The following is a 57671-nucleotide window of genomic DNA, read 5'->3' on the forward strand; positions in this document are numbered from 1 at the left end:
GAAAGATCCGATATACCAAATATATTATCTCAAAGTGATATTTTTGTTTTGCCGTCCCGTTGGGAAGGTTTACCATTGACAATTATAGAAGCAATGATGGCGGGTTTGCCTGTTGTTGCTTCAAATGTTGGAGGAGTATCTGAATTAGTAGATAATGGAGTTACGGGTTTCCTCGTCCCACCAGGTAATGTTGAGGTATTTGTTGATGCTTTGAAAACTCTTGTTGATAATGAGAGTCTAAGACAAGAGATGGGGAAGGCTGGATTAAAGAAAGCTTTTGAGAAATTTAGTCTTGATAATATGCTTTCTAAAACAAATGAGGTTTATTGGGAAGTTTTGAGATCAAAAAAGCTCGTTGAAAATGTCAAAAGTGTCTGAAAGAATATTGGTATTTTTTGTAGATATTTTCTCTGTATTTCTTTCCTGGTCTATTTATTATATCGTTCGGGTTGAAAGTGGTTGGTTTTCTTATTATGTTAAGCCTGAATTTTGGGCTCCGATGATCGTCGTTTCTGTTTATTGGCTTGTAATTTTCTGGCTATTCGGATTATATCAACCTTGGTATGCAAAGTCAAGAATGGATGAAGTTTTCACTATTTTAAAAGCCGTGACATTCGGTGTCCTACTTCTTTTCTTCGCTATTTTTATTGATGATATATCAACAAATTCACCTGCGAACTCAAGATTACTAATTTTAATTTACTGGATCTTAGTGATGTTTTTCGTATCGGTTGGAAGAGTAAGTTTGCGAACTTTGCAACGGAAATTGCTTGAAAAAGGAATCGGAGCAAGAAATACTTTGATAGTTGGATTTAATGAAAAAGCGAAGGAAATCTACGAACTTTTAAAAAAATATCCAGCTCTTGGATATAAAGTCATTGGCTTTGTTAGAACCGACAAAAGAAAAGGCGGAGAATATAAAGATGTTAAGGTCCTTGGCTCAGTAGAAAGAATCAATGACATAATCAGAGAGTATGATGTTAAAGAAATCATCTTTGCCCTTGATTCATCAGAACATGAGAAACTTTTGGAGATAATTGGAAGATGCGAGGAAGAAGTTGGATTTAAAATTGTCCCCGACCTTTATGATGCCATAAGTGGTCAAGCTAGAACAAATCAAATTTACGGATTTCCACTTATTGAGATAATGCCTGAATTAATGAAGCCATGGGAAAAAGTCGCAAAAAGATTGATTGATATATTTATATCACTTACAGTTCTTGTTTTGGGATTACCGCTTTGGATTATAATTGCAATTTTGATAAAAATTGATTCAAAGGGACCAGTCATATATAAGCAAGAAAGAGTTGGTAAGGATGGCAAAATTTTTACGCTGTATAAATTCCGTTCAATGTTTGAAAATGCAGAAGCTATGACTGGACCAACCTGGGCTTCAAAAAATGATCCGAGGGTGACTCGGGTTGGAAGAATTTTAAGAAAACTGCATCTGGATGAAGTTCCGCAGTTTTTTAATGTTTTAAAAGGTGATATGAGCTTGATAGGACCTAGACCTGAAAGACCAGCTTTTGTTGAAAAACTTTCTAAAGAGATCCCGCTCTATAAACGAAGGTTGAAGGTTAAACCCGGTATAACTGGATGGGCACAGGTTAAATATAAGTATGATGAATCCATTGAGGATGTTAAAAAGAAATTGCAATATGATCTCTTTTACATTGAAAATATGTCGCTCAGGATGGATTTTAAAATAATTGTTCACACTATTTTACATATACTTTCTGGTAAAGGTCAAACTTAAAGGAGGAATTTATGGAAGTTCCTGTTTTTACACCTGTTAGACAATACTTAAACTTGAAAGAGGAAATTGATTTAGCTATTCAAAAGGTTTTAAACAGAGGTGATTTCATCCTCGGCGAAGAAGTTAGAGAATTTGAGCAAAAAGTTGCAGAATATCTTGGAGTTAAACATGCAATAGGTGTAGCTTCCGGAACAGATGCACTTCAAATTGCTTTGATGGCAATTGGTCTAAAGCCAGGAGATGAAGTTATAACAACTCCATTTACATTCATTGCAACCGCTGAAACAGTTGCCCTGCTTGGAGGTAAACCAGTTTATGTTGATATTGAAGAGAAGACATATAACATAAATCCAGATTTAATTGAGGAGAAAATCTCGGAGAAAACAAAGGCAATTATTCCTGTTCATCTTTATGGTCAACCTGCAGAGATGGAAAAGATCATTGACATAGCCAGAAGATATAATCTTTATGTAATTGAGGACTCTGCACAAGCTCTTGGCTCTGAATATAAAGGTAAAAAAGTTTGCACATTTGGAGACATCTCGTGTATAAGTTTTTTCCCAACTAAGAACCTTGGTGCATTTGGAGACGCGGGGATGATCGTCACAAACAATGATGAACTTGCAGAAAAGATGAAAATGATAAGAGTTCACGGAGCGAGGATTAGATATACCCATGAGATACTCGGTGTAAACAGTCGGCTTGATACTTTGCAGGCGAGCATCCTTCTTGTGAAATTTAAATATCTTGACAAATGGAATGAGAGAAGAATTCAAATTGCAAAAAAATATAACGATGGTTTAAAAGATATTGATTCTATACTTCTTCCGTATTCAGAACCATATAACAAGCACATATATCATCAGTACACAATTAGAACGAAATACAGGGATGAGCTTTCATCGTTTCTAAAGGAAAGAGGAGTTCAAACCGCAGTTCATTATCCGCTTCCCCTGCATCTTCAAAAAGTTTTCTCATATCTCGGCTATAAACAAGGTGATTTCCCCGTCGCAGAGAAGTGTGCAAAAGAAGTTTTATCGCTACCAGTATTTCCTGAATTAAAAGATGATGAAATTGACTATGTAATTGAATTAGTAAGAGAATTTTATCAAAAAATGAGGGATTAATCATTGATGAGGATTCTCGTTGTCATCCCGACCTACAATGAAGCAGAAAATATAAAGGAACTAATACCACAGATCTTGAAACAGAAGGAATCTATTCCATTCGGAGAAATTGATGTTCTTGTTGTTGATGATAATTCTCCAGATGGGACAGCAGATGTCGTTAGGGAACTTCAGAAAGAACACGGAGAAAGATTACATTTGATCGTAAGACCGGGAAAACTTGGGCTTGGGACCGCCTATGTTGAAGGCTTCAAGTTTGCTTTAAAGAACAATTACGATTTCGTTTTTGAGATGGATGCAGATTTTTCACATGATCCGAACGAGATACCTAAAATTTTGAAAGGAGCACTTGATAGTTATGATATGGTCATTGGATCAAGATACTCTCATGGCGTTTCTGTTATGAACTGGCCAATGAGTCGTGTTTTGTTAAGCTACTTCGCTAATGCTTACGCAAGAAAAATGACCGGCGTTCCCGTCAAAGATTTGACAAGTGGATTTAAATGTATGTCAAAAAAAGTTCTTGAGAAAATTGATCTTGATAAGATAAGGTCAAATGGTTACGCTTTTCAAATAGAGTTGACAGTTAAAGCTTACTATAAGGGTTTGAAAATTGTTGAGCATCCGATAATTTTCGTTGAGAGAAGATCTGGAGTATCAAAAATGAATAAGAAAATTGTTTTGGAGGCGTTCTTTATGGTTATTCGGCTTGCTTTTTTGAGGCTTTCAAAATTTTTTAGAAAAAAGAAAAATGGAAGTTGATCTTTCAATAATAATTGTCAATTACAATGTCAAAGATTTTCTTGAAAATGCCCTGATATCAATAAGAAACGCAACGGCTGGACTTAACACTGAGATTTTCGTTGTGGATAATGCAAGCGAAGATGGTAGCGTTGAAATGATAAGGCAGAAGTTTCCCGATGTTAAGCTAATTGCAAATTCTGAAAATCTTGGCTTTGCTAAGGCAAATAATCAAGCGTTGAAACTTGCAAAAGGTAAATATATCCTTTTGATAAATCCAGATACGATAGTTCAAGAGGATACTTTTAAAATCTTAATTTCTTTCTTTGAGACGCATCCTGAATGTGGTATGGCTGGATGTAAAGTTTTAAATCCTGATGGAACTCTCCAACTTGCCTGCAGAAGAAGTTTTCCAACTCCGTGGGTTGCTTTCACTAAAATGGTGGGGCTTTCCGCTTTATTTCCAAAAAGTAAAATTTTCGGTAGGTATAATCTCACATACCTTGATCCTAATGAGATCACGGAAGTTGACGCCGTGAGCGGTTCTTTTATGATGATAAGAAGAGAAGTTTATGAACAAGTTGGAGGACTTGATGAAGATTTTTTTATGTATGGCGAGGATATTGATTGGTGCTACAGAATAAAGAAAGCCGGATGGAAAATCTATTATGTCCCGTTAACGCAGATAATCCACTTTAAAGGTGAAAGCACAAGGCGAAGCAATTTAGATGAGATACGAATCTTTTACGATGCTATGAAAATTTTTGTTAAAAAACATTATAAAGAATTCGCTCTGCTTGGTTTAATTTTAAGAGTTGGAATTATCGTTCGTGGATTAATCGCAATGCTTGGAAAATTTATAAAAAATTATTGGGATATGCTTGTTGATGTCTTGATAGTTTGGATTTCCCTTTTAATTGCTGAATATGTCAGATTTAAAGCGATTTTCGCTTTTCCAAAATATGCTTATCCTGAAGTTTTGATAGTCCCACCGCTTGTTTTCTGGATTTCGCTTTATTCTTTTGGAGTTTACACAAACAGAAAATTTTCAATTGGTTATGCTTTGATAAGTGTATGGTTTTCATCTCTTATTCTTTCATCCTTGACATTCTTCTTGAAGGAATATGCGTTCAGCCGAATGATTCTTCTCGTGATGACGGCTTTGAATACAGTTCTTATTCCTGGTTGGAGGTTGATTTTGCGAATTCTCGGGAAGATCCCATTTATCAATGTTAGAATCATTGCGAAGAGAGTTTTGATAGTTGGAGCTGGCGAGAAAACGGTATCACTGATTGGGAAGTTAAGAAGGAAAACGGATGAAAATATTAAAATTATTGGGGTTTTGGACTATGATATGAGAAGAGTTGGGCAAAAGATTGATGGTGTTGAGATAATAGGAAGCATAAGCACAATTGATAAAGTTATCCGTGAGAGAAAAGTTAACGATATAATTTTCGTAAGTGGAGATTTGTCTTATTCTGAAATTTTTTCAATTATAAGTCGCGTGAAAGATAAAAGCGTTAATTTCAAACTTGCTCTCGTCGGATCTGATCTAATTTTGAGCAAAGCAAGCATTGACTCGCTTGATGACATTCCAGTGCTTGACATTGATTACAACATCAATAAATTCTTAAACAAATTTGCTAAGAGAATTTTTGACATAGTTTTCTCGCTTCCGCTTTTGATTTTTGTTTATCCTTTGATATATTTTAAAAAGATTTTTGGAAGAGAGGTAGGAAGTTTTGGAAGTAAAATATTGCTTTTGCCGAAAGTTTTGTCAGGAAAGTTAAGTTTGGTTGGTCGTCCGCTTGATTCTCCAGATCGGCAGGATTACCTTGGCAAGAAAGGTTTGACGGGAATTGTTCAAATTTCAGAAGTTGATGAACTTTCTCCAGAAGAAATTGAGAGATTAAACATTTTTTATGCGCGTAATCAATCCCTTGCGCTTGATATTGAAATTTTAATCAGAACTTTAATCAAGTTGATTTCAAACAAAAGAAAGATATAGTGATGTCAAAATTTGTTCTTGATTTTGAAAAGCCGATTTTTGAGCTTGAGCAAAAAATTGAAGAGATGAAACGATTTGCAAGCAGTGGTGGCGTAGATTTAAGTGAAGAAATAAAAAAGCTTGAGGAAAAAGTTGAGGATCTGAGGAAAAACATTTATTCAAATTTGACGCGATGGCAAAAGGTTCAATTGGCAAGGCATCCTGATAGACCCTATCCTCTTGACTATATTTATCTTATGATGAGCGATTTTGTTGAATTGCATGGTGATAGATGTTTCGGCGATGATAAAGCTATGATAGGAGGATTTGCACGACTTGAGAATAGAACCGTTATGGTAATTGGAACTCAGAAAGGGCGTGATACAAAGTCAAATCTTTACAGAAACTTTGGGATGCCACATCCAGAGGGATATAGAAAAGCGCTAAGATTGATGAAACTTGCGGAAAAATTTAATAAGCCAGTTATAACATTAATTGATACGCCAGGGGCATATCCAGGAGTAGGTGCGGAGGAGAGAGGGCAAGCAGAAGCTATTGCGAGAAATCTTTTTGAAATGGCGCGACTTCAAGTTCCTATTGTGGTCGTGATAATTGGTGAAGGTGCAAGTGGAGGAGCATTAGGAATTGGTGTTGGAGATAGAATTCTGATGCTTGAGCATGCGTGGTATTCAGTAATAGCGCCAGAGTCATGTTCAAGTATCCTGTGGAGAAGCTGGGATTATAAAGAACAAGCAGCGGAACAGTTAAAGCTTACAGCTCAAGATTTGATAAAACTTGGCGTAATTGATAGAATAGTCCCAGAACCTATTGGTGGAGCTCATCGGGATCACAAGGAAGCTGCCAGAATTTTGAAGGAGATTTTAATTGAAGAACTTGACCAACTTTCAAATATCAAGCCCAAAAAACTTGTTGAAATGAGAATTGAAAAATACAGGAAAATGGGGTTCTGGGAAGAATGATAAAGCATGTTTTTAAACTTAGAGTTAGGTATTCCGACACTGATCAAATGAGATTCGTCTATCATGCGAAGTTTTTTGAATACTTTGAATGGGCAAGAACAGAACTTTTAAGAGATTATGGCCTTCCATATAGCGAAATTGAAAGAATGGGATACCTAATCCCAGTGCTTGAGGCATATGCGAAATTTAAAAAGCCAGCTTATTACGACGATCTCTTAAGAATTGAAACCTACATGAAAGAAATTCCAAATTTGAAATTCCGACTTGAGTATGAAGTTTATCGTGATGTTGACGATGAATTAATTGCTGAGGGATACACAGAGCATGTGTTTCTTGACGCAAAAACTTACAAGCCCATCAAACCTCCTGATGTTTTTATGAATTTTGTCGTTGAACAGTTCAAATCATGCAAAAACAAAAAATGTTGAGCAAGGTATCGTGATTGATAAGGATCTCTTAAAAATTCTCGCCTGTCCAAAGTGTAAAGGTGATCTTGATTATATTGAAGAACCTGAGTCGCTTGTTTGCAAGAGTTGTGGCAAAGTTTACGAGGTAAAAGATGGAATTCCGATTTTATTGGTTGATGAGTCAAACGATGAATAGAGAAAATCAAAATGAAAAATTTTACTCTTGAGGAGCAAATAGTTGAAATTGTAAAAAGGGCATTGCTTGAAGATATTGGATATGGTGATATAACAACAATGTCTGTGATAGGTGATGAGTATATTGAGTCGGATGCTGAGCTTATTGTTAAAGAAGATGGCGTAATTGCTGGAATAGATGTTGCTTGGATTGTTTTTAAAACTGTTGATCCTAATTTAAAATTTGTCCCGAATGTATCTGATGGAGATTTCGTAAAGAAAGGTGAGATTATTGGAGCTGTAAGTGGTGATGTTAGAAGCATTTTAGCTGCCGAAAGAGTTATGCTTAATTTCGTTCAAAGGATGAGCGGAATAGCGACACTTACAAGAAAGTTCGTTAAAGCAGTTGAAGGAACGAAAGCTAAGATAACAGACACAAGGAAAACAGCACCAGGGCTTAGATTAATTGATAAACTCGCTGTTGAAATCGGTGGCGGAGTGAATCATAGATTTGGGCTGTATGATATGATCTTGATAAAAGATAATCATATTGCAATCTCTGGTGGAGTTGAGAAAGCGATTGAGAAATGTTTGAAATATGTCAAAGAGAAAAATCTTGATGTGAAAATTGAAGTTGAGGCACATAATTTGGACGATGTGAAAAAGATTGTAAAGTTTGACGGTATTGATAGAGTCATGCTTGATAATTTCAGCATTGATGATTTGAAAACAGCTGTTGATTTAATAGGCGGGAAATTTGAAGTTGAGGCTTCTGGCGGAATTACTCTTGAAAATGTTCGGCAGGTTGCTGAAACAGGCGTTGATTATATCTCAGTTGGAATGTTAACTCATTCCCCAAAAGCACTTGATATTTCGCTTGAAATAAAAATTTGATTTTTATGGCGATAATCAGTGATTTCCTTGTCATAGGGAGTGGGATTGCTGGTTTGTTTTATGCATTAAAAGTTGCAGATCATGGTCATGTTATAATAATCACGAAGAAAGAAAAAGCCGAATCAAACACAAACTACGCACAAGGGGGAATTGCTTCGGTTTTTTCTCCTGATGATTCTTACGAACTGCATATTCAGGATACTATAAATGCTGGAGCTGGATTATGTAAGCGTGAAGCTGTTGAAATCATGGTGCGCGAAGGACCTAAAAAAGTTGAGGAGTTAATTCAAATCGGTGTTGAATTTACAAGAACACAAAATGGCAAACTTGATCTTGGAATAGAAGGTGGACATTCAAGGAAGAGGATTGTCCATGCGAAAGATCTAACGGGAAGGGAAATAGAAAGAGCACTTTTAGAAAAGGTTTTAAGCCATCCAAATGTTGAACTATTTGAGCATCATGTGGCGATTGACTTGATAACGGAACATCATTTAGTTGGAATTGACAAGAGCAAGAAGATTGATAACATCCATTGCTGGGGTGTTTATGCTCTTGATGTGAAAACAGGGCAAGTTAAAAAATTTCTCTCAAAAGTTACGATGTTGGCAACGGGCGGGCTCGGTCAAGTTTACCTTCATACCACTAATCCAGTGATCGCAACTGGTGATGGTGTGGCGATGGCTTACAGAGCTGGGGCTAAAATTGGTAATATGGAATTTATTCAGTTTCATCCGACAACGCTTTATAACTCTGGAACTCCAGCTTTTTTAATCTCCGAAGCTGTGCGTGGCTTCGGAGGAATTCTGAGGACGAAGAAAGGTGAAGATTTTATGAAAAAATATGATCCTCGTGGATCCCTTGCACCAAGAGATATTGTTGCAAGAGCAATTGATACAGAGCTTAAAAAATCCGGCGATGAATTTGTTTACCTTGATTTAACTCATCTTGAACCAGACAAGGTTAAAGATAGATTTCCGCATATTTACGAAAGATGTCTTGAGTTTAAGATTGATATCACTAAAGAACCTATACCTGTTGTCCCAGCAGCTCATTATTCATGTGGCGGAGTTGTTACGGATTTGTGGGGTAGAACCTCAATATACGGCCTTTATGCTGCCGGAGAAACTGCAATGACCGGAGTTCACGGAGCAAATCGGCTCGCAAGCAATTCACTTCTTGAAGCTCTCGTTTTTTCAGAAAGAGCTGCGGTTGATTCAGTCAGGTTTGTAAAGGAAAATTTTTTCAAATTTCCAAATATACCTGATTGGATTGATACTGGAGTTTTCAATACGGAAGAATGGGTTTTGATTTCACATGATAGAAGAGAAATTCAGCAATTGATGTGGGATTATGTGGGGATAGTTCGTTCAACATTGCGACTTGAGCGAGCAAAGAGAAGAATTGAGTTGATAGCAAATGAAATTGAAGAGTTCTACAAGAAAACAAAAGTAACTGCAGATATACTTGAACTTCGTAATCTTGCTACAGTCGCGCTTCTTATAATTCGTTCTGCCCTGATGAGAAAAGAAAGCAGGGGGTTGCATTTTAACACGGATTATCCATACCGCGATGATGAAAACTGGCTTAAGGACACAATAATTCAAGACATACGCATTTAAGAGGGGGGATTTTTTATTTTGTTTTTATTTTTTGTTAAATTTGAGCAAGAAAAATAATACACAAACTTTTCCAAAGTTAATCACGATGACGACAAAATTGAAATTTGGTGTTGTTGTTTTCCCTGGCTCAAACTGCGATCACGATACTTATTATGTTTTGAAGAAAGTTTTTGGACAAGATGTAAAGTTAATTTGGCATAAAGATGGAACTATTGGAGATGTTGATGTTGTGATATTGCCTGGGGGCTTTTCCTATGGGGATTACTTAAGACCTGGTGCGATTGCGAGGTTTTCGCCGGTGATGCAAGATGTCATCAGGTTTGCGAAGCGAGGTGGCAAAGTCATGGGAATTTGTAATGGTTTTCAGATCCTTGTTGAATCTGGACTTTTGCCTGGGGCTTTATTGAGAAATTCATCTTTGAGATTTGTGTGTAAATTTGTTTATGTTCGCGTTGAAAATAAAAATACTATTTTCACTTCACAATGTGAAAAGGGCGAGGTCTTGAAACTTCCTATTGCACACGGCGATGGAAATTATTATGTTGATGATGAGACATTGAAAAAACTAATTGACAACGAACAAATAGTTTTCAGATATTGCGATAAACACGGAAACATCACGGAAGAATCAAATCCAAATGGTTCAGTTTACAACATTGCTGGAATAATAAACGAAGAAGGAAATGTCCTTGGTATGATGCCGCATCCAGAAAGATGCTCTGAACCTGTGCTCGGTTGCACTGATGGAGCTAAAATTTTTAATTCACTGATTTACTCACTTTCATTTGCGGAGGAATTTTTAAACAAATAGTTTTGAATCTTGATTAAATCAGCCAAGATTGTGAGCGGTCAAGCAAATAATCAAAAGTTATTCGGCGGTCTTTGTCATTAAGGCGAATTTAAGTAAAAGCGACAAAATAAAAAGGAGGTGAAATAAAATGTTCGGGCTTGGATGGCAGGAATTATTATTAATTTTGCTTGTGCTGTTAATTTTATTTGGCGGAAGGCGACTTCCGGAGCTTGCGCGTGGGCTTGGTAGTGGAATAAAAGAATTTAAGAAAGCGATGCGTGAAGAAGACACACCAAGTGAAAAACCAAAAGAGATTGAACAAAAAACAGAGAAAAAAGAGCAAGATCTAAATTAAGATCTGTGAAGGAGGTGTTATCATGTTTGATAACATTGGATTTGGAGAGCTGTTGGTTATTGGTTTGTTTATTTTAATTTTTTTCGGACCGAGGAAAATCCCCGACATAGCTCGGAGCTTAGGGAAAGCGGTCCGTGAGTTTAGAAAAGCAATGCAAGATGTTCAAAGTGAAATTCAAAGCGTCACTGGAATTGATTTGAATTCAGATTTAGATTTTACAGCATCTCAAAAGGAACGAAAAAATACGCCTTCAGAACTTGACGATTTGAAATTTAACAAGGAAGAGGTTAAATCCACAGAGCCAGGCGCAGTTCTCGTTGAGGAGAAGTTATCTAAAAATAACCAAGGTAAAAAATCTGTGAAGAAAAAAACACAAGGAGGCAATCACAAAAATAAATCAAGATCTCGGGTGAAAACAAAATCAAAGAAAAGATGAATAACAAACGAAAATTTGATGTCTTAACCTACGATCAGATAAGGGAAAAAATTTTCTCGGGGGAAGCAAGTTGTGAATCCATAGTCAAAAATTATTTGGAAAAGATCAAGGAATATCAAAGGTTAAATGCTTTTTTAAGTGTCTTTGAAGAGAAAGCAGTTCAAAGAGCGATTGAAATAGACAAGAAGATACATTCTGGGGATGCTGGTAAACTTGCGGGAATGGTTATCGCAGTTAAGGACAACATATGTGTTAAGGATGAAAAATGCACTTGTGCTTCAAAAATACTTGAAAATTTCATCTCGCTTTATGATGCCACTGCTGTTGAGCGACTTTTAAAGGAAGATGCAATCATCATAGGTAAGACGAATTTGGACGAGTTTGCTATGGGTTCTTCAACTGAAAATTCTTATTTTGGTCCTACTTTAAATCCATACGATGAAGAAAGGGTCCCAGGTGGTTCAAGTGGAGGAAGTGCTGTTGCTGTTGCGGTTGGGCTTTCAACCACGGCGCTCGGTTCTGATACAGGCGGTTCAATAAGGCAACCTGCTTCATTATGCGGGGTCTACGGTTTGAAACCAACTTATGGAAGAGTTTCGCGGTTTGGACTCGTTGCTTATGCCTCATCATTTGATGTAATAGGTCCGTTTGGAAATTCAACGAAAGATGTCGCCCTTGTCTTACAAGTGATAGCAGGTCATGATGAAAATGATTCAACATCTGCGAATGTTCCAGTTCCAGAGTATTTAAGTTTTCTTGATAAAGATGTTAAGGGTTTGAGGATCGGCATTCCATTAGAGTATTTTTCAGAGGGACTTGATGATGAGGTAAGGGAAGCAATAGAAAGAAGAGTTGATTTTTTAAAGGAAAATGGTGCAATAGTTGAGAAAATCTCGTTGCCTCACACGGAATATAACATACCAACTTATTATATACTCGTAACCGCAGAAGCTTCTTCAAATTTGGCTCGGTATGATGGCGCAAGATATGGCTATCGCTCTAAAGATGTTAAAACTTTGTATGAAATGTATGTAAAATCCAGAAGTGAAGGATTTGGTCCAGAGGTAAAAAGAAGGATTATGCTTGGGACATATGTTTTGTCTGCCGGATATTATGAAGCGTATTATCGCAAGGCGCAGAAAGTGAGAAGGTTGATAAAAGAAGATTTTGAAAAAGCTTTTGAAAAAGTTGATGTCATCATCACTCCGACATCCCCTACAACTGCTTTCAAGATTGGCGAGAAGACGGACGATCCCTTGAAGATGTATCTTTCGGATATTTACACTGTTTCTGTAAATCTTGCTGGAGTTCCCGCGATTAATGTTCCTGCTGGATTTGATAAAAATGGCTTACCTATTGGGCTTCAGATAATCGGGAAGCAATTTGATGAAGGAACGATATTGAGGATTTCTGATTTTTTGGAGAAAAATTACAGAGATTAATTTGAGACGAGAAAACAAGGCAAACTATGGGTGAATTACACATATGAAGGAGAGATTGTCCTTGACCCATTTATGAGAAGCGGAACAACTGCGATTGCAGCTATTATGACTCATAGGTTTTATGTCAGTTATGAAATTGATGAGACATATGTTGAACTTTCCGAAAAGCAAATAAAGAAATTTTCTGCAAGTTTTCAACCTGATTTATTTGAGAAATTAAAAATAAATTTTAGGTAGCAAATGGCAATACTTGTTGACAAAAGCACTCGTCTTGTGGTTCAAGGGATAACAGGTGGAGAAGGTTCATTCCACACAAGGCAAATGATTGAATACGGCACAAATGTTGTAGCTGGGGTTGTCCCTGGCAAAGGAGGGACATTTTTTGATGAGAAGATACCTATCTTTAACACTGTCCGTGAAGCAGTGGAAAAGGAAGGAGCTAACACCTCCATTATCTTTGTCCCAGCACCATTTGCTCCAGATGCAATTATTGAAGCAGCTGATGCTGGAATTAAACTTATAGTTTGTATTACTGAAGGGATCCCGGCGAAAGATATGATTCAAGTTTACGAGTATCTAAAGCACACAAACTCAAGATTAATTGGGCCTAATTGCCCAGGTGTAATTTCGCCTGGTAAAGCGAAAGTCGGAATAATGCCCGGCTTTATTCACAAAGAGGGAACAATTGGAATTGTTTCAAGAAGCGGGACATTGACATATGAAGCAGTAAAACAGTTAACTGAAGCTGGATTTGGGCAATCAACGAGCGTTGGGATTGGTGGAGATCCAGTGATTGGTTCAAAGTTTACAGATATAATTAAACTTTTCAATGAAGATCCTGAAACCGAAGCGATCGTGATGATAGGCGAGATCGGTGGAACAGCTGAAGAAGAAGCTGCCGAATTTGTGAAAAATTATGTAGATAAACCTGTCTTTGGTTTTATTGCTGGAAGGACAGCACCACCAGGTAGAAGAATGGGACATGCTGGCGCGATCATTTCAGGTGGAAAGGGAACAGCTCAGGAAAAGATGAAAGCTCTTGCCGACGCTGGAATTTATGTGATAGAAAATCCAGCTGTTATCGGTGAAACCGTTAAAAGAGTTTTAGGTGAAAAGCCGAAAAGAAAAATTTTTGTCATGTCCTCGGCGAAGAAATCTAAAAAAGGTGTGAAAAAATCAAGTCAGCGTAAGAGAAAAGTTTCAAAGAGGAAAAAATAAAATTAAAAACAAAAGTGAGGTTGAAACTTGACCGAAAGAACGCTTGCTATTTTGAAACCGGACTGTGTTAGAAAAAACCTGATAGGCAAGGTTATCTCACACATTGAGGAAGCTGGCTTCAAAATCGTCGCAATGAAAATGCTTAAATTAACAACTGAACAAGCAAAAGCATTCTACTATGTTCACCGAGAGAAATCTTTCTATAACGACCTTGTTAACTTTATGACCTCTGGTAAAGTCGTGGCTATGGTGCTTGAGAAGGAGAATGCTGTAAGCGATTTCAGGGAATTGATCGGCGCTACCGATCCGAAAGAAGCGAAAGAGGGAACTATAAGAAGATTATATGCGGATAGTAAGCAAGAAAATATAGTTCACGGCTCTGATTCCATTGAAAACGCAAAATTTGAAATTTCATTTTTCTTCCCCGAAGCTGAGCTGATAGCGAACGAAGTTTGAGAATAAATCCCGTGGGCTTTATGCTCACGGGTTTTTTAATAATAAAATTTTACGCACAAAAATGGGAAAAATAATTATGTTAATTATTTTGCTCTCAACCTTATCGCTTTCTCAATCCAAGCGCGTAAAAATTGGAGCGGAGGTTTTTCTTGAAAGGCACCTTGATCTCGTGAAAGGTAAGAGAGTTGGAATCGTTACAAACCATACTGGGCTTTTGCCAGATGGAAGACATATCGTTGATGTTTTAAACTCAATTGAGAATGTGAAAGTTGTCGCTCTTTTCGGGCCTGAACATGGGATAAGAGGGGAAGTCCCAGATGGCAAAAGCATCGCTCACGGTATTGATACAAAAACCGGCATCCCTGTTTACTCTCTTTATGGTGAAGTTAAAAAACCAACAGCTGAAATGCTTAAAGATATTGATGTTTTAATTTTTGACATTCAAGATGTCGGCGCGAGATTTTATACTTATATTTCAACGATGAGCTACTGCATGGAGGCATCCGCTGAGCAAGGTAAAAAGTTTATTGTCCTTGATAGACCAAATCCAATTCGTGGAGTTTATGTTGACGGTCCTATTCTTGATCCTAAGTTTAAGTCGTTTGTCGGGCTTCATACAATCCCAGTTGCACATGGCATGACAGTTGGGGAACTTGCGAAAATGTTTAATGAAGAAGGATGGCTTGAAAACAGGGTAAAAGCTGATTTAACGGTGATAAAAATGGAAAATTATTCAAGGAAGATGTGGTTTGATCAAACCGGGCTACCTTGGATAAAACCATCTCCAAATATGATGACGCTTAAAACCGCTATAGTTTACACAGCTACTTGTTTCATTGAGGGAACAAATGTATCTGAAGGCAGGGGGACAAATCATCCATTTGAATGGATAGGAGCGCCATGGATTGACTCAAAAAAGTTTGCTAAAGAGCTAAATTCTTACAATCTTCCAGGAGTCAAGTTTGAACCTATTGAATTTACACCGACTGATATTGAAAAAGTTACCATTGATCCAAAATATGAAGGACAAAAATGTGGCGGCGTGTTTTTAAATGTTTATGATCGTGAAAAGTTTGAACCAGTGAAAACGGCAGTTTATATTCTTTACACATTGAAAAAATTGTATCCAAACGAATTCAAATGGAGAACCGCAGGGCAAGATAGATTATGGGGCACTGATAGAATTAGATTAATGATTGACGAAGGGAAAAAACCAAGCGAGATAATAAAATCTTGGGAGACCGAATTAAAAGAATTCTTAAAAATCAGGGAGAAATATATGCTTTACAACTAATTTGGCTTATCTAAATGAGAAGGCGAAAACCTGAATTGATACTTGAAGAGTTGGAAAAATTCGTGAAAGATTTGGGTATAACTTTACGATATGAGCGAGGTGATTTTGAAGGTGGGTATTGCGTTTTGAAAGAGCAGAAAATGATAGTCATAAACAAGTTAGCAAATACTCAAAAAAGAATTTCATTGCTTTCGCAAAGCATCGTTGAAATGGGGATTGACGAAAACTTGATAAGTGAGAACATCAAGAGCATAATTGAGGATGAACTTGCTAAACTAAAGTTAAGGCAAGAATGAAAATACTTGTGATACACGGGGCAAATTTAGGTATCCTTGGGAAAAGAGAGCCAGAAATTTATGGCTTGTTAACCATTGATGAGATCAATAAAATTTTGATGGAGAGTTTTAAAGGTGTTGAGTTTGAATTTTTCCAGTCAAACATTGAGGGCGAAATTGTAAATAAGTTAAATTCTTTAATTGATTCTGATTTTGACGGTGTGGTTATAAATCCTGGGGCTTTTACTCATTACTCTTTTGCGATAAGAGATGCAATTTCAGCGCTGAAAATACCTGTAGTTGAAGTTCACTTATCAAATTTATATTCTCGTGGGGAGATAGAAGGGTTTAGACAAAAAAGCGTAATTGCGCCCGTTTGTAAAGGATATATTGCAGGTTTTGGATATTTGAGTTATATTTTAGGAGTAGAAGCGATCTTGAAACTCAAGATAAGTTGATTATGATTAAAGCAGTTATATTTGATCTTGATAACACGCTCGTGGATTTTATGACTATGAAAAGACAGGCTATTGATGCTGCAATAAGTGCGATGATTGATGCTGGATTGAAGATCTCACCTGAAGAAGCGAGGCGAAGGATTGATAGAATTTATGCTGAAAAGGGAATAGAATATCAACAAGTTTTTGATGATTTTTTGAAGGAAATCTACGGAAAAGTTGACTACAAAATTCTATCTGCTGGGATCGTTGCTTATAGAAGAGCCAGGGAAGCAGCGCTCGTTCCATATCCACATGTCTATATGACATTGACAACTCTTTTGAAAATGGGATTAAAGCTCGCTGTTGTTTCTGATGCGCCAGCTCGTGAGGCGTGGTTGAGATTATGTTATTTAAATTTTCATCATATTTTTGACCATGTGATCACTTTTGACGATACTGGTGAACGAAAGCCAAGCCCTGTACCTTTTCTTAAGGCTTTGGAGCTTCTTGGTGTTAAACCTGATGAAGCAATTATGGTTGGAGATTGGGCTGAAAGAGATGTGGTTGGAGCGAAGAAAGTCGGGATGAAAACAGCTTTTGCAAGATATGGAGATACATTTAATACGCAAAATCCAGAAGCGGATTACGAACTAAATGATATAACTGAATTGATAGATATAATCAAAAAGGAAAACGGTTGGGAATGATAATTGGCGTTGGTGTTGACATAGTAGAGATTGAAAGATTTAAAAATTTAACACAACGATGGGGGGAACATTTTCTGAAGAAAGTTTTTACGCAAAAGGAAATAGATTACTGCCTTTCAAGAAAAAATACCTACCAGCACCTCGCCGGAAAATTCGCTGCGAAGGAAGCCATAAGCAAAGCTATTTCAACAGGATGGAGCGGAATTTTTAGATGGAAAGATGTAGAGATCTTAAACGATGAAAATGGCAAGCCAGAAGTTATGCTTTATAATCAGCTCAAGATTCAGTTCAATTCCTGCTTAATTCACATTTCAATTTCGCATTCTCAAAATTATGCGGTTGCTTTCGCTGTAATTGAAAGAAATTAATCCAAATTAAAAAGGAGATTTAACATGCCCGTCGTAAAGCCATTTTCTACAATTGCAGAAATGTTTGATGTGATAACTCGTCATTTCATTGATTCCGAAAAGCCAGCATATCTATATAAAGTTGCTGGCGCTTATAAACCGCTTTCATACAAGGAATTAAGAGAGATGGTTGAGCTTACGGCTTGCGGACTTGCTTCACTTGGGCTTAAAAAAGGTGACAAGGTTGGGATTGTATCCGAGAATAGAATTGAATGGATAATAGTTGACTTTGCTATGACAACAACAGGTATAATTGATGTGCCAGTTTATCCTACATTGACGCCGAAGCAAATTGAATATATTTTCAACAATGCGGGTGTTAAGGCGACTTTCGTATCAAATCAAGTTCAATTGTCAAAAATTGAGAAAATTTATGACGATGTGAAAACACTTGATAAAGTTATAATTTTCACTGAAAAAGGGATCGCTGCGCCAGATTATCTTTTGAGTTTGAGGGAGCTGATGGAGCTTGGGAGAGATTTTAAGGAGAAAAATCCAGATTATTGGATAAATGCAATAAAAGAGATTAAGCCAGAAGATGTTTTAACAATAATTTATACATCTGGAACGACGGGAGAGCCAAAAGGGGTTGTGTTAACTCATAAAAACCTCGTTTCAAATATCTTGAGCGCAACTCAAGTTGTCCCGATGACGCCCGAGGATACACTTCTTTCATATCTTCCGCTTTCGCATTCTTTTGAAAGAATGGCTGGATTTTATGCAGCGTTTGCTTGTGGTGGAATCGTGGCTCTTGCCGAAAGCATTGATACAATAGCTCAGAACTTGCTTGAGGTAAGACCGACGCTTATGACATCTGTTCCAAGGCTATTTGAGCGACTTTATAATAGAATAATTAAAGGGGTTGAATCTGGACCAGCAGTAAGAAAAAAGATCTTCTATTGGGCTCTTGATGTTGGAAGAAAATATGTCCAAGCAAGTAAAAAAGGCAAGGTTCCAGCTTGGTTGAAATCTCAATATGCTCTTGCAAATAAACTTGTGTTTTCAAAGTTAAAAGAAAGAACTGGTGGTAGAATAAAGTTCTTCGTCTCTGGCGGAGCTGCACTTGCGAAGGAACTTGGAGAGTTTTTTGAAGCTCTTGGAATTAAAATTATAGAAGGATATGGTTTAACTGAAACATCGCCGGTTTTGACTGTAAATCGCCTTGATGATTATAAGTTTGGAACAGTTGGTAAACCAATACCAGGTGTGGAGATAAAAATTGCTGAGGATGGGGAAATACTCGCGCGAGGTCCAAATGTCATGCAAGGTTATTACAACAATCCAGAAGCAACAGCTGAGGTAATTGATAAAGATGGCTGGTTTCATACAGGTGATATAGGTTATTTTGATGAAGATGGATTTTTAGTTATAACGGATAGGAAAAAACACATTTTTGTTAGTTCAGGTGGTAAGAACATAGCACCACAGCCGATTGAAAGTTTATTAGTGCAATCAAATTACATTGATCAAGCAGTTGTGATAGGCGAGGGGAAACCATTTTTAACTGCTTTGATCGTCCCAGATTTTGAAGCCATAAAAGATTACGCTAAACAACATGGAATACAATTTAACGATGAGAAAGAATTAATCCATAGAGATGAGATTTACAGGTTATTTGAGCGGGAGATTAAAAGAATAAATAAAGATCTCGCTCAGCACGAGCATATCAGAAATTTCCGTTTGCTTGAAAAGCCATTCACGATTGAAGATGGAGAATTGACCCCAACTTTAAAGGTTAAAAGAAAAGTCGTTGAGCAAAAATATAAAGAACTAATTGAGCAAATGTATGAAGAACTTGGCGTTTAGCTTGATTATGATCGTTGTTCTAAATTCGCTATTTGCTAAGGATGAAAATCCAGTTAAGGTTGACATTATTTCCGATTGGGATGGTGTTTCGGAAAAATTTTTCCTTGGTGTTAGATTTAGCATCTCTCCTGGTTGGTATGTTTACTGGCAAAATCCAGGGGACGCTGGACTTGCGCCTGAAATTAAGTTAACACCTTTATCGTCTTTGAAAACGGGTGAAATTTTATTTCCAGTTCCGAGAAAAATTGTCCATGAAAACATCATATCTTTTGGTTATTACAATGAGGTTGTGCTTCTGATACCTGTTCAGATTGTTTCAAAGGAATTTGCGAAGAAAGGAAATGTTATTAAAGCTCAGATCAATTGGCTTGTTTGTAAGGAAAGTTGTGTTCCTGGCAAAGCAACCCTTGAGTATGTGTTTAAAAAGGCGACTCCAAAGGAAGTTTCTTTGATCAAAAAATATAAAGATATGTTGCCGAAGAAATTTGAAAATTCTGGGCTTGAGGTTAAAAATTTTAGCGTTGATAAAAAAGGCAATTCAAGATTGATACGAGTTGAATTACTTGGAAAAAATGTTGGGAAAATTCGGGATTTTTATCCGTATCCGTTAGATAAGTTTTTAATTGATTTGAAGAGCATAAAACTCAAAGATGGGCGAATTGAAGTAATGGTCACACCAACAACGGCTGATGCTGAAGTGAACTTTTTGGGTGGTTTAGTCGTCGTAAATGGTGAAGGTTATGAACTTAAAATTAAAACAAAATAAAAAAAGAGATGACAAAATGAACATATTTAATGTAGTTGGATTTTTTGTAGTTGCCTTGGCGCTTTCGTTCTTATCTGGGCAAGATAAAAAAGTTGAAGTTGGAAGCGTTGTCCCTGATTTCAGCTTAACGGATTTGAACGGTAAGGTTGTTAAGTTATCTGATTTTAAAGGGAAGGTAGTAGTTCTTGAATGGACAAATCCAAATTGCCCGTTTGTTCAGCGTGTTTATAAAGAGAAGATAATGCCATCGGTTCAGAAGGAATTTGTCCAAAAGGGCGTAGTGTGGATTATTATAAATTCAACCAATCCTAAACATAAAGATTACTTAGAGCCCAAGGAATTGCAAAAAATTTATAACGAGTGGGGTTCATCTTATACGGCTTATTTAATTGATCCAGATGGCAAAGTTGGAAAAATGTTTGATGCTAAGACGACTCCCCATATGTTTGTTATAAATAAGGATGGTAAACTTGTTTACAATGGCGCAATTGATGATGATCCAAGAGGCGAGAAGAAGGAGAAAATAAATTATGTTAAAAACGCTTTAAGTGAGATCCTTGCTGGTAAGCCAGTTAGCGTAAGCATTACAAAGCCATATGGATGTTCTGTTAAGTATGCAGAGCAGTAAGTTGTTATTTTCTTAATCTTTTTTGGAAAGCTTGACTTTTTTGATTTGAGAATTTATATTAATTACTGTAAGAGCGCGAGTAGTTCAGATGGTAGAACACCAGCTTCCCAAGCTGGGTGTCGCGGGTTCGAGTCCCGTCTCGCGCTCTTTTAAAATTTGTGGCGCGTTCGTCTAGCGGCCTAGGACACCGCCCTCTCAAGGCGGAGATCGCGGGTTCGAATCCCGCACGCGCTACTACCTCTTGACAAATTGAAACTTTTTTATTATATTTCGCTTGAATGCAGATTAAGTTTGCATTATAGATAAGTTCAAAATTGAAATAAAAACAAAAAGCACCTTCCTTTAGAGGATTTTTAAAAACTTAAGTGGAGGTGTGAGGCTTAATAGATTGATAATTCTTACTTTCCAACCGCTCGTTGAATAGCCATTTTAAGTTAACTTATCTAACTTTTCTTTGCCATCTTTTTCAAAAACTTATAATGGAGGTAAAATTATGAAAAAGTTAATTTTCAGTTTGTTCCTACTTTTAACTGTCGCAACACTTGCCTTCGCACAGCTTGGGGCTATAAGGGGAAGAGTAACAGATGCTCAAACTGGAGAAGCCCTGCCTGGAGCAAATGTCTTTTTACTTAACACAGTTTATGGTGCAGCAAGCGATGCAGCAGGTTTCTATGTTATTAAAAATGTTGTCCCGGGGACATATACTCTTGTTGCGAGGTATGTGGGTTATCAAGAATTTAGACAAAGTGTTACAGTAACGCCCGGGGACACAATTACAGTAAATGTTAGATTGGTGCCAGGGCTTATACAAGTAAGCCCAATTGTTGTTACTGCAATTGGTGTTGAGGAGGAAAGAGCAAAACTTGGAACCTCTGTTTCAAGCGTAACAGGTGAGACAATTTTAAGAACTGGTTATACAAATGTTATTTCTTCAATTGCAGTTAAAGCTCCGGGTGTGTTTACAATTGAAGCAGTTGGAGATCCTGGAGCTGCAACAAGAATTGTTCTTCGTGGTCCGAGGTCATTACAAACCGCCAATCAGCCGTTGATCGTTGTTGATGGTGTTCCGATATGGAACTCAACATTTGGAGCAAGCGTTGGTAATGTTTCAACCATATCAAGAAATGTTGATATAAATCCTGAAGATATTGAATCAATTGAAGTTATGAAGGGACCTGCAGCAGCTGCTATTTGGGGTGCAAGAGCAGCTAATGGTGTCATAGTTATAAAGACAAAATCAGGTTCCTTCTCAGCTGCGAAGAAAATTCGTTTATCACTTAAAGGTAGAATACACAGAAGTGAACTTTTAAGACCATTCCCGCTCCAAAGAGAATTTGGACAGGGACAGCACGGGAATTTTGTATTTAATGGCTTGTTGTCTTGGGGTGACAGAATTGCAGATAGACCTGGTGGACCTGATTCACTCGCAAGACCTGATTATCCATATTCAAGAATAGTTGTAAAAAGATCAAAAGATACTTATGATCACGCAACAGAATTATTCCGCAAGCCGACAACCTGGAACTATTCAATTGAGATAAGTGGCGGAGATGAATGGGGTTCATTTTATTTGAACGCTGAGCGACTTGAGGAGCAAGGTATCATACTTGCAAATAGCGACTTCAAGAGAACATCAATCAGGGCAAACGTTTCAAGAAGGTTTGCGGAAAATATAACTGCAAGAGTTAATGCTGCATATGTTAAGACATCAACCAACAGAATACAGCAAGGTTCAAACATAAGTGGTCTTTTGTTAGGTGCATATAGAACACCACCCGATTTCAACAATTTGCCCTATGTTGTAACATATGTTTCGCCAGCTGGGGCTAGATTCCCGAATTCACACAGATCATATAGAAATGCAGAAGGTGATCCAGCAAGAGGAGTTGGTTATAATAATCCATTCTTTACAATTTATAGAAATAACACACTTTTCTATACTGATCGTGTGTTTGGAAGTGCAGAGATAAGCTATGACCCGTACAAGTGGTTGAATATCACATATCGTATAGGAGCTGACTATTATACTGACAGAAGAAACCAACTCTGGCCATTTCAAGATGCAGCTATTCCAACTGGAAGAGTAAGTCGTGAGGTTATTTCGCAGTTCCAGATAAATACAGATTTAATGGTCAGATTGAAATATCAGTTCAACAAAATTATTTCTGGTTCATTCCTTTTGGGTGCCCACCTTGATCATGAGCTAACAGATAATACATTTGTTCAGGGTACGAGATTTATACTCGCAGATGCACCGCCATACATTTTGAATACATTGGATTATCTCCCGGATGAAGGTAAGACAATCGTTAGAACAGGTGCATTTTATGGCGAGATTGGAGTTGATGTATTTGATCAAGTTTATGTCCGTCTCAGTGGAAGGAATGAGAGTGCTTCAACATACGGAGCAAGAGGTAAGAAAACATATTTCTTCCCATCAGGAAGCGTTGCTTGGGAATTTACAAAACTTCCATTCTTTACCACTCAGCCTATAATTACCTTTGGAAAACTCCGTGCAGCAGTTGGAGTTGCTGGTGTTAGACCACCGGCATATGTGACGCGAACCTACTATGTTAATGCTTCATTTGGTAATGGATGGGGTCCTGTCACTAATGCGATTTATTATGGTGGTGGATCAGTTCAATCATCTCAACTTGGTAACCCAGAAATCAAGCCTGAGCTGACGACCGAAGTTGAATATGGAATTGATTTGAGATTGTTAAGCGATAGGCTGAGCATAAGTGCGACAAGATATACAAATAAGACAAAGGATGCTATTTTGAATGTTGCTGTTCCACCGTCAAGCGGATTTTCAACAAGATGGGCTAACACAGCAAAAATTGACAACAAAGGTACAGAACTTCAAGTTATCGCTGAGTGGTTAAGATTGGGTAGCTTCTCCTGGACAACGACAATTAACTGGTCGCAAAATAAAAATACAGTAGTAGAACTTGCTCCTGGAATTGAATCAATTGCTCTTGCTGGATTTGTTGATCCAAGCTCAAGAGCGGTTAGGGGCTATCCAATGGGTGTTCTTTATGGTTCAAGATGGGAGAGATGGACCAGAGATACTACGGTTACGATCGGAGGAAGACAATATCAATTCAAAGCTGGTTCAATAAGACTTAATCCGAATGGATTCCCAATTCCTTCACCAATTTACGGAGTACTTGGAGATCCGAATCCTGATTGGAGAGCTGGTTTCATTAATACATTGAGATTTGGAAGATTAACTTTAAATGTTGTCGTTGATGTTGCGAAAGGTGGTAAAATCTGGAACGGAACAAAGGGAGCACTTTACTACTTCGGAACCCATGGAGATCAAAACTGGTGGACAACAATTTCTGCTGATGAAGCAAATACATTGAAGAACTATTTAGGTTTAACACCTAACCAGTTTATGGCTACTTATCCAACGAGAAATGTGTATAGGAGAAATCCTGATGGAACAGTTTCATTCCGTGGTTATGTTGCTGACTTTGGTGGCGGAAGGGTTATAGTTGATGAATATTATTTCTATTCAGGACCTGGTTCTGGTTTCACTGGACCGGCTGAGCAATTTATGGAAGATGCTGGATATGTGAAATTAAGAGAAATTTCATTAACATATAACCTGCCTTTAAGAAGGTTTGGGCTTGAAAGCATAGATCTTGGTGTGATTTTGAGGAATATGAAGATATGGACTAAATACACAGGTATTGATCCCGAGACAAACTTGACTGGACCAACAAACGGACAGGGTCTTGACTACTTTAACAATCCACCGATGAGAAGCATAGTTTTCTCAATTAGCGTCAATTATTAAAACTTATTGGGGGAAGCTTAGTGTTAGGCTTCCCCCCTCTTAAATTTTAAACAAAAAATAAAATATAAAGGAGAGGAAGTGCTATGAAATCAATTCTGGGTTTAATACTAACTGGGGTAATAATAACCTTTGCATTTCTTGGGTGTAGCAAATTAACTGAGGAGTATGTTAAAGGATACGAAGATAGCCCACTTCTACCAGCCACAGCTCCTGCTGTTAAAATTTTCGCTGGAGCGCAAGCTGCATTTATTGAGTTTTATGAGGGAACACCGAGCAAATTAGCAGCTATATGGGCACAACAAGCAACTGGAGCTGATAGACAATTTATGGCTTATGATATTTATAATATTACTGCTAATGATTTTTCAAATGATTGGTTCCTTGCTTATACTCGTGTCTTAACAAACCTTAAAATAGCACAGCAGAAGGCTCAAGAGGAAGGTTTATTAAATGTGTATGGTGCTGCAAAGATCCTTGAGGGAATACATATGGGAACAGTTGCTGCGCTTTGGGGAGATGTGCCTTATTCAGAAGCTGCTCAACCCGAAAGAACTTTAACGCCAAAGTATGATAATCAAATTGAAGTTTATAGGGCTGCCATAGCTGCTATTGACACTGGTATTCGGGTCTTAACACAGAATCCGGCTGCGTTACCACAAGATATATTTTCAACCGGTGGTAGCACTGCCAAGTGGATTAGGGCGGGTTATTCAGCAAAAGCTCGTTATCTTATGCATCTTGCAAGAAAAGATAATTATCCAACTGATGTTCTTGATCAAGTAATTAGTGCAGCTTTAAATGGAATAACTGCAACCACCAGAACTGGTACACCACCAGCAGCTGGATATGGAACTGATGATTTGGTATTCACTCATGGGACAACTTATCAAGGAAATATGAATTTGTGGTATTCCTTCATTGTTCAAGATAGATCTGGTTACCTCAGAGCATTGAAATGCTATGCTGTGAGAATGCTTGGCGCAAGAGGAGCAGCTGAATCAGGAAGATTTAACTATTATTTTACTGCTGATAGCAATGACTTAAGAACGACTGGAACTGCTGCGTATGCAGCAAATGCTTACTTCCCAGTAATAAGAGCATCTGAAACTTTGCTTCTTCTTGCGGAAGCCTACGCAAGAAAAGGAGATCTTGCTAATGCTGTAACTTATTTAAATAGAGCAAATACATACAACAATACTATTTTCGGGACAACATTGAGAACAAATTATACGACTGCCGATTTCCCAACTCAAGCAGCTTTACTGCAGGCAATTTTCAATGAGATGTATCTTGCATTGATGCATCAGGTTGAGGTATTTAATTTCTTGCGAAGGATTGACTATCAGATTCAGTATACTGAGCCAGGGACAGGCCGAGTTGTTCCTTTAACACCGAAGCGTGGGACTTTATTCCCGCAGAGATTTTTCTATCCACAAAGTGAAGTTTCAACGAACCCAAGGATACCATGGATTCAAACTGCGGATGATTTGTTTGCTAAAACCCGTGTTAATGGTGGAACAAGATAATTTATGTTGATTACTTAAAAACTTCCAAAAGGCGTGGCACTTGCCACGCCTTTTGGGTTAAGAGTAAAAACAAAATTGAGGTGATTGATATGAAATGGATAATTTTATTAATTTTGGCTTTTGTTTCTACTTCTTTTTCTCAGCAATTCGGTGAAATCAGGGGAACTGTTTATGATAGGGAAACAAATAACCCACTTCCAGCAGCATCTGTTGTAATAGTGGGAACACAAATAGGTTCTGCTACCGATCTTAATGGTAATTATATTATCAAAAATGTTAAACCGGGCACATACAAAGTGCAGGCAAGGTTTGTTGGATATGGTTCTCAAACAAAAGATGTAACGGTGAGAGCGGGTGAAACCGTAACTGTTGATTTTTATCTCGCGCCAACAGCTTTGCAGTTAGACGAGATAGTCGTCACTGGAACTGGAACAGCTCTTGAGAAGAGAAGTGTTGGAAATACAGTTGGTACTGTCACAATTAAAGATATTGAAATTGCTCCTGTAAGAAGTATTACAGAAGTGCTTCAGGGTAGAGTTTCTGGACTTGTTGCATTACCAAGCTCGGGTCAAGCTGGTAGCGCAGCTGCAATTAGATTAAGAGGTTTAATAAGTGTATCTCAAGATAATTCACCATTGATTTATGTTGATGGCGTAAGAGTTGACAATGCAAGCATTGACTATGGATCAGTTTGGACTGGCGGACAACATCCATCAAGATTAAACGATATAATCCCAGCTGATATAGAAAGAATTGAAGTTATAAAGGGAGCAGCTGCAACTACTTTATATGGAACTCAAGCAGCAAATGGCGTTATCCAAATCTTTACAAAGAAAGGTATAACAGGACAGCCAACTATTAATTTCATGATTGAACGAGGTGGTGTAAGTGTTCCAAAGAAACTTTATTCAACTGGTTATCTGATTGGAATTTTCCCAACAGGCGAGAGTATAACACTTGGAGCTCGCAGAACTCCAGATAGTGTAAAAGTTGCAAGCGAAGGGCTTGCAAATAGCTTGCTATCAACTGGACCATATGAGGCATATTTTGCTTCTATTCGTGGTGGAACACCAACTGTAGGTTATTATGTTTCAGGAAGATATGAAAATGAGGTTGGTTCTATTACATCAAACTATTTCAGGCGAATTTCTTTTAGGGGTAATTTAAATGCAGTAGGTGGGGAAAACTGGGATATACAAGCTACCGCTGGTTATACTTATTCTAAATTGAAACGACCAAATAACGATAATAACATCTATGGAGTAATTCCGAATGCTTTGTTGGCACGAAGAAATTTAGCTACAACTACAAATCCTTATGGCGAACCATTCACACCTTTAAATATCGCTCGTGAGTTAAATAACCTTCAAACAACACATGCCTTTACAGGTGGTGTGACTTGGAATCATAGACCTTTTGGAACCTTCAGACACAAAGTAACAATTGGATTTAGCGTTACAGCGGAAGAGAATGAGCAGCTTTTCCCATACGGACTTGGATTTATTTATTATCCTTATGGAATGAAAGGTAATCAAAGAAGGACATTCTATTCTTTGACACTTGATTATTCTCTTGCTTGGCATATTGCTTTGACAGAGAAGATCACTTCATCTCTAACTGCTGGACTTCAGGGCTTTGCCGATTCAGACTATAGAGTTTTTGGACAGGGAAGAGATTTCCCAGCACCAGGTCTTTCGGTAATTTCAGCAGGAGCAGTAAGAACAGCTGATGAATTTAGGTATAGAGTTATCAATGGTGGAATTTTTGTCCAAGAGCAAATTGGATTTGCAAATACTTTCTTCATAACAGGTGCTTTGCGACTTGATGGGAATAGCGGATTTGGTCCAGACTATGGACTTGCTCTTTATCCAAAAGCTCAAGCATCATTCATTGCATCTGAACTTGGTTTTTGGCCAAAGGATATCTGGAATTCAATGAAATTAAGAGCAGCTTGGGGTCAAGCTGGACTTGCACCAGGTGTGTTTGACAAGGAAAGAACTTGGGATGCTGTCGCTGGTCTTGATGGTGTTCCTGCGGTTACACCAGGAAATATTGGAAATAGAAAACTTAAACCTGAAAGAAGCGATGAATTAGAAGTTGGTTTTGACGCTGGTTTCTTTAATGATAGACTTGGAATTGAATTTACATATTATAGGCAGATAACAAGAGATGCTTTGCTTTTGAAACGCTACCCACCATCTGAAGGATGGCTAAATCTCCAGCTTACAAATGTTGGTGAGGTAAGAAATAAGGGAATTGAATTAACAATAAGAAGTATTCCTGTATCAACTTCTATAATTTCGTTGGATGTTAACTTCATGATATCAACAAATGACAATAAGGTAACTTCTCTCGGTGGCACAGCACCACTTCCATATGGTTTAGGTGGAATCGGAGAAGTACGAGAAGGGTATCCAATAAACTCATTCTGGGGTTATAAGTTAATTGGTATAAAACCAGGTTCTCTAACATCTGCGCTCACACTTCTTAACCAGTATAGAACGGGTGTGAGAACGCCGAATAACTTCCAGAACCCGACACACAGAAGAACAATAATGAACGCTATTGCTAGCACTGCGGTTGTGGTTGACTCTGTAAAGACATTCCTTGGAAATGCCTATCCAAAGCTAAATGGTTCAATTTCCGCAACCTTGACTTTGTTTAGAAGAATTAGTGTCTATGCATTTGTAGAATGGGCAACGAAGTTTTATGTTTATAATAATACTGCAAGGTTTATGGTTAGATATAACACTTATGTTCCAGAAATTGAGGCACAGCAAAAGGTATTTATGGCAAGGGATACAGTAGAACTTGAACAGGCGCTTAGAGAATGGATGAAGTATGATTGGAGAGCTGATGCCCTTTGGGTTCAAAAAGGTGACTTCATTAGATTAAGAGAAATTGGGATATCTTATACTTTGCCAACTAGCTTTACAAGATTCTTGGCTTCAAGAAGGGTAACTCTTACATTTTCCGCAAGAAATGTAGCTCTTTGGACAAAATACGGTGGTCCTGATCCACAAGTTAATTATGCTGGTACAGGTCCAAATCTAAACCAAGGTACGGATTTCTTAACTTTACCTCAATCAACGCGATATATTTTCAGTTTAAGTGTTGAATTTTAATTTGATCAAAATAAAGCGGGCGTTTTTAACGCCCGCTTTTTAAAAACAAAATTCTTAAAGGAGGGAGTTTATGATGAAGATTTTAAAATCAATCGTTTTATTTGGTCTCTTAATTCTCTATGTTGGATGTAAACAGTCACTTCAAGTTGAAAATCCGAACCAAATAACTGATGAGAACTTAAATCAATCTACAGCAATTCCTGCAATTGTAACTGGTATTGCAGCAGATTTTGCCGTTCAATATCAATGGACAATAATTTGCTCTGGATTGTTAAGTAATGAGCTTATTCATATTGGTTCATTCCCAACATTTAGAGAGATGCACGATGGGCAGGTTCAAGACAATAATACAACTATGGAAGATTGGTTTGGTTTTATTCAAAGAGCGCGTTGGGTTGCTGAAAATGGAGCAGAAAGAATTAAAAGGATCGTTGGAGAGGACTCAGCGAAGAAAATGATTGAATATGCACTGGCTCGTATTTATGCTGGTTTCTCGCTTATTCACTTGGCAGATATGTGGAATGGTGCTCCGATTGATGGAGGTCCACTATTGACAAGAGCTCAAATTTATGATAGAGCTATTGCGCACTTCACCGAAGTTATAAATATAGCCGACGGTTTACCAGCGGGAAGAACATTTAGAAATGGACATCAGACATTAAATAGAGATCAGGTTAAAGCAATTGCTTATTTAGGAAGAGCAAGGGCGAAATTACATAAGGGTGATTTACCAGGAGCTTACAACGATGTTGCAAATCCAGCCTTGTTTACTGGGCTTAGGTTTGACGCTGTATATTCAGAAAATACAAGCAGGGAAAACAATCAAGTATACATTTTTGCTTACGATAGACCTGAAGTTGCAGTTGGACCAAGACATCAAATCGTTGGAGACCCCAGAGTTCCAGTTGAGCGACCAACCGCTGGAAGACCATACTGGAGGCAGACAAAATATCCAACTCGTGCTGCAGATATACCAATAGTAAAGTGGCAAGAAGCTAATTTGATAAGAGCTGAGTATTTCCATTCACAGGGAAACATTACAGCAGCACTTGCTGAAATTAACAGAATTAGAGCAGCAGCAGGTTTAAAAGATACAACAGTTGGAAACTCACCTGCTGCTTTATTAAACCTTATTCGCGAGGAAAGGCAAAAAGAATTTTTCTTGGAGGGAATGTATCTGCAAGATTTGAGAAGATTTAACGATCCATTTTTGCAGGGACGAATGGCGTTCTTCCCACTTGGTAGAAGAGAAAAAGATACGAATCCTAACTTATAAAAGTTGATTTATCAAAAAACTTCCAAAAGGCGTGGCACTTGCCACGCCTTTTTTGTTTCTTGTGAAATTATGTTATTTATTTTTATCTTTGTGTAAAAAGTTTGAAAGATCGGTGCAGGAGATCAAATCCTACATAACTCAAGGGGAGATGAAGCGAAAGTATGTTAAGCGAATGTTTAACGCAATAGCAAAAAGATATGATTTTTTAAATCATCTGTTAAGTTTTGGACTTGACATACATTGGAGACGATTTGCGATAAAGAAACTGAATTTGTCAGGCGGTGAAACAATAGTAGATATCGCTTGTGGCACAGGTGATTTCTCCATCTCTGCCCGTGATAAGTTTCCATCAAAGATTATTGGTGTTGATGTGTCTTTAAATATGCTAAAAATTTTTTCTGACAAGGCTAAAAAATTCAATCTAAATAACTTATCATTATTGTGCGCCGAAGCAGAAAATTTACCTTTGAAGGATAAATCTGTTGATGTCGTTCTCGTTGCTTTTGGAGTTAGAAATTTCTCAAATCTTGAGATGGGTTTAAAAGAAATTCGTAGAGTTTTAAGAGATAATGGTAAATTGGCAGTTCTTGAGTTTTCCTTGCCTAAGGGAATGTTCGGAAAAGTATATCTTTTCTATTTTCGCAAAATTTTACCTTTTATAGGAAATTTGATTTCAAAGCATGAAAACGCGTATACATATCTTCCAGAATCAGTGTTAGTATTTCCAGAAGGCGAAGAATTTACGAAGATTTTAAGTGAGGTTGGCTTTAAAAAGGTTGAAATGTGGCGACTTACTTTTGGTGTTGTTACTCTTTACATTGCTTTTAAATAAAAATTGCGCCCCCAGCGGGATTCGAACCCGCGTTCCAGGCTTGAAAAGCCTGTGTCCTAGGCCTCTAGACGATGGGGGCGTTGAACTTTCTTGTGGGTGAGTAGCGGGGCTCGAACCCGCAACCTCCAGGGCCACAACCTGGCGCTCTGACCGGTTGAGCTATACTCACCGTAAAGAAAGCACTACAAATATAGAAATTTTTTTTCTGTTTTGCAAATTTACGATCGCTTGCTAAAGTTTAATCCAATTTTTATCTTTGTAGAAAAATACTGCTTTTTAAAATGAACTTTTATATTGGGGTTGATGAATCAGGTAAGGGTGATTTCTTCGGTCCGCTCGTGATCGCAGGAGTAGTATCAAATGAAGATGTTAACGAAAAACTTTTAAACGCCGGTGTCAAGGATTCTAAAAAATTATCCGATAAAAAGGTCTTTGAGATTTTTGAAAGAATAAAGGAAATCTGCAAATTTTATGAGGTTGTTGTTATCAAACCAAAAAGATATAACGAACTCACCAGAAAGTTGAATCTTAATAAACTTCTCGCTTGGGGACACGCTCGTGTGATAGAAAACCTCCTTGAAAAAGCCGAACAAGAGAATTTTAAAATTGACAAAATAATATCTGATCAGTTTGGGGATGCATCATATCTTTTAAATGCCTTGATGAAAAGAGGAAGGAAAATTAACTTAATCCAGATGCATAGGGCGGAAATTGATCCAGCGGTTGCCTCTGCCTCCATAATTGCAAGAGCAGTTTTTCTAAATCAACTTGTTGAGATGTCAAGAAAATATGAAATAGTGTTTCCCAAAGGTGTCTCAGATAAAGTGGTTGATGTTGCAAAAGAAATTGTTAAAAAGTTTGGAAAAGATGAACTGTTAAATGTCGCTAAAATTCATTTCAAGACAACAAGCCAAGTTTTGTGAAATTGTAATATAATGGTAGTTTTTGAATTTTAAGATTGTTGTTTTTATATTTTTTTTAAGTTGAGGTGTTTAAACAAAGCGACTTATGTGAAAAATATGATAGAGAGAATAAGAAATTTTTGCATCATCGCACACATTGATCATGGCAAATCAACCCTTGCTGACCGACTACTTGAGAAAACTGGAACGATTCCGGAAAGACAAATGGTTGAACAAGTGCTTGATAATATGGATCTTGAGCGAGAGCGCGGTATAACTATAAAGTCCCACCCAATCCAAATGAGATATAAAGCGAAAGACGGAAACGAATATATCTTTAATTTAATTGATACTCCAGGTCATGTTGATTTTTCTTACGAAGTTTCAAGAGCTTTAGCTGCTAGTGAAGGTGCAATTCTTGTAGTTGATGCAACGCAAGGAGTTGAAGCGCAAACCATAAGCAACCTTTACATGGCTGTTGACGCCGGACTTGAAATTATCCCCGTGATAAATAAGATTGACTTGCCAGCTGCTAAAACAATGATTGATACAGTTAAAACTCAAATTATTGACTTGATTGGTTGTAAAGAAGATGAAATTTTACTCGTAAGCGCTAAAACTGGTTATGGAGTTGACGAACTTCTTGAGGCAATAGTAGAAAGAATTCCATCACCAAAAGGTAATCCAAATGAACCACTAAGGGCTCTTATTTTTGACTCAAAGTATGATTCCTATCGCGGTGTTGTTGTTTATCTAAGAGTTTTTGACGGTGAGTTGAAGGAAGGTGATAAAGTGATGTTTTTTGCTAATGGTAAAATTTTTGAAGCAGAAGAAGTCGGAATTTTAAAGCTTGATAGAATAAGAACGGGGATACTTACAAGTGGTATGGTTGGATATTTAATTGCTGGCGTAAAAGATGTCCATGATACGAGAGTAGGTGATACAATAACACTTGCAAATAATCCAGCAAAGGAACCATTGCCTGGTTATCGCGAAGTAAAACCGATGGTTTATGCCGGCTTTTTCCCCGCTGACTCAGAAAATTATCAAGAATTAAGAGACGCACTTGAAAAATTAAGGCTAAATGACGCTGCGGTCGTATTTGAACCTGAAAGCTCATCTGCACTTGGACATGGCTTTAGATGTGGATTTCTCGGTTTATTGCATATGGAGATAGTTCAAGAGCGACTTGAAAGAGAATTTGGCCTCAACATCGTAACAACTGTGCCAAATGTAGTCTATAAAGTTGTGAAAAGAAATGGCGAAATTATATTTGTAAACAACCCAACAGATATGCCAAGTCCTGGAGAAATTGATCATATTGAAGAACCTTATGTTCGTGCACAAATTATAACACCCGCTGAATACATCGGTGCTTTGATGAAACTTTGCTCAGATAGAAGGGGAGTTTACAAAACTACACATTATGTCTCAGCTGACAGAGCGATCCTTGAATATGAACTTCCACTTTCTGAAATAATTTTTGATTTCTATGACAAATTGAAATCTCTTTCTCGTGGTTATGCTTCATTTGATTATGAATTTCTTGATTATAGGGAATCGGACCTTGTTAAGCTTGATATACTTTTGAACGGTGAACCTGTTGATGCCCTTTCATTCGTTGTCCATAGAACTAAAGCCTATGACTACGGCCGTAAATTATGCTCAAAATTAAGAGAACTTATCCCAAGGCAATTGTTTGAAGTTGTCATACAAGCTGCTATTGGAAGCAGAGTCATAGCAAGAGATGTGATAAAGCCGTTAAGAAAAAATGTCTTAGCAAAGTGCTATGGCGGTGATGTAACAAGGAAGAGAAAATTGCTTGAGAAGCAAAAAGAAGGTAAGAAACGAATGAAGCAAATTGGAAAGGTTGAAGTCCCACAAGAAGCTTTCCTTGCGGTCCTAACAATAGATAACGATTAAAACAAAAACTATAATTAAATGCAACGGAAAAAAGAAACGAAGCAAAAGAAAAAGCCAAAAACTTTTAAGGAAAAGGTTTATAATTTCGTCAAAGAATTTGTCGTCGTGTTCGGAATTTTTCTTGTTCTTAACAGTTTCGTAATTGCTTCTTTTGCGGTGCCAACCTCGTCAATGGAAGACACTGTAATGGCGGGTGATTTCCTTTTTGTTAATAAATTTATCTATAATCTCGCAACGCCTCGGAATATACCTTTGACCTCAATTCGCTTGCCATACATTGTAATACCGAGTTTATGGAAAGTTGAGCGAGGTGATGTGGTTGTTTTTGAATTTCCTGGATATAGAGATGAAATAAAGCATCCCGCGATGATTTATTATCTCAAAAGGTGCATTGGGCTCCCGGGCGATACAATTCAAATAATTGATAAAGTTGTTTATGTCAATGGTAAAATCTTCCCAAATCCCAAATATGTTAAGTTTGAGCGACCCTATATCCTTCCAAAAGACCAACCTGACCCGAGAATTTTTCCCAAAGGTGCTCCATTTAATGAAGATAACTACGGACCGATAGTTGTTCCAAAGAAAGGAGATACTATAAAAATTGACTTGTCAAACTTTGATGCGTGGGAAACATTTATAAAAAGAGAAGGACATTGGGTTGAAATAAAAAATGGGAAAATTTACATTGATGGAGTTGAAAAGAACGAATACATTGTTAAGCACGATTATTATTTCATGCTGGGAGATAATCGGGATAATAGTTTGGATAGCCGTTTTTGGGGTTTCGTCCCAGACAAATATATAGTTGGTTCACCGCTGATCGTTTATTGGTCGTGGAATCCAGATATACCTATCTTCAACATATTTGCAAAAATTGCCTCTGTCAAGATCAGTAGAATTGGTATGATAATTAAATGAACATAGAAATGAACTATAAAAATTCATTTGGTGAGGATCATTACGCACAGATTGGAAGTGAATCAATAGGTGAAGATCAAATCCAAGTAAAAAATTGGCTTAAGCCCTTAGTTATTGCGATTGTCGCAGCAATCATTGTGAAAACTTTTGTATTTGAAGCTTTTAGAATTCCCTCCGGCTCAATGGAAAATACACTTTTACCAGGTGATTTTATAATTGTTTCAAAAATTGGATTCCCCGTTAAAACCCCAAGATATATCCCATTAACAAGAATTGAAATCCCGCAAGTTGAGATATTACCACGGTTTTTTGAACTTAATCATGGCGATGTAATAGTTTTTAGATTCCCCGGCGAAAGAAATGAAATCAGAGCGTCAGAGGATGTGAATTATATAAAAAGATTGATCGGCTTGCCTGGAGATGTTATCAAGATAAAAAATAAGGTCATTTACATCAACGATAAAAAGTTTGAAGAACCACCAACTGTAAAGGTAAATTATGACTTTATAGCGCCTGAGGGATTAGCAAATCCTTATATTTTCCCGGAAGGTTCGGATTATAACGAGGATAACTATGGTCCTATTGTCGTTCCTTTTAAAGGGATGGAAATAAAACTAAACTCAAGGAATTTGAAACAATGGAAGATCATGATTGAAAGAGAAGGGCATAAGGTGGAACTTGTTAATGATAAAGTTATGATTGATGGTAAAGAGGTGGAAAGTTTTGTCTTTAAAAAAGATTATGTTTTTGTGATGGGGGATAATAGAAACAACAGCTTGGACAGTAGATATTGGGGCTTTGTGCCTGTTGATAACATAATCGGAAAGGCGAGCTTTATTTATTGGTCTTGGGATTCGGATATTCCTATTTTTAACATTTTTGAAAAGGTGAAATCAATCAGATGGGAAAGGATAGGGAAAAAAATAGAATGAGCGGGATTTATATCCACATACCATTTTGTGAGAGGAAGTGTATTTATTGCGATTTTTATTCCGTAGAGAACCTTGAACAAATAGGTGTGTTTTTAAATTTTGTTTTGAACGAGATTGAAATTTTTAAAAGCGAAGCAGATTTTTTAGATAAGGTTTGTTTTGATACAATTTATTTTGGTGGAGGAACTCCATCTTTGCTTGAGGTTTCTCAGGTTGAAAAAATTTTAAATGCTTTTTATAAAAATTTCCGAATCGCTGATAAAACGGAGATCACAGTTGAGGCGAATCCTGGAACTGTTGATAGGAGTAAACTCGTTGGGCTCAGAAGTGTTGGCGTAAATCGTTTAAGTTTTGGTGTTCAATCTTTTTTTGATGATGATTTGAGTTTTCTTGGTAGAATTCACAGCTCAAAAGATGCAATTGAGAGTATTCTAACGGCATTTGATTCGGGGTTTGAAAATGTTAATCTTGATTTAATTTTTGGATTGCCACAACAGGATAAAGAGAAATGGCGAAAAAATCTATTGAAAGCTGTTGAGTTAAATGTGCCTCATATATCTGCTTATAACCTGATCGTTGAAAAAGGAACACCTTTGAATGAGATGGTAAGAAGTGGTAAGGTGGAACTTCCGTCCAGCGACGAAGAAGCGGAGTTATATGAAATAACAATGGAGACGCTTGAAGGATTTAATTATATTCACTATGAGGTTTCAAATTATGCTAAGAGAGATTTTGAATGTCGGCACAATTTGAAATATTGGGAATATGAAAACTATATTGGCTTTGGACCATCGGCGCATTCATTTTGGGAGAACAAAAGATGGTGGAATGTGGCAAACCTTAAGAAATATGTAAGTGCCATAGAAAATAAAAAACTTCCGATTGCCAACTTTGAGATCCTATCGGAGGAAAAGATGATTGAAGAGTTTATTTATCTTGGTTTGAGAAGCACAGGAGTTGATTTGAAAAAGTTCAAGGAAAAATTTGGTTTTGATTTTATTGATGGCGAAATTAGTGAAAATTTAAACGAACTAAGCAAACTCGGATATGTTGAGATGGACGAGTTTAAAGTTAAGTTAACGCGCAAAGGTTTTTTGGTTTGCGATGAGATCACTGTTAATTTAATTTCAAAAATAAAATATGTTTTGAGATGAACAAATTTAAGATCAATCACATTATTGGTTTGGCTCTATTTTTGGTTTCTTTTATTGTTTATGCGTTAACAGTTCAACCAAGCGTTCCTTTCTGGGATTGCGGTGAATTCATCGCAGTATCATACTCGCTTGGCGTTCCACATCCACCTGGAGCACCATTTTTCATAATCATCGGAAGAATAGCGACGCTTCTTCCTATAGCGGAAGACATTGCAAAGCGTGTAAATCTTGTAAGTGCCTTTGTGAGCGCTTTGACGGTGATGTTTTTATATTTAATAACAGTCAAATTGATTTTAAGATGGAAACCGAATCCCCAAACGCTAATTGATAAGCTCGCTGTTTATGGAGCTCCTGTGGTTGGTGCATTAAGCCTTGCCTTTAGTGACACATTTTGGTTTAATGCAGTTGAAACAGAAGTTTATGCACCGAGCTTGTTTTTAATGAGCTTTGCGTTATGGCTTGGGATGATATGGTTTGAAAAAGCAGAAAATATTGAAAGCGATAGATTAATACTTTTAATTGCATATGTGATCGGCTTATCCATTGGAGTACACCTCTTAAGCATATTGACAATTTTCACGCTTGCTTTGATAGCTTATTTCAGATTTAGAGAAAAGATTGACTTGAAAAGCTTTACGCTGATGGGCATAATAGCTGTTGGGATATTTTTCCTGATTTACAAAGTGATTATATTTTGGATTCCATCAATGCTTGATGATATGCCTGCCGTTCCAGCGATAATTGCAATTGCGGTTTCATATGGAATCTATTACGCTTACAGGCATAAGCAAAGAATTGTATTTACATTTTTAACTGGTATTTTGCTTGTTTTTCTTGGTTATACGACTTATGCATTGATAATAATAAGAGCAAATGATAGACCAGCGATAAACGAAAACGCGCCTGATAATCTCGTTCGCTTTGTTAAATATCTTGAGCGCGAACAGTATGGGGAACAACCATCTATTTTTAAGAGAAGATGGAGCCAGGAACCAGCACATCAGGAGAATTATCAAAAATATAGCAGTGATTGGGATTATTTTCTCAAGTATCAGTTAAATCATATGTACTTGAGGTATTTCCTTTGGAATTTTGTTGGACGTGCTGGGGATATTCAAGACGCACCTATTGCCTTTATAAAAGCAGAAAGTGGATGGGGAAAACCTGAGGAGTTTCCAAATAGATATTTTGCTCTTCCGCTTCTTGTTGGACTTTTTGGGCTTTATTATCATTATCGCAAGGATTGGAAGATGTTTTTGTCTTATCTTTCTCTATTTCTTGTAACTGGAATTGGGCTTGCAATCTATCTTAATATGCCTGAGCCACAACCAAGAGAAAGAGATTATGTTTTCGTTGGTTCGTTTTTTGCATTTGCAATATGGATTGGGATCGGTGTTGCAGGTTTAATTGAATTGTTAAATGAATTAATAAAAACCGAAATCAAAAAAGTTTATGCGATCGCTGTTTTAGTCGTTTCAATTTTTGCGGTTCCATTTAATATGCTTGTCCAAAACTGGGATGACCATGACAGAAGCGGTAATTATGTACCTTGGGACTACTCATATAATTTACTACAAAGTTGTGAGAAGGACGCAATTTTATTTACGAACGGAGATAATGATACATTCCCACTTTGGTATCTGCAGGTGGTTGAGGGTATAAGGAGAGATGTAAGAGTTGTTAATTTGAGCTTGCTTAATACTGACTGGTATATTTTGCAATTAAAGCATGAAGAACCTTATGGAGCTAAAAAGGTTCCAATAAGTTTAAGCGATAACATAATCAGGCAAATCGGACTTGTTCAATGGGAACCGCGAGATGTGACGATCCCAGTTCCAAGGGAAGTTTATGAGAAATTTGGAATTACGGATACATCAATCATCAATCAAGGCAAAATAACATTTAGAATGCCCAACACAATTCAATTTGGTGAGATAAAAGCGATAAGGGTTCAAGATATCTTAGTTCGTGATATTATTGAAACGAATAGATGGGAAAGACCGATTTATTTCGCTGTAACGGTTTCGCCTGATAATTTCATCGGACTTGATGAATATTTAAGGATGGAAGGTCTTGCATATAGAGTTGTTCCTTTCAAAAATCCAAAGGGCTCTCCGACATTTATAGAGGAAAATATAATGAGACAATGTTTGTTCAATGAGCCGAAAGATTTCTATCGTGAGCCACATTATGGATTTAAGTTTAGAAACCTTGATAATCCGAAGGTTCACTTTTTTGAGACGGACAGAAACCTAATGCAGAATTATAGAAATGCGTTTTTAAAACTTGCGATTTATTACTATGAGAATAACCGAGATACATTAAAAGTTCTTGAAGTTCTTGATCATATGGAAAGTAAAATTCCAAACAATGTTTTACCGATGGATTACCGATTAAGATATGATGTTGCCAGGCTATATGATATTGTTGGTGCGCGAGATAAATTTATGAAAATAGCAAAAGAGATTGAACCAATAGCTCTTGAGCAAATAGAGCGTGACCCAGCGAATATCTATGGAGAGTATAATCCTTATGTTATCCTTGTTAATTTATACGAAATGATGGGTGAGTATCAGAAGGCAATTGATATTTTGAACCGAGTTCTTGTGTATTATCCACAGCAATACCAGCATCTCGTTAGAGACAGAATTGAAAGATTACAAGCTAAGTTGAAGGAAGAGAAAAGGTAATGTAATGCTGAAAATAAGTGCCCCCGATATCAATCGGGGGTTTTTTGATTTTGGAAAAGGTGAAAAAACTTTAATTTGACATTGAAGAATTAATTTATTATATTGCAAATAACTTTTGCACTCAGGAACAGTGAAATAGCGAAAGCAACCTCCCGAGAGAATTTAGTTCCTGAGTGTGTGATGGGTGGTTGCTTGAGCAGTCAAATTTATTTAGGAGGTAGTAGTAAGATGTCACGTGGTAAAGTTAAGTGGTTCAACAACAAGAAGGGCTACGGATTTATTGAAACGGAGGATGGGCGTGAGGTTTTCGTCCATTACTCTGAGATTAAATCCGATAAGCGCTTCAAAACCCTTGAAGAGGGGGCAAAGGTTGAATTTGAGATTGTTGACGGGCCGAAAGGACCGAAAGCAGTTAATGTCGTCGTTCTATGAGGTAAGCGTAACCGAATAAGGTGAGCATATCAGAATAAACCCCAATTGTTTTGTTCAGCAAGAACAGGCAATTGGGGTTTTTTAGTTTAAATTAATTTGAATTTATTGAGATGAAGTTTACAAAATCAGACGCCCAAAAGATCGCAAAAGTTTTGAGAACTAAATCTCATAAGGTGAAAAATTTCTATCGTTTTAGGATTGGAAAAACAACACTTGAGGTATATCCAAAAATAAAAATTGGTGAGAAGTTTGGAACGCTTGTTTCCGCTTTCACACCTTATTCTCATCTTCAACTTCATTTTTGCACGGGATATGTCGCAAGTGAAATTCTCGGAGAGGTGACCTTCTTAGGTGAAGTTAATGGTAAGATATCAGGACTAATAGTTGAAGCAAATGGAGGATGCCATCTTTACGCAAATATTGATGCTAAAATTTTATCAGCAGATTTTACTAAACTTGAACCCGAAATTATGATCCCAGGCATAGCTCTTTCGCTTAGCGAGTTATTACTTGATAAGAAAGAAAAAAGATAGCGTGGCAAGAGTTAATATCTCTAATCTTTATAAAAAAGTTAAACTGCCGACCAAAAAAATAAGAGCACTCGTTAAGAATATTCTAAACGGGGAAAAACTTGATTTCACAGAAGTTAATCTAATTTTCATTGATGACGAAATGATACATAGGATCAATAGGGAATTTTTAAAGCATGATTATCCAACCGATGTTATTTCTTTTGAACTTTCGGATGAATTGCCAGTGAAAAGTAAAGTTGCTGAGATATATATCAGCATTGATAGGGCGATAGAACAATCAAAATTTTATAAGGTTAATCTTGAAAATGAAATTGCTCGCCTCGTCGCACACGGTTTGATACATCTTGCTGGATATGATGATAAAACAACAGGTGAAAAGCTAAGGATGAGACGAAAGGAAAGTTATTATATCAAGATGGCAGGATTTTAAATTATCTTTTTCTTATTCTATCGTTTACAATCCAAGCGTATTTGAATCCGTTTTCTATTAAAAATTTTCTTAACAAGCTCGCATCTTGAAGACGCTCAAAGTCCCCAACTCTCACTTTGTAATTCGGTGGTTCATAAATGATATAAACTTTTTGAGATTGAAAAATTGACGAACTTAGAAGGGACTGAACAAGGTTTCTAACTGCATTTGCACTATCAAGTTGATTTGTAACGAGTATTTGGACCCTGAAACCAGAAATCGTTTCCTCGCCCATATTGCTAAACAGACGATGGGGGAAAACAATCTCTCTTATATCATATACAGATGGATTGAATTGCTTTTCGTAGTAGGAAAGAGAGTCTATTTTCTGAGAGAGCGACAATTCTGCTGTTATGAGAAGTAAGAGCGCGATTTTTATAAGCATGTTTAAAACTTTTTATTTTACAATAAAGGCGTCACTGAACTCGGATTTTATTTCGTTAAAGGTGTTAATATCATCTTGATCAAGGGAAATTAAAACTTTAAAAACATCGTTTGCTTTAACCACTTCAGATTTAACTTTGAACTTTGATTGAATGTATTCTTTTATCTTTTCAGCGTGAGAGATTTTTGAATATGCACCGATTTGAACTTTTAATTCTTGCTTTTGATAAGTGGATAAGGACGAATTGGTATAGTTCATATGTTCTTCATCTGATGCTTTTTGAATTAATGGGGTTGTTTGTGATGTTATAAAGGCGTCGGGAAAATTTTCTTTTATGATTTCAAGAGTTTGTAGAAGCATAGTTGAATCGCTTGTACCGTTAATCTGAACTTTGTAAAAGCCAAGGGTTGAATCATAAACAATGTATGCATTTTTGTCTGGATATAGACGAGTAAATCTATCCAGGTGTTCTTTTGCTGAGTTTTTAGTAATAAATGCGCCAATTTGAATTGAAAATTGAGGTATTTGAGTTGTTGATTGTGGTTTTATATCTGTTATAAATGGTTCGGTTTTTCTTTCTTTTACTTCTGGTTGTGATATAGCAAGTGTTGTTTTGATTTCTTCTTTTGACTCTGGCGCAGATTCAATTTGGGTTTGTTTTTTGATTTCTGGCTTTAATTCTGTTTTTGGTTCTGGTTTTTGTCCCTGAATTTGAACAGGATAAGTTGCGATGGGAAGAATTATAGGAGTTACAATTATCTGCGGTATTTTTTCTTGTTTAGTTCTTTTAGGAATTATCACGGAGTCGATCGTATTTTCAGTGATTTGATCAGTGAATATTTTTTTAGGTTGATTCACAGTCATCAATGTCGTGTCATTAGATGTTAAGGTATCAGTTTTTTCGGGTTTAATTTCCATTTTGCTTCCCGCGCAAGAAGTGAGCAGAAAAAGAATAAAAGTTAATGCGATTTTTTTCATCTTTGTATTTTCGGTTTATTAATATAATGATTGAGATTGTTCAGATTTAACTCCTGTAACGATTTTCACGCTTGCGCTTGCTCCGATCCTGTCTGCACCGCTTTTTATCATTTGGAGTGCTTCTTCGTAAGTTCTAATTCCACCGCTTGCTTTGACACCCATTGCGCTTCCGACAACCCTTCGCATTAAAGCGACATCGCCAGCGGTTGCTCCACCCTTGCTGAAGCCCGTTGATGTTTTTACGAAATCTGCATTTGCTTTCTTTGCGAGAAGACAAGCTTTGACTTTCTCTTCATCAGTTAAAAGTGCAGTTTCAAGTATAACCTTTACAAGGACACCATACTTGTGTGCAACATTTACAACGGCTCGTATGTCATGTTCTACATAGTCATAGTATCCTCCTTTCAACATTCCGATATTCATTACCATATCAACCTCGTTGGCTCCATCCTCAATTGCTTTCTCAGTTTCAAAGACCTTTGTTTCTATTCTATTGGCACCAAGCGGAAATCCAATTACTGTGCAAACCTTGACCTTCTTGCCTTTTAGGATTTCAGAGGCAAGTTTGACATAGCAAGGATTCACACATACACTTGCAAATTGATATTGTATGGCTTCAAAGCAAAGTTTTTCAATATCTTTTGGAGTTGCTTCGGGTTTTAAGAGGGTGTGATCAATCATTTTCGCAATATTGGCATCAATTTGACCTTGTTCAGTAACTCCAAGTGTTGTACTTATTCTTTCTGCACCATTTAGAATGATATTTTTCACCGCCTCTTTTTTATGAACAACACAATATCCGCAACCGGCACAGGGTTCCCTTGGATCACAAACTCCACCTGGAATTTCAGGCGCTGGATAATTTCTTTTTACCTCAAGTAAAAGTTCCTCAATTATTTTCTCAAGATATCCTTGATCCATTTGAAAGTTTGTTAATTTTTTAAAAATTTAAAAAATCGTTGAAAATTATTCAACAAGGTAAGCATAATTTTGGCGTAGTTTTTCAAGTGTAAGTTTGAAATTTTCATATTTTTGCCTTTCTCGCTCAATCACATCTGCAGGGGCGCGATTTATGAAGTTGTGATCGTTTAGCTTCCTCTCTGTTTCGCTTAACATCGTCTCGTATCTTTTTATTTCTTTTTCAAGACGTTTCCTTTCAATTTCAAGGTCAATTAAACCTTCAAGTGGGACGAAGATCTCATCCCCTGCGACAACAGCGCTTGCTGAAAACTGTGGTCTTTTAATACCAGAACCAACTGTGACATTTTGAACTTTTGCAAGTCGCTTTATATACGAAATATATTCGTTCACCAAATTCTTCCGATCGTTATTTGATGTGTTTATTATTACATCGCAGAATTTTGTGTGTGGGATATTCATCTCGCCACGAATAGATCTTACTGCGACTATAATGTCTTGGATAAATTTCATATTTTTTGAAATTTCATCATCAATCCACTTCTCATCAAATGTTGGAAATGGTTCAATCATTATGCTTTCCCCTTCTTTTCTCTCGCGGATGTTTTGCCATATTTCTTCCGTGATGAACGGCATAAACGGATGAAGGAGCTTCAAAGCGGTTTCAAATATATAAACTGCTCTGCTTAACACAGCAATTTTTTCATCTTTTGATTCAGGTGAATAAATTCTATCTTTTATGATCTCAAGATACCAATCGCAGAAGTCGTGCCATAGAAAATCATAAATCGTTCGTGTCGCATCATTTATTCTGTATGTTTCAAGGGCGTAATTTAATTCTTTTATTGTTTTGTTAAGTTCGCTTAATATCCATTTGTCGGCGATATCAAGGTGATCAAACTTTGCTTCATCTTTATACTCAACTTCGTCCAAGTTCATTATTAGAAATCTTCCAGCGTTCCAAATCTTGTTAGCGAAGTTTCTGCCGATTTCGCATTTTTTCGTTGAAAACAAAATATCTTGTCCAAGAGGAGCAAGGTAAACGATGGTGAATCTTAATGCATCAGCGCCATATTCTTGGATCACATCAAGTGGATCTGGCGAATTGCCAAGCGATTTGGACATCTTTCTACCGAATTCATCGCGAATTATGCTTGTAAAATATACTTCTTTAAATGGAATTTCACCCATAAATTCAAGTCCAGCCATGATCATTCTCGCAACCCAGAAGAAAATTATGTCAGGACCTGTGACAAGTAGATCGGTGGGATAAAAATATCTTAAGTCAGCATTATCTTCAGGCCAGTTCAATGTTGAAAAAGGCCAAAGCCACGAGCTAAACCAAGTATCTAAAACATCTTCATCTTGCCTTATTTTTGTGCTTCCACATTTTTTACAGCTTTTCGGTTCTTCACGCTCAACCATAATTTCTCTGCAGTCATCACAATAATAAACGGGAATTCTATGGCCCCACCAAATTTGTCTTGATATACACCAATCTCTGACATTTCTCATCCAATGTTCATAAACTTTTACCCATCTTTCTGGATAAAATTTAATTTTGCCATCAAGCACAACTTGCAGAGCTTTTTCTGCAAGTGGTTTCATTTTGACAAACCATTGATCTGATAAATATGGTTCTATCACAGTATCGCAACGATAGCATCTTCCAACTGCGTGTGTATAATCCTCAACCTTGGCAAGATATCCGTATGTTTCAAGATCTTTTACGACCTCTTTTCTTGCTTCATATCTATCAATGAAGCGATATTTTTCAGGTACATTTTCATTCATCTTTGCATAGGTATCCATTACAACAACGAATTCAAGATTATGTTTTATAGCTAATAAATAATCGTTCGGATCGTGGGCAGGTGTAACTTTTACTGCTCCAGTTCCAAATTCCATATCAACGCTTTCATCAGAAATTATCGGCAGTTTTCGCCAAACAAGTGGGAGTATAGCAAATTTACCGATTAGGTGTTTATATCGTTCATCTTTTGGATTTACCGCAACGGCGGTATCACCAAGCATTGTTTCTGGTCGTGTGGTGGCAACTGTTATAAATTCTTGCGAATTTTCAATTGGATATTTTATATACCAAAGTTTCCCGTTTTGTTCTTTGTGTTCAACTTCGTCATCTGCGAGGGCGGTATGACATCTTGGGCACCAGTTTACAATATATTTGCCTCTATAGATCAAACCTTTCTCATAAAGGCGAATGAAAACTTCTTTCACAGCGTTTGAGAGCCCTTCATCCATCGTGAATCGCTCGCGCTTCCAATCGCATGATACACCGAGTTTTTTTAACTGTTTTATTATTGTATTTCCATATTCTTCTTTCCATTGCCATACTCTTTCAAGGAATTTTTCTCTTCCAAGATCTTCTCTTCGTAATCCTTCTTTTGCAAGGGCTTTCTCAACCACATTTTGAGTGGCTATCCCAGCGTGGTCTGTCCCGGGAATCCAACAGGCTTCATATCCCTGCATTCTTTTCCATCGTATATAAATATCTTGAATCGTATTGTTCAAGACATGTCCAAGGGTTAAAACTCCAGTTATATTTGGAGGTGGCATTACGATTGTATAAGGCTTTTTATCTGGGTTTACCTTCGCATAGAAATACCCGTTTTTCAACCAGTATTCATACCATTTGTCTTCAACTTCTTGAGGGTTATATGCTTTCGCAAGTTCACGCTTTGCCATTTTTCAGGTTCGTAGAAATTTTATTTTTATTTACTTAAACTCTGCGAACTTTTTATCAATCTCATCTTTTAAGATATTTCCAGTTTCTTCAAAAATATCAAGTAAATCGTTATAAATGTCTCCTCCACCAACGAAATTCCAAAATTCTTCTCCAACTAAAAGCTCACCGCGGTCTAAATCATATAAATTCTTTAATGTCCATCTCTGATAAGGTTTTGGATAATATGGATTGTAGGGTATCGCTATTCTTGTGAAAACATTGGCCTTTTTATTTTGACTTAATCGTAATGCTATCCATCTCAAAAGTTTTAATTTAAGAGAAGCAAATTCCTTTATGTTAGGTTTTGCGCTTGTGATATCAAAGTAGTTTTCTTCTTTTTTTATCGCAATGAAAAGGTCAACGATTGAATCTGGATCTTTTTTAGGTTTACCTGTTTTTATACTACTTCTAATTAGTTTAATTTCTTCAATTTTGTTTGGTTTTAGTTCCCCTTTGCGAAGTTTATAGTGTATTTGATTTATTAGTTTTTCAGTATCTTCATTGATTTCACCAAGTAGTGTATATTGCCTTTTAGCTTTATAACCTGCCGACTCAGCTAAAATAACAGCTATCTGTTCCCAAATAGATGTTCCAAATGCTGTGTTTATAGATTGAATAAAGGAAAACATAGCATATTTATCTTTTCCCAATAACCTGTAATGAAAAGGCATATATTCGGTTTCTGGCTTATAGTTATACAACTTTTGCCTTACCGTTTCAAGCAAAAGGTTTTTTATTTTATTTCTTGCCGAATTTTTTATTTTCATTTTTTTCTGAAATAGAATATTGATTCAAAAAATTCACCTTCATCTCTTTCTGTCCTCATAAGGACGGGTCTATGAAATACATCTATAAGCTCAAGTTCAGCCTTCATACCTATCTCAGGGAATAAATTAAATTTATCATTAGCGACTATAAAAACAGGTGCATTATTTTTAAGATTTTGAGATACTCTTTTGAAAACTTGAATTATACTTTCGGTATACTCCTTTCTTGCTTGCTCGCTTTGCCCTTTAAAAGCAGAGCCTATTTCAAATTCATCGTATCTTGGAAAATTAAAAAGTTCATATGCATATCTATGTTGCTCATGATAGTTAATTAAACCAACATATGGGGGTGAGGTGAAAATTCCATCTATAATTATTTCTTTCGGTAGTTCTACGTATCTTGCATCTCCTTGAATTATCGTAATTGAGGCATTTGTTCTTATTTTATCAAATTCCTTTAACCTTCTTATAGTGTCATAGCTGTATTTTCTAATGAACTTATATGCTTCATTGATTGGTTCACAATACTTTTTATGTTTCACACACCAGTATTTTTCTCTTACAGGTTCTTTTGGTCTTGCTAGATCATAGTGCGGTACTAACCTAGCGGATCTGGCAGATCTTGATAGGATGACCATAAGCACATCTTGATTTTTATATTCTTTTATGATAGACCTGTAAAATAATATCTCCTGTAACGCTTTTTCTGAAAACCAGGTTTTTAAATACTCACTATCTGTTTCAAATTTCTCAAAAGTAGAGCTAAAAAGCGTTTCCCCATTTCTCTGAAGCTCAAGAGAAAACTTTCTAAGGCGTTTCAAAGCATCTTTGATTTCATACTCAACTTCTTCTAAGTTATATTTCCTCGTCTTAACCTGTTGTATTAATACATTAAAGGGGGAAAGTTCTATCCCAATAGAGTTTATACCTAGAACATTTGCTTCAATAAGGGTTGTCCCTGATCCAGAGAATGGATCTAGGATGGTTTGTCCGGGTTTGAAAAATTTTTTTAGAAAAACTTCAACAAGTTGAGGAATAAATTTGCCAAGATAAGGATGTAAACGGTGAACATGTTTTGTCCTTTCTTTTTCTCTTATTCCTATAAATGTCAAATCGTTTCCAAGAATCTCAATGTTTTTTTGTGCGTTGATTTTAATAGCTATTCTATCTGGGTCAAGTCCGTATTTTTGAGCAGCTATTTTGTTTCTTAACTCAAGCATAATTTTTAATCTTTATTTGCTCAACACCAAAGTCAAAGCAGTTGTTAACTTCAAAATATCATTGTTTGCTTTTCTTAATCTTTCAGCAAGAACCGTCGCAATGTTTTTATATAAAACACAACCTACCTCTCTATTTGATTCCGTAAGTTTTACAAAATCGTTCTTATAAATTATTGCAAATTTACATCGTTTGGTTGCAATCACAGTTGCAGTCCTTTCCGCTTTGTCATTAAATAACACCATCTCACCAAAAAATGGATAAGTATCCGAAGTGAGCTTTATAAGTGACTTTTCTCTATGCCCAAAGTTAAGCTCTGGAAGTTTCAAAACAAGTGATTTTGAAACCTCAACCTCTCCATCAAGTAAAATATAAATCTCTTCTCCTGTCTCTCCTTCCCTTATCACGACATCGCCTTCGTCAAACTCCTTAATGTGGATTATTCGTTTTAAAAGTTCAAAATGTTCTTCTTTAAGCCCATTAAAGAGCGGAATTTTTCGCAATGTTTTATCTTCAATTGTCATTAAATTAATTGTTTATGTTGCCTATTACAAGCGCTTCATCTTTTTCGTTTATAATATAATCAAATGGCGGATTCAGAGTCAATCTAATGTATGATGATTTGACATTTAACCCCGCCTCCTTGAGCTTCTTCTCAATAAAAGCATCTATCTCGGTATAATCGTGAGATAGGATGCTTTCAAGTGTGATTGATTCTTCCTCTGAAACGAAGCCGATCAAAAGGTAATTTTTATCTGTTTTGAGATGAGTGAAAAGTTCAAAATAAGTTTTACCGACAAACTTCGGTGGAATTTTTACGCGAAATATCTTCATTTTAGAATCCTCGTTAAACAAAGAAGATAAAAGCTGGGACACACCTGGTGAAGTTAATTGGTCAGCAAGAAGTGAAGGAACATATTCGTTGCTTATTATTATCTCGTCTGCGTTTGCTTTTTTGAGATTTCCTGCGTTTTCTCTTTCAATTATATTGACATAAACTTTCGCCTTTGGATTGATTGATTTTATGTTAAGCGTTGCTATTAATGTCTTTTCATCTGATGGGGTAGGGGAAAGCGTTTCGTCGGGTAATATGACGACTTCACTTGCTTGTTTTATGTTGGCTTTTTCAAGGACTGACTCTTGAGTGAAATCACCACGCACAAATTTTATCTCAATGTTTTTATATGTGTTTGACAAGTATTCAACCTTTTCTGGAGGTAAATTGTTGACCAAAACAATTTGAATTTTTCTTCTTTTTCCAAAGTTATTAAGTGCTTTTATCATTCTTTCTGTATCCTTGTTCCATCCACAGATAACAATATGCCCAGATAAATTCACTTTCTCAAGCCCTTCTCTTTCTTTTATTTTCTTTGCCACAAAAATTGATGATATAGTTGCCGTGAACATTGAAACAAGTATAACTCCGGAAAACATTACGAAAAAGCCAACGATCTTTCCAACGGTCGTTGCAGGAACTTTGTCGCCGTATCCAACTGTTGTCATCGTGACAACTGCCCACCACAAACCATCAAAAATTGACGAAAACTGCTCGTTCTTTGAATTTTCAACAAGATAAATCACTGAAGAAGCAAGAAATACTGTTAAGGTTATCAGAAATAAAATTTTAAAAAGCTCATTCTCCCAAACTATTTTCAGAAAATGCTTCAAGAAAGTTTATAAGGATTTATTTTAGTAAAAATTACACACTTCGGAAGAAAGTTTCAAGTTTAACGGAATATTTAAGCTTAAGCAAATCTTATTGCTTCTACAGGTTGAATGCGTGAGGCTATCAGGGCAGGGATGAGCGTTGCAAGGAAACACAAAGCAAGAGCAACGAAAGATACGATTGCAAAAGTTTCTAATTGAAGCAAAACAGGAACCGAACTCATAAAATATATATCCTCTGGAAGGGATAAGGGTTTATATTTCAATTGAATTGAAGATAAAACATAAGCCAATAGATTACCAAGTATTGTCCCAACTATGCCTATGAATAATCCCTGATAAACAAAAATTTTCATTATACTTTTTGAACTTGCGCCCATTGACTTTAAAATTCCAATTTCTTTTGTTTTTTCTAAAACCATCATCAAGAGAGTTCCAATTATATTGAAAACGGCAACGATTATAATTAAGCCAAGGACAATTGGAACAGGTTTTTTTTGAAGTTCAAGCCATGCAAAAAGGTTTCTATACATCTGGTACATAGTTCTTGCGTAATATGGATATCCAAGTTTGTCCTGAATTTCAAGCGCTGTTTCATCAATTAAGTCAACATTTTTAACCATAACATCAAAACCACTAACATTATTTCCGAGGTCAAGAAGATACTGGGCATGTTCAAGACGAACATAGACGAAGATATCATCGTATTCAGCCATTCCTGTTTCATAAATTCCAGAGATTTTAAATTGTTCCATTTTTGGGGCTAAAAAGTATGGATTTGCTGGATCAATCGCAAGAATTATAACTTTGTCGCCAACTTCAACTCCAAGTTTGTTGGCAAGTTTCTTTCCAATAATTATTTTTGGAGTGCCATCATTTTCATCAAAATTATATTCACCTTCAATTATGCTTTTCTTGATTATTGAAAAATCATATTCTGGTAAAATTCCTTTGAGATAAACACCTTCAATTCCATAACTTGATCTTATCATTGCTTCTCTTGCTGCAAACGGTGAAACGGCGTTTACATTTGAAATTGTTTTTATTTTCTCAAAACCTTGCCAATCATCCTTATCAAAATATCTGACATCAAATTTTGAAACCTGGATGTGTGATGTGAAGCCGATTACTTTTTCTTTTAATTCTTTTTCAAAGCCATTTGAAATGGATATTGCAATGATAAGTGCGGATGTTCCGAGCATTATTCCAATGATTGATATGAGCGTAATGAAAGATATGAAACCAGTTATTCGGGTTGCTTTGATATATCGTTTCGTGATAAAAAGCTCAAATGACATCCTTGGTTGACGATAAAGTTTTTTAAAAATTTAACTTTCATAGTTTTCAAATCAAAGTAAATGCTGTTTTGCGCCTTCCCGCAGTTGTAGATTAGAGTGAAGTTTTTTAAATTTAATTTGCCTGTGCTTTTTGACAAAACTTATAATTCTTAGAACTTCTCGCGCTTGTGCTTTTGTAAAGATCTGATGGCGACGAAAAGTGGGTGATACATAGCTAAAGAAAGTTCTATATCATCTTTTAAATCAAATGGAGGTTGTAAGCGATGAAGAAAATATGGCGTGAATTTGTTGATGGATTTATTTTGAAGCATCCTGCGCTTTTTTCGGCTGTTATAATTTACCTTTATTATCTCTTCACAACACTTGATCTTTTCAAAAGAGTTAAAGAGGGGATAGTTTCGTTTTCTGATATATTCACTCACTTTGATTCATTGTTGTGGATATGGGGTTTATCTTACTTGTTTGTTAAGCTCATTAACTTGAAGGAGCAGAGGCATAGAGAAGAAAAAATGAGGATAGAGCAGATAAAGCAATATGAAACGCAAATTGCAAAATTAAAAGCCTTAAAGGACTTTACTTTTTCCTTGAGGGATTTAATTTACAATCCATTGACGATAATAATGAGTGCGTCTGCAAGGATAGAGCGAAGGTTTCCATTTGATAACGAAACCTTGAGAGATGTAAGAGCTATAGAACAGGGTTGTAGAAGGATAGAAAAACTCTTGATGGAAGTAAAAGAGTTTGAAGAAAAACTTGTAATTGAGGAGGAAACGGCGGGAATAGGGATGACAAGTGAGCAAACCGTTTCTTCCCAAACAAAATAGATTTTGAAAAATGACAATTCTCGTAGTTGACGACGAAAAAGATTTAAGGGAAACTTTAAAAAGCGCGCTTGAAATTGAAGGCTACTCTGTTATCACAGCAGATAATGGTCTTATTGGGATAATGCTTGCACAAGAGAAGAAACCAGATTTGATACTTCTTGACATAAGTATGCCAGTTATGGATGGGTTTACCGCTCTTTTAAAACTTAAACAAAATCCTATCACAAAAGAAATACCTGTGATCATCTTGACAGGCCAATATGTTGATGAAGAAAATCTTGAGCGTGGTTTTAATCTTGGAGCTATTGAATATCTTTACAAACCTATAAGGTTTACCGAACTTGTCACTCGTGTCAGGTCAGTGTTGAGAATGCGCTCGCTTGAAAATGAAGCGAAAAAAATTGAATTAATGACAGAAAAATTTTTCTTAAGGGAAATTAAAGAACTTTTCTCTTCTGTGCAGGGAATAATTGAAATGATAATCGCAAGCAATGAAGTTGGAGAGGAGTTTAGAAATATCTTATCTGAAAACTATAATAAGATGAAAAAGTGGTTTGATCTTTCAGAAATTTTCACGCAGCTTAACGACATTTCAGCTGGTGTCCAAGATATTGAACTTAAATCTTTTGATGTTAATTCACTTCTTAAAAAGGTAACCGGAAAAATAGGATCTAAATTTCCAGATGTAGTTTTTGAGTTTAATTTAGGACGAGATTCGCTTGTTGTCGGAAATGAATATTGGATTGAAGTTGGATTTACAACTTTGTTTGAGGCAATTTCGGAAGCGATGTCATTTAATGGTAAAGTTTATATCGCTCAAGTCATGAGGACAAGTAGCGATGGCAAATTTGTTTTTATAACTATTCGCGATGAAGCAAAAAAATTAACAACAGAAGCAGCTAAAACAATTTTCAACCCCTATCTTGCTGCAGAAAACAGACCAAGTTATAACCTTCTTGCTTTGAAGGTTTTCCATAGAGCTATTGAACTAAATGGTGGTTCTATCGTTGTTGAGCCATCGGAACATAACATAGGGAACAAGTTTATAATTCGTCTTCATTCGGTGTGATTAAATAAATGTATGTTGAAAAAGTTGTCATCTTTTTTTAAATTGTTATTGCAAGTTGAAAAACAAAAGCAAAAAAACGATGGAAAGAAAAATAAGAGTACTTATAGCAAAGGCAGGGCTTGATGGACATGACAGAGGAGCAAAAGTTGTAGCGGCTGCATTGAGAGATGCTGGGATGGAAGTTATTTATACTGGACTTAGGCAAACACCTGAAATGATTGTTTCTGCTGCCATCCAAGAAGATGTTGATGTTATTGGAGTTAGTATTTTAAGCGGAGCTCATATGGCAATTTTCCCAAAGATAATAAAGTTGATGAAAGAAAAAGGACTTGACGATGTTCTTTTGATCTGTGGTGGTATAATTCCAGATGAAGATATACCAAAACTTAAAGAGATGGGGGTTGCAGAGGTTTTTACGCCAGGAACCTTGACAACTGAAATTGTCAATTTTATAAAAGATTGGTTTGAAAAGAATAGAAAACAAAAGGTCGCTTAAATCAGTTTATATCTCCTTGGAGATCTTTCTTGTAATTACTTGCACATCTTCAAAACTCAATCCATCATTTAACGAAAAAATCTTCTTGAAGTCTTCCGGTTTAAAGAAAATTTCAAACCTCCTTGTGTATTCTTTCAATTTCAGAAGATAATACTGAACATTTTCATCCCTTTTAAATGGGTTCCAGTTTTCAATTAGTTTACAATTTTCAAATGATTTAACATCTGGAGTTGAACCAGTTATGTAATATGTTATTCTATCACCTTGCCTATAATTTTTACCGCTGGCTATCGCAAGTTCATAAGCTGCGCTTCTATTCCTCTTTCCAAGTTTTACTAATTCTTGATATCTATTGGGGTGTTCGCGCAGGGTTTCTGTCTTTGCTAATTCAGTTATATCAATTTTTCGCTCAGCGATTGATTTGAAAAGGGATTTGTAAAGTTCATGGATTTTTTCAAATTCGTTGTGAAGTAAAAATCTTATACACTCGCTGATATATTTTCTTGCAAATGGTTCCATCCCTCTTGAGACAAGGGAAGCTCCTTTTATTTCCAAGTTTCCATTCTTATCAAGAAGAGCGTAGTTTTTCTTCTTATAACTTAACATTTTAGGATAAATTCCATTGAAGGCGAGATTTATCCCCTCTGGTAATGTTGAACCTACAATTTTAACAAACTCTTTTGTTTTTTCTTCATCTGTTGCAAATTCAGCTGGTGGGATGAAATAAATCCCATCTGTATCTGCTTCTATTACTTTTCCACCTTTACTCACTATTTCAGAGATAAGTTGTTTTAAAATTTTTTGTCCAGTCATCGTTACTTTATCAGCGCTTTCATAATCATTAAATATGGCTTTGCTATAACCAAGATATCCATAAAATGAGTTAATCAGGATTTTGAATGCTGATTGAATTGCGTCATATTTTGATTTTTCATCAGGCGTTGTTGCGTTTTTCATTTTATGTTTCGCTTCAAGTCGCATTTTCGTTAATCTTTCAAGCATCTGGAGAAAGATCCCAAGTTCGTCTTTTTTAGGTGAAATTTTAAAATTTATCATAATTGAAGGATAGAGCGATTCAATATCTGCGTGAACAACATTTTCAAAAATACCAGTATAAAATATATCCGTATATCCTCCGATAGTTTGGGAACCAAAATCAGGTTTTGGGAGTGAATATCTTCTTTTTAAGTATGCTCTGACGAGCAATGCTTCAATTTTTGAGGATGAGCCTGATTTTATAACTTGCCAGAATGAAAAGGGCAACATTTGAGCAAGATAAAAGTAAGGCGGAGAAAGTAAATCGGAAAGTTTCTGAGTTTCTTTTGCGTCTTGAAGCGCGTATTTTATCAAGACATCTGGCTCATTATCCCAATACCAAGCGATTTTCTCTCCAGGGATATAAATTCTATCTTCGGACGAGATGCCAAAATATCTTGATACATATTTTAACGAGTAGCTTTCAAGTTCACGCTTCACGAAATCATATAGCTGCACGAGAACTAAAGTGTCAATTATATGTCTTCCGTAAATTTCAATTCCTGTGAAAACTGTTTCACGATCATAGGTAGTAGTTGTAATTCTGGGTTTGCTTCCATCTCTTCCAAGCGAAAGTTCAACATTGTTCAATTCCGCTCTTTTAATGAGATATGGAAGATCAAAACTAAGAATATTATGTCCCTCTATAACATCTGGATCTTTTCTGCGGATTATATCAATAAGTTCTATCAGCATTTGTTTTTCTGATTTCCTGCGGCCGTCAATTATATGTTCCCATCCTCTGTTATCGGTTAGTGAAATTACAATAATCCTATCCTCAGGTCTTTCTGGATTGCTGAATCTATGTTTAGTATATGTTTCAATGTCAATCTGAATGCGGTAAAGGTCGTTGAATTCCATTCCCTTAAAAAGGGTTATACCTGTTTGAAGTAAAAATTGATGAACTGGATCGGGGCGAAGGTAAATTATATCTACATCTGTGTAGGATTCTGCTTTCGTCATATTTTTTTGATTATAATTGCGCAAAATGTATCTAACGGCGTTCCAGTGATCTGTTAAATCTTCAAAAGCACATACATATTGATAGAAATTATTTCCCTCAAGTTTCTTAATCCAGAATTTCCTGTAAAATCCTTCAATATAAGATTTATCGCTTAAGAAGAAGAACGGATAAAAGTTTCTTTTTTCTTCTCTAACTGAGTTCCCTTCTCTGATGTAAAGGCAAACGCTTGATTCATCAACTTGCTGGACTGCCACAATGTTTTTTTCTTGGTTATGTCCATAAATTAGCTCATCCATTTTTACATCACCTCAATTTCCACGGTTCGTCTTCCTTTTGGAATTTGGCTTTTTAAACCTTCTTTTGTCACAAGGCCACAACCAAGCATTATATTTTTATATTTTACCGCTACATATGTTCCTGGTTTGTGATTAGATGATAAATTTTTTACTGTTCCACCAGTTATAAATTTTTTCACCTGTTCTTCGTTTTCAATTTCAATTGTATTTTTCATAACGAATGGTGATAACAGTTGAAGCGCAGATGTTGAAATTTTCCATTGTCCTCTCTTGACCAATTTTGCAAGCTTGATTCCGATTCTTTGAACTATGTTTGATATGAGATGATGTTTATAATTTTTGTCTATACCTGTGAAATCCATCGTTAAAAACTTTTTCCATCCGTTTGAACAAAACCATATCTCGTCTTTTTTAAAGTAGTAGATAAATCTATCCCATATGTTTTCATCTATTCCAAATTCACCGCTTAGGAATTTAAGAGGTTCTTTTAACTCTCTATCGCTACTGTTTAAAAACTTAATTTTTTCAGTTGGGCCTTTGCTACCTATATCGGAGAATTCTGGGGATTTTGAAAATGTTGAGTCAATTTTTCGCAATTTAGCGATGAAGAAACCTTCTGTATTTGATTTAAAAGGATAAATTCTAATTGTTTTTTTCAATCTCTCATCAAATGTGATTCCCTCAAAAGAAGTCAGTCCATTATCAAAATCTGCCTTTTTATATTTTATTTCTTCAACCTCAAGCGGAAATTTTCTCAGAGCTGAATCTATTATCATCTCGTTTTCCTCAACTGTTAGAGTGCAAGTTGAATATACTATCACACCTCCGGGTTTAACGGATTTAATTGCGCTTGAAAGCAATTGCTGTTGTTTGTTGCTAAAGCGTTTGACTTCATCAATACTCCACCATTTTAAAACCTCGTTTGCTTTCGCTATGATACCCAGAGCTGAACAGGGAGCGTCAACAAGGACTTTGTCAAAAACTTCAGGAAAAAGATTCCCAAATCTATTTCCATCAATTAAGGTTATCCCTGTGTTTAATATTCCCAAGCGGTCTATTTGATGAGCTACAACCTTTAACCTTTCAAACGAGATGTCATTTGCAATTATTATTCCACTGTTTTTCATTAGCTGGGCAATGTGAGTTGTTTTTGAGCCTGGAGCCGAAGCAATGTCAAGTATAAACTCTTCAGGCTCAGGTTCAAGTATAAGAGAAGGAAGCATTGAAGACATGCTTTGTATATAGAAAAAACCGACAAAATGTTGAATTGTCTTTGAAATTGTATATGGTTCTTCAATGACTGTAAAAGAATCAGGAATAAAATCAATTTCAGATAGCTTGAAGCCTTCGCTTTCAAGTTGTTTCTTTAATTCTGTGGATGATATTTTAAGCGTATTGGTTCGGATTGTTAAAGGTATATCAAGCTTATAGGCCTTCAGAACAAGTTTTGCCGATTCAGGGTCTATTATTTTGGTAAGGTAGTTTAAGATTTTGTCGGGCATAATATTCGTTAATGCATATTGAGATTTTTATTAAATATACGAGATTTGGGAATCCAACACAAAATTCAATACTTGTTGGTGCCGTGGCTTTGAAATTTTTGTGTAAAGAATTTTTTAATTGACTTTTAATAAAATTTTTTGTAAAATTTTACAACCAAAACTAAATCTTTGCGCTGAAATGAGCAAAGAAGCAAAATGGTTTCTTGGAATAATTGGAATCATCTTATCGTTGTCGGTTTTATTTTTCGCACTTGGTTTTTTCACACTTGTAAGTTCAATGAAGCCCGT

The 57671-nt window shown here is 36.4% G+C and carries 54 protein-coding genes and 4 tRNA genes (1 of these 58 running past the window's edge); 45 read left to right on the forward strand and 13 right to left on the reverse strand.

Annotated elements, in window-relative coordinates; translation table 11 throughout:
• The 32 genes from NZ923_09480 to ubiE all read left to right on the forward strand — a co-directional run.
• A partial coding sequence (locus tag NZ923_09480; protein ID MCS7230249.1) for a glycosyltransferase occupies window positions 1–378 on the forward strand: 378 nt, incomplete at its 5' end.
• A complete protein-coding gene (locus NZ923_09485; GenBank protein ID MCS7230250.1) occupies window positions 362–1756 on the forward strand; it encodes an undecaprenyl-phosphate glucose phosphotransferase in 1395 nt (464 codons plus the stop codon). The genes NZ923_09480 and NZ923_09485, both read left to right, overlap by 17 nt.
• Before the next feature lie 11 nt (window positions 1757–1767).
• Window positions 1768–2883 carry a DegT/DnrJ/EryC1/StrS family aminotransferase gene (locus tag NZ923_09490; protein ID MCS7230251.1) on the forward strand — a complete coding sequence of 372 codons (1116 nt, stop codon included), beginning with the start codon at window positions 1768–1770 and terminating at the stop codon, window positions 2881–2883.
• A 6-nt stretch (window positions 2884–2889) separates the two neighbouring features.
• Complete coding sequence (locus NZ923_09495) at window positions 2890–3645, forward strand: polyprenol monophosphomannose synthase (protein MCS7230252.1); 756 nt, start codon at window positions 2890–2892, stop codon at window positions 3643–3645.
• The gene (locus NZ923_09500) at window positions 3635–5632 is read left to right on the forward strand and encodes a glycosyltransferase (GenBank protein ID MCS7230253.1); all 1998 of its coding nucleotides are present in this window, start codon (window positions 3635–3637) and stop codon (window positions 5630–5632) included. The genes NZ923_09495 and NZ923_09500 overlap by 11 nt, the downstream gene beginning before the upstream one ends.
• Entirely contained in the window at window positions 5632–6591 is a 960-nt protein-coding gene (locus NZ923_09505) for an acetyl-CoA carboxylase carboxyltransferase subunit alpha (protein ID MCS7230254.1), read from the forward strand. Before NZ923_09500 ends, NZ923_09505 begins: the two co-directional genes overlap by 1 nt.
• A complete protein-coding gene (locus NZ923_09510; GenBank protein ID MCS7230255.1) occupies window positions 6588–7019 on the forward strand; it encodes an acyl-CoA thioesterase in 432 nt (143 codons plus the stop codon). The genes NZ923_09505 and NZ923_09510 overlap by 4 nt, the downstream gene beginning before the upstream one ends.
• A gap of 7 nt (window positions 7020–7026) precedes the next feature.
• On the forward strand, window positions 7027–7194 hold the full coding sequence (locus NZ923_09515) for a Trm112 family protein (protein ID MCS7230256.1): 168 nt from the start codon (window positions 7027–7029) through the stop codon (window positions 7192–7194).
• An 11-nt stretch (window positions 7195–7205) separates the two neighbouring features.
• The gene (gene nadC / locus NZ923_09520) at window positions 7206–8066 is read left to right on the forward strand and encodes a carboxylating nicotinate-nucleotide diphosphorylase (protein ID MCS7230257.1); all 861 of its coding nucleotides are present in this window, start codon (window positions 7206–7208) and stop codon (window positions 8064–8066) included.
• A complete protein-coding gene (nadB, locus tag NZ923_09525; GenBank protein MCS7230258.1) occupies window positions 8066–9685 on the forward strand; it encodes an L-aspartate oxidase in 1620 nt (539 codons plus the stop codon). Before nadC ends, nadB begins: the two co-directional genes overlap by 1 nt.
• A gap of 97 nt (window positions 9686–9782) precedes the next feature.
• Window positions 9783–10496 (forward strand): phosphoribosylformylglycinamidine synthase I, encoded by a 714-nt coding sequence (purQ, locus tag NZ923_09530; protein MCS7230259.1) that lies wholly within the window; start codon window positions 9783–9785, stop codon window positions 10494–10496.
• A 127-nt stretch (window positions 10497–10623) separates the two neighbouring features.
• Window positions 10624–10830 carry a twin-arginine translocase TatA/TatE family subunit gene (gene tatA, locus NZ923_09535; protein MCS7230260.1) on the forward strand — a complete coding sequence of 69 codons (207 nt, stop codon included), beginning with the start codon at window positions 10624–10626 and terminating at the stop codon, window positions 10828–10830.
• Window positions 10831–10852: 22 nt separating this feature from the next.
• Window positions 10853–11266, forward strand: a complete 414-nt coding sequence (locus tag NZ923_09540) for a twin-arginine translocase TatA/TatE family subunit (GenBank protein ID MCS7230261.1) — start codon at window positions 10853–10855, stop codon at window positions 11264–11266.
• Window positions 11263–12708, forward strand: coding sequence for an Asp-tRNA(Asn)/Glu-tRNA(Gln) amidotransferase subunit GatA (gene gatA / locus NZ923_09545; GenBank protein ID MCS7230262.1), 1446 nt, complete (start codon window positions 11263–11265; stop codon window positions 12706–12708). Before NZ923_09540 ends, gatA begins: the two co-directional genes overlap by 4 nt.
• A 30-nt stretch (window positions 12709–12738) precedes the next feature.
• A complete protein-coding gene (locus NZ923_09550; protein MCS7230263.1) occupies window positions 12739–12945 on the forward strand; it encodes a site-specific DNA-methyltransferase in 207 nt (68 codons plus the stop codon).
• Between the two features lie 3 nt (window positions 12946–12948).
• A complete protein-coding gene (gene sucD / locus NZ923_09555; protein MCS7230264.1) occupies window positions 12949–13926 on the forward strand; it encodes a succinate--CoA ligase subunit alpha in 978 nt (325 codons plus the stop codon).
• Between the two features lie 27 nt (window positions 13927–13953).
• Complete coding sequence (ndk, locus tag NZ923_09560) at window positions 13954–14382, forward strand: nucleoside-diphosphate kinase (GenBank protein ID MCS7230265.1); 429 nt, start codon at window positions 13954–13956, stop codon at window positions 14380–14382.
• A 61-nt stretch (window positions 14383–14443) separates the two neighbouring features.
• Window positions 14444–15676 carry a DUF1343 domain-containing protein gene (locus tag NZ923_09565; GenBank protein ID MCS7230266.1) on the forward strand — a complete coding sequence of 411 codons (1233 nt, stop codon included), beginning with the start codon at window positions 14444–14446 and terminating at the stop codon, window positions 15674–15676.
• 14 nt (window positions 15677–15690) lie between these two features.
• Complete coding sequence (locus tag NZ923_09570) at window positions 15691–15972, forward strand: hypothetical protein (GenBank protein ID MCS7230267.1); 282 nt, start codon at window positions 15691–15693, stop codon at window positions 15970–15972.
• Window positions 15969–16409, forward strand: coding sequence for a 3-dehydroquinate dehydratase (locus NZ923_09575; protein ID MCS7230268.1), 441 nt, complete (start codon window positions 15969–15971; stop codon window positions 16407–16409). The genes NZ923_09570 and NZ923_09575 overlap by 4 nt, the downstream gene beginning before the upstream one ends.
• A 2-nt stretch (window positions 16410–16411) precedes the next feature.
• Window positions 16412–17098, forward strand: coding sequence for a TIGR02253 family HAD-type hydrolase (locus NZ923_09580; protein MCS7230269.1), 687 nt, complete (start codon window positions 16412–16414; stop codon window positions 17096–17098).
• Window positions 17095–17466, forward strand: coding sequence for a holo-ACP synthase (gene acpS, locus NZ923_09585; protein ID MCS7230270.1), 372 nt, complete (start codon window positions 17095–17097; stop codon window positions 17464–17466). The genes NZ923_09580 and acpS overlap by 4 nt, the downstream gene beginning before the upstream one ends.
• A 24-nt stretch (window positions 17467–17490) precedes the next feature.
• Window positions 17491–19311, forward strand: a complete 1821-nt coding sequence (locus NZ923_09590; protein ID MCS7230271.1) for a long-chain fatty acid--CoA ligase — start codon at window positions 17491–17493, stop codon at window positions 19309–19311.
• Window positions 19292–20077 (forward strand): protein-disulfide reductase DsbD family protein, encoded by a 786-nt coding sequence (locus NZ923_09595; protein MCS7230272.1) that lies wholly within the window; start codon window positions 19292–19294, stop codon window positions 20075–20077. Before NZ923_09590 ends, NZ923_09595 begins: the two co-directional genes overlap by 20 nt.
• Window positions 20052–20705: a thioredoxin family protein gene (locus NZ923_09600; GenBank protein MCS7230273.1), complete on the forward strand. Its 654-nt coding sequence runs from the start codon at window positions 20052–20054 to the stop codon at window positions 20703–20705. The genes NZ923_09595 and NZ923_09600 overlap by 26 nt, the downstream gene beginning before the upstream one ends.
• Window positions 20706–20778: 73 nt before the next feature.
• A tRNA-Gly gene (locus tag NZ923_09605) sits at window positions 20779–20851 on the forward strand.
• A 14-nt stretch (window positions 20852–20865) separates the two neighbouring features.
• A tRNA-Glu gene (locus tag NZ923_09610) sits at window positions 20866–20939 on the forward strand.
• Between the two features lie 259 nt (window positions 20940–21198).
• The gene (locus NZ923_09615) at window positions 21199–24510 is read left to right on the forward strand and encodes a SusC/RagA family TonB-linked outer membrane protein (protein ID MCS7230274.1); all 3312 of its coding nucleotides are present in this window, start codon (window positions 21199–21201) and stop codon (window positions 24508–24510) included.
• 83 nt (window positions 24511–24593) lie between these two features.
• Entirely contained in the window at window positions 24594–26036 is a 1443-nt protein-coding gene (locus NZ923_09620) for a SusD/RagB family nutrient-binding outer membrane lipoprotein (GenBank protein MCS7230275.1), read from the forward strand.
• Window positions 26037–26125: 89 nt separating this feature from the next.
• Window positions 26126–29161: a SusC/RagA family TonB-linked outer membrane protein gene (locus NZ923_09625; GenBank protein MCS7230276.1), complete on the forward strand. Its 3036-nt coding sequence runs from the start codon at window positions 26126–26128 to the stop codon at window positions 29159–29161.
• Window positions 29162–29234: 73 nt separating this feature from the next.
• Complete coding sequence (locus NZ923_09630; GenBank protein MCS7230277.1) at window positions 29235–30437, forward strand: RagB/SusD family nutrient uptake outer membrane protein; 1203 nt, start codon at window positions 29235–29237, stop codon at window positions 30435–30437.
• 112 nt (window positions 30438–30549) lie between these two features.
• Window positions 30550–31269, forward strand: coding sequence for a bifunctional demethylmenaquinone methyltransferase/2-methoxy-6-polyprenyl-1,4-benzoquinol methylase UbiE (gene ubiE, locus NZ923_09635; GenBank protein MCS7230278.1), 720 nt, complete (start codon window positions 30550–30552; stop codon window positions 31267–31269).
• 6 nt (window positions 31270–31275) lie between these two features.
• Here the strand turns inward: ubiE and NZ923_09640 are convergent.
• Both NZ923_09640 and NZ923_09645 read right to left on the reverse strand, forming a co-directional pair.
• Window positions 31276–31348 (reverse strand) — tRNA-Glu (locus NZ923_09640).
• 16 nt (window positions 31349–31364) lie between these two features.
• Window positions 31365–31438: transfer RNA gene (locus tag NZ923_09645), tRNA-His, on the reverse strand.
• Window positions 31439–31550: 112 nt separating this feature from the next.
• On the opposite strand from NZ923_09645, the gene rnhC reads away from it, so the two are divergent.
• The 9 genes from rnhC to ybeY all read left to right on the forward strand — a co-directional run bounded on the left by rnhC (window position 31551) and on the right by ybeY (window position 41183).
• Window positions 31551–32192, forward strand: a complete 642-nt coding sequence (gene rnhC, locus NZ923_09650; protein ID MCS7230279.1) for a ribonuclease HIII — start codon at window positions 31551–31553, stop codon at window positions 32190–32192.
• A gap of 96 nt (window positions 32193–32288) precedes the next feature.
• Complete coding sequence (gene lepA / locus NZ923_09655) at window positions 32289–34094, forward strand: translation elongation factor 4 (protein MCS7230280.1); 1806 nt, start codon at window positions 32289–32291, stop codon at window positions 34092–34094.
• Between the two features lie 18 nt (window positions 34095–34112).
• Window positions 34113–35012 carry a signal peptidase I gene (gene lepB / locus NZ923_09660; GenBank protein MCS7230281.1) on the forward strand — a complete coding sequence of 300 codons (900 nt, stop codon included), beginning with the start codon at window positions 34113–34115 and terminating at the stop codon, window positions 35010–35012.
• A complete protein-coding gene (gene lepB, locus NZ923_09665) occupies window positions 35009–35944 on the forward strand; it encodes a signal peptidase I (GenBank protein ID MCS7230282.1) in 936 nt (311 codons plus the stop codon). Before lepB (NZ923_09660) ends, lepB (NZ923_09665) begins: the two co-directional genes overlap by 4 nt.
• Complete coding sequence (hemW, locus tag NZ923_09670; protein ID MCS7230283.1) at window positions 35914–37098, forward strand: radical SAM family heme chaperone HemW; 1185 nt, start codon at window positions 35914–35916, stop codon at window positions 37096–37098. Before lepB (NZ923_09665) ends, hemW begins: the two co-directional genes overlap by 31 nt.
• A gap of 41 nt (window positions 37099–37139) precedes the next feature.
• Window positions 37140–39788 (forward strand): DUF2723 domain-containing protein, encoded by a 2649-nt coding sequence (locus tag NZ923_09675; protein ID MCS7230284.1) that lies wholly within the window; start codon window positions 37140–37142, stop codon window positions 39786–39788.
• Window positions 39789–40016: 228 nt separating this feature from the next.
• Window positions 40017–40220: a cold-shock protein gene (locus NZ923_09680; GenBank protein MCS7230285.1), complete on the forward strand. Its 204-nt coding sequence runs from the start codon at window positions 40017–40019 to the stop codon at window positions 40218–40220.
• A 110-nt stretch (window positions 40221–40330) separates the two neighbouring features.
• Entirely contained in the window at window positions 40331–40753 is a 423-nt protein-coding gene (locus NZ923_09685; GenBank protein MCS7230286.1) for a hypothetical protein, read from the forward strand.
• On the forward strand, window positions 40731–41183 hold the full coding sequence (gene ybeY / locus NZ923_09690; protein MCS7230287.1) for an rRNA maturation RNase YbeY: 453 nt from the start codon (window positions 40731–40733) through the stop codon (window positions 41181–41183). Before NZ923_09685 ends, ybeY begins: the two co-directional genes overlap by 23 nt.
• A 1-nt stretch (window position 41184) precedes the next feature.
• Here the strand turns inward: ybeY and NZ923_09695 are convergent, their stop codons facing one another.
• The 9 genes from NZ923_09695 to NZ923_09735 all read right to left on the reverse strand — a co-directional run bounded on the left by NZ923_09695 (window position 41185) and on the right by NZ923_09735 (window position 51197).
• On the reverse strand, window positions 41185–41607 hold the full coding sequence (locus NZ923_09695; GenBank protein ID MCS7230288.1) for an SPOR domain-containing protein: 423 nt from the start codon (window positions 41605–41607) through the stop codon (window positions 41185–41187).
• A 12-nt stretch (window positions 41608–41619) separates the two neighbouring features.
• Entirely contained in the window at window positions 41620–42525 is a 906-nt protein-coding gene (locus NZ923_09700) for a hypothetical protein (GenBank protein ID MCS7230289.1), read from the reverse strand.
• A gap of 78 nt (window positions 42526–42603) precedes the next feature.
• Window positions 42604–43266 carry a deoxyribose-phosphate aldolase gene (gene deoC, locus NZ923_09705; protein ID MCS7230290.1) on the reverse strand — a complete coding sequence of 221 codons (663 nt, stop codon included), beginning with the start codon at window positions 43264–43266 and terminating at the stop codon, window positions 42604–42606.
• A 285-nt stretch (window positions 43267–43551) separates the two neighbouring features.
• Window positions 43552–46209: a valine--tRNA ligase gene (locus NZ923_09710; GenBank protein MCS7230291.1), complete on the reverse strand. Its 2658-nt coding sequence runs from the start codon at window positions 46207–46209 to the stop codon at window positions 43552–43554.
• A gap of 30 nt (window positions 46210–46239) precedes the next feature.
• Window positions 46240–47016: a TdeIII family type II restriction endonuclease gene (locus NZ923_09715; GenBank protein ID MCS7230292.1), complete on the reverse strand. Its 777-nt coding sequence runs from the start codon at window positions 47014–47016 to the stop codon at window positions 46240–46242.
• A complete protein-coding gene (locus NZ923_09720; protein ID MCS7230293.1) occupies window positions 47013–48236 on the reverse strand; it encodes a DNA methyltransferase in 1224 nt (407 codons plus the stop codon). Before NZ923_09720 ends, NZ923_09715 begins: the two co-directional genes overlap by 4 nt.
• A 12-nt stretch (window positions 48237–48248) precedes the next feature.
• Window positions 48249–48758 (reverse strand): cyclic nucleotide-binding domain-containing protein, encoded by a 510-nt coding sequence (locus tag NZ923_09725; protein MCS7230294.1) that lies wholly within the window; start codon window positions 48756–48758, stop codon window positions 48249–48251.
• A gap of 4 nt (window positions 48759–48762) precedes the next feature.
• Window positions 48763–49902 (reverse strand): NAD-binding protein, encoded by a 1140-nt coding sequence (locus NZ923_09730; protein MCS7230295.1) that lies wholly within the window; start codon window positions 49900–49902, stop codon window positions 48763–48765.
• A gap of 77 nt (window positions 49903–49979) precedes the next feature.
• Window positions 49980–51197, reverse strand: coding sequence for an ABC transporter permease (locus NZ923_09735; protein MCS7230296.1), 1218 nt, complete (start codon window positions 51195–51197; stop codon window positions 49980–49982).
• Window positions 51198–51460: 263 nt separating this feature from the next.
• On the opposite strand from NZ923_09735, the gene NZ923_09740 reads away from it, so the two are divergent.
• From NZ923_09740 to NZ923_09750, 3 genes are all read left to right on the forward strand, one after another.
• Window positions 51461–52021 carry a hypothetical protein gene (locus NZ923_09740; protein MCS7230297.1) on the forward strand — a complete coding sequence of 187 codons (561 nt, stop codon included), beginning with the start codon at window positions 51461–51463 and terminating at the stop codon, window positions 52019–52021.
• A gap of 10 nt (window positions 52022–52031) precedes the next feature.
• The gene (locus NZ923_09745; protein ID MCS7230298.1) at window positions 52032–53090 is read left to right on the forward strand and encodes a response regulator; all 1059 of its coding nucleotides are present in this window, start codon (window positions 52032–52034) and stop codon (window positions 53088–53090) included.
• A gap of 79 nt (window positions 53091–53169) precedes the next feature.
• Window positions 53170–53586 carry a cobalamin B12-binding domain-containing protein gene (locus NZ923_09750; GenBank protein MCS7230299.1) on the forward strand — a complete coding sequence of 139 codons (417 nt, stop codon included), beginning with the start codon at window positions 53170–53172 and terminating at the stop codon, window positions 53584–53586.
• Between the two features lie 6 nt (window positions 53587–53592).
• Here NZ923_09750 and NZ923_09755 read toward each other — a convergent pair whose 3' ends face one another.
• Complete coding sequence (locus tag NZ923_09755) at window positions 53593–55881, reverse strand: DNA polymerase (protein ID MCS7230300.1); 2289 nt, start codon at window positions 55879–55881, stop codon at window positions 53593–53595.
• Window positions 55882–55883: 2 nt separating this feature from the next.
• Window positions 55884–57383, reverse strand: coding sequence for an NOL1/NOP2/sun family putative RNA methylase (locus NZ923_09760; protein ID MCS7230301.1), 1500 nt, complete (start codon window positions 57381–57383; stop codon window positions 55884–55886).
• Between the two features lie 178 nt (window positions 57384–57561).
• Between NZ923_09760 and sppA the strand changes: the two genes are divergently transcribed.
• Window positions 57562–57671: the 5' end (the start) of a signal peptide peptidase SppA gene (gene sppA, locus NZ923_09765; GenBank protein ID MCS7230302.1), read on the forward strand. The gene runs 805 nt beyond the window's last position; only the first 110 of its 915 coding nucleotides appear in the window; its start codon is at window positions 57562–57564; the stop codon falls past the right edge of the window.

This window comes from Candidatus Kryptonium sp. (genome assembly GCA_025060635.1).
GTDB lineage: Bacteria > Bacteroidota > Ignavibacteria > Kryptoniales > Kryptoniaceae > Kryptonium.

Excerpts from the sequence above, each read along its gene's own strand:
- acpS (MCS7230270.1), top strand. The coding sequence starts at position 17,095 with ATGATAATTGGCGTTGGTGTTGACATAGTAGAGATTGAAAGATTTAAA.
- NZ923_09680 (MCS7230285.1), top strand. The coding sequence starts at position 40,017 with ATGTCACGTGGTAAAGTTAAGTGGTTCAACAACAAGAAGGGCTACGGA.
- NZ923_09540 (MCS7230261.1), top strand. The coding sequence starts at position 10,853 with ATGTTTGATAACATTGGATTTGGAGAGCTGTTGGTTATTGGTTTGTTT.
- NZ923_09685 (MCS7230286.1), top strand. The coding sequence starts at position 40,331 with ATGAAGTTTACAAAATCAGACGCCCAAAAGATCGCAAAAGTTTTGAGA.
- NZ923_09600 (MCS7230273.1), top strand. The coding sequence starts at position 20,052 with ATGAACTTAAAATTAAAACAAAATAAAAAAAGAGATGACAAAATGAAC.
- sucD (MCS7230264.1), top strand. The coding sequence starts at position 12,949 with ATGGCAATACTTGTTGACAAAAGCACTCGTCTTGTGGTTCAAGGGATA.
- NZ923_09630 (MCS7230277.1), top strand. The coding sequence starts at position 29,235 with ATGAAGATTTTAAAATCAATCGTTTTATTTGGTCTCTTAATTCTCTAT.
- lepB (MCS7230281.1), top strand. The coding sequence starts at position 34,113 with ATGCAACGGAAAAAAGAAACGAAGCAAAAGAAAAAGCCAAAAACTTTT.
- NZ923_09565 (MCS7230266.1), top strand. The coding sequence starts at position 14,444 with ATGGGAAAAATAATTATGTTAATTATTTTGCTCTCAACCTTATCGCTT.
- NZ923_09510 (MCS7230255.1), top strand. The coding sequence starts at position 6,588 with ATGATAAAGCATGTTTTTAAACTTAGAGTTAGGTATTCCGACACTGAT.
- tatA (MCS7230260.1), top strand. The coding sequence starts at position 10,624 with ATGTTCGGGCTTGGATGGCAGGAATTATTATTAATTTTGCTTGTGCTG.
- rnhC (MCS7230279.1), top strand. The coding sequence starts at position 31,551 with ATGAACTTTTATATTGGGGTTGATGAATCAGGTAAGGGTGATTTCTTC.
- NZ923_09575 (MCS7230268.1), top strand. The coding sequence starts at position 15,969 with ATGAAAATACTTGTGATACACGGGGCAAATTTAGGTATCCTTGGGAAA.
- NZ923_09490 (MCS7230251.1), top strand. The coding sequence starts at position 1,768 with ATGGAAGTTCCTGTTTTTACACCTGTTAGACAATACTTAAACTTGAAA.
- NZ923_09595 (MCS7230272.1), top strand. The coding sequence starts at position 19,292 with ATGAAGAACTTGGCGTTTAGCTTGATTATGATCGTTGTTCTAAATTCG.
- NZ923_09725 (MCS7230294.1), bottom strand. The coding sequence starts at position 48,758 with ATGACAATTGAAGATAAAACATTGCGAAAAATTCCGCTCTTTAATGGG.
- NZ923_09625 (MCS7230276.1), top strand. The coding sequence starts at position 26,126 with ATGAAATGGATAATTTTATTAATTTTGGCTTTTGTTTCTACTTCTTTT.
- NZ923_09750 (MCS7230299.1), top strand. The coding sequence starts at position 53,170 with ATGGAAAGAAAAATAAGAGTACTTATAGCAAAGGCAGGGCTTGATGGA.
- NZ923_09580 (MCS7230269.1), top strand. The coding sequence starts at position 16,412 with ATGATTAAAGCAGTTATATTTGATCTTGATAACACGCTCGTGGATTTT.
- NZ923_09695 (MCS7230288.1), bottom strand. The coding sequence starts at position 41,607 with ATGCTTATAAAAATCGCGCTCTTACTTCTCATAACAGCAGAATTGTCG.
- NZ923_09760 (MCS7230301.1), bottom strand. The coding sequence starts at position 57,383 with ATGCCCGACAAAATCTTAAACTACCTTACCAAAATAATAGACCCTGAA.
- NZ923_09590 (MCS7230271.1), top strand. The coding sequence starts at position 17,491 with ATGCCCGTCGTAAAGCCATTTTCTACAATTGCAGAAATGTTTGATGTG.
- NZ923_09485 (MCS7230250.1), top strand. The coding sequence starts at position 362 with ATGTCAAAAGTGTCTGAAAGAATATTGGTATTTTTTGTAGATATTTTC.
- nadC (MCS7230257.1), top strand. The coding sequence starts at position 7,206 with ATGAAAAATTTTACTCTTGAGGAGCAAATAGTTGAAATTGTAAAAAGG.
- NZ923_09755 (MCS7230300.1), bottom strand. The coding sequence starts at position 55,881 with ATGGATGAGCTAATTTATGGACATAACCAAGAAAAAAACATTGTGGCA.
- NZ923_09500 (MCS7230253.1), top strand. The coding sequence starts at position 3,635 with ATGGAAGTTGATCTTTCAATAATAATTGTCAATTACAATGTCAAAGAT.
- deoC (MCS7230290.1), bottom strand. The coding sequence starts at position 43,266 with ATGATTGATCACACCCTCTTAAAACCCGAAGCAACTCCAAAAGATATT.
- NZ923_09570 (MCS7230267.1), top strand. The coding sequence starts at position 15,691 with ATGAGAAGGCGAAAACCTGAATTGATACTTGAAGAGTTGGAAAAATTC.
- lepA (MCS7230280.1), top strand. The coding sequence starts at position 32,289 with ATGATAGAGAGAATAAGAAATTTTTGCATCATCGCACACATTGATCAT.
- hemW (MCS7230283.1), top strand. The coding sequence starts at position 35,914 with ATGGGAAAGGATAGGGAAAAAAATAGAATGAGCGGGATTTATATCCAC.
- gatA (MCS7230262.1), top strand. The coding sequence starts at position 11,263 with ATGAATAACAAACGAAAATTTGATGTCTTAACCTACGATCAGATAAGG.
- lepB (MCS7230282.1), top strand. The coding sequence starts at position 35,009 with ATGAACATAGAAATGAACTATAAAAATTCATTTGGTGAGGATCATTAC.
- NZ923_09715 (MCS7230292.1), bottom strand. The coding sequence starts at position 47,016 with ATGAAAATAAAAAATTCGGCAAGAAATAAAATAAAAAACCTTTTGCTT.
- NZ923_09700 (MCS7230289.1), bottom strand. The coding sequence starts at position 42,525 with ATGGAAATTAAACCCGAAAAAACTGATACCTTAACATCTAATGACACG.
- NZ923_09615 (MCS7230274.1), top strand. The coding sequence starts at position 21,199 with ATGAAAAAGTTAATTTTCAGTTTGTTCCTACTTTTAACTGTCGCAACA.
- NZ923_09720 (MCS7230293.1), bottom strand. The coding sequence starts at position 48,236 with ATGCTTGAGTTAAGAAACAAAATAGCTGCTCAAAAATACGGACTTGAC.
- NZ923_09495 (MCS7230252.1), top strand. The coding sequence starts at position 2,890 with ATGAGGATTCTCGTTGTCATCCCGACCTACAATGAAGCAGAAAATATA.
- NZ923_09740 (MCS7230297.1), top strand. The coding sequence starts at position 51,461 with ATGAAGAAAATATGGCGTGAATTTGTTGATGGATTTATTTTGAAGCAT.
- NZ923_09735 (MCS7230296.1), bottom strand. The coding sequence starts at position 51,197 with ATGTCATTTGAGCTTTTTATCACGAAACGATATATCAAAGCAACCCGA.
- NZ923_09745 (MCS7230298.1), top strand. The coding sequence starts at position 52,032 with ATGACAATTCTCGTAGTTGACGACGAAAAAGATTTAAGGGAAACTTTA.
- NZ923_09710 (MCS7230291.1), bottom strand. The coding sequence starts at position 46,209 with ATGGCAAAGCGTGAACTTGCGAAAGCATATAACCCTCAAGAAGTTGAA.
- NZ923_09620 (MCS7230275.1), top strand. The coding sequence starts at position 24,594 with ATGAAATCAATTCTGGGTTTAATACTAACTGGGGTAATAATAACCTTT.